Genomic DNA, 55,418 nt, shown 5'->3' on the forward strand with positions numbered 1-55,418 from the left:
GTGTTTGTTGTTGCGCGGGCGCGCGACGACGACCCCGACGCCGCCCGCCCGCGCAACAACAAACACACCCAGCAAGACAACAAGCGCCGCCGCGCCAGCCGCACGCAAGACACCAGCAACCGCAACGGGCTGATGATGTTCTTCCGCGCCGAATCCATCTTGAGCTGGGGCGAATTCGTTCGCGTCAATCGCGCGGGCGACGATCAAGACGACCACGACGCCACCAAAGTGGCCGACGACATGGACGAACTCGCCATCGCCAAAGGCGGCGAAACGCTGGCCGCGCGCGTCAAGTTCGACCTCGACCTGCCCAGCGCCGCCTGGGACGATCTGCCCGTGGGCGAAGGCGAACCCCTGCCCGAATGGGACTTCAAAGCCCACACACTGCGCCCCGACGTATGCCGCGCCCAGCGCCTGCGCCCCCGCTCCGAAGACAAAGCTGTCGAAGCCAGCGCAGAAAAAGTCAGTGGCACAACAGCCGACACCGCCCAGCAGGCGGCGCAAGCGCAATCCGGCGACGACCCCAAAAAACGCGAGGCGAGCGCCATCGACCGCTACAAGCTTCGCGCCACCGAACGCCAGGTGCGCCGCCGCTTTGAAGCCCTGCGCGCCGGCCCCCGCTGGCAGCACGGCCTGCTGCAAGGTGAAGAGCTGGACCTGGATGCCTGGGTGCGCTTTCGCGTCGATCATCACCGCCAGGGCATCAGCCGCAGCGAATCACCCCCCATCTTCTCGCAGCGCGTGCGCACCGAACGCAGCCTGGCCAGCGTCGTGCTGGCCGACATCTCGCTCTCCACCGACGCCTACGCCACACAAGACGACCGCGTCATCGACCTCATCCGCGACAGCCTGCTTGTCTTCGGCGGCGCGCTCGACAGCGTTGGCGACCCTTTTGAAATGCTCGGCTTCTCGTCCGTGCGCCGCAACGTGCGCATCCACGAACTCAAACGCTTTGGCGAAAGCTGGGACACCGCCGCGCAAGAGCGCGTGGCCGCCATCAAACCCGGCTACTACACCCGCATGGGCGCGGCCATCCGCCACGGAACCAAGCGCCTCAGCCAGCGGCCCGAACGCCAGCGCCTGCTGCTCATCCTCTCCGATGGCAAACCCAACGACCTGGACCAATACGAAGGCCGCTACGGTCTGGAAGACACCCGCCACGCCGTGCACGAAGCCCGCCAGGCCGGCCTCGTGCCCTTCTGCGTCACCATCGACCAGCAAGCGCACGACTACCTGCCGCATCTCTTCGGCTCACGCGGCTTTGCCCTCATCCACCGCCCCGAGCAACTCGCCCGTGCGCTCACGCAGGTGTATGTGAAGCTCACCGCTGCCGCCCGGTAGCGCCGCCATTAAATCCTGGGCATGCTTCTTCATCAAGACGTGGCACCTCTTTAGAGGCTGTCCTCAAAAATGGAGTTTGCGGCAAACGATTGTCATGTGCCTAAGCGACATGAGCGATGAACAGTTGGAGATTGTGCAAAAGTACTTTCCGGCAGGTAAACGCGCAGGCAGGCTGCTGGTGCGCAGCGCCCGAGACATGATCAACGCCATCTTCTCATCTTCTATATGCAAGCCACTGGCTGTCAGTAGCGCGCGCTGCCCAAGAACTATCCGCTCTGGAAACGGGTCTACAACACCTTTGCTCGCTGGTGCCAGTGCAGCGTGTGGGACGTGCTACTGGCGCTGCTGCGCCAGTAGGTGCGCGCCAAGACGAGCAGGCGGACCGGACCCAGCGTGGTCATCATCGACTCCCAATCCGTCAAGATCGTCTCAAAAAGGCACAAGCGCCATATTGCTGTAGACATAATGGGACTGCTGCTGGCCGTGGTGGCGCCTTTAGCAGGCATTCAGGACCGGGTGGGAGCCAAGGCTTTGCTGATCAGGCTGTTTATGTACTTTTGGCGTCTCAGGATAAGTCAATTGGGAAAGCAGTACAAGGACTACGAGATCAGCGTGGCATCAGCTGAAGTCTTCGTCAAGATCGCTTGCATCCGGCATATGCAGGCTTCTGGAATGGCTTTGAGGATAGTCTTTAAACGTCAAACGTCACATTGTGGTAGCTATCCAAGGCTTGCCCCACGTCGAGGCATTGAAAAGTTAAGGCAAGCAATTGTTAGAACGTATCAAGCTTTGCGAACCTATTTTGAACCAAAAGCAAAACCTGCTGTGCGATGTCGCTACGCTGAACCGACCTTTGCGCTTGGGGTTGGAGGACGTCTTGGGCGAGCACGTAACAGCGTAATTAGTTGCGGCTACTGCAGAGACAGCTCAAAACACGCCAACAATAGGGAATGGCGTTGTATTGGATGACGCTGGAAATGCTACTATGCTTTATGCCACTAGATCAAATACGCAAGGAATGGCATCGTCTGTTTATGTGATACGCGGCAAGGTAAATGCTGATGGCGTAGCTACGTGGAGTACCCCTCTGTTATTAGGAGAGAGTACGAGTAGTCATTCGCGATTCATTGTTGGAAGTATCGCTGGATCTCCAAATGGTAATGTTATTGTTACTTGGCCTGGAAAAAATAACTGTTTGTCGGATAGTTATGAGAAGCCTCCTGCTTTATGTACATTTCTTATGTTTTCACGGTATGAAAACACGACAGGCACTTGGTCTGCTCCAGAACCGTTAACAGACTTTCCTGATCTATTAGGATTTTCTCAAGTGCATGAGCCTGCTATAGATAATGCGGGAAATATTGCTATTCATCATCTTTATTGGGAACCCAAGGAGGGTAGTGATAAAGGTGAAATCGTAGAGCGCCGTGCGATTAGCTATCGGCCTGCGGGACATACACAGTGGCAACGACATATTTTCAAGAATATTAATGTTGCAGACCGATCAGTTTTTAGTATGGATAGTTCCGGAAATATGATTTGGGCTTCTTCTGCTAAGCAAAAAACTGGTAGAGTCAATGTCATGGTTTCTCGAGGAACATTTGATGGTGGGTTTGAAGATGTACGAATTATGGACTCGCGCCAAAGTGGAGGTAGTTTAAGCGCTGCACATATTAACAAAGGATATGCTGCTGTACAATGGGTGCAAACTATTGGTTCATCAGATATTAGATTCGTTGCGGTTGCTGATGTAGGAAATGACTGGCAAGTTAACGATATTGGACGCGCGTGGTTTGATGGAAGCGCCAATAATACAGCAGGTTTTATTGCGAATACAGCCAAAGTCTTTCCCTTGGTCGTAGGGGATGGCGGGCGCGTTTATGCATACAACTTGATGCCAGGGGGTGAGTTTGCGGATGCTAGCAGTGACAAATGTTATGTTTATGTAAAAGATGGGGTTGGTGGCCAATGGAGCCAACAAGAATTGCCTAAGGGTGTTCCCTGCTTGGGAAAATGGTCAGGTTTTTTTGTTAATACATTTAATCGGAATGGAGATTTGCTTACGATCAGTGGTGAGGGACGTTGGAGTGTGTACAGTGCGGCAACAAATAAGATAATTCGATCTTTTTCGGGTCCCTCTCTTAATGGCCGTAATGGATTCGATCCTGTTCAAGTTCTACCTAGAATGGTTGCTGCATACAACAATAATGGTGAAGCAGCATTAGTTGTTTCTTCTGCATATGAGCAGTTGCCTACTGAAACGTCAGGAGGAATTCTAAGGAATGGTTACTATAATTTATGGGGATTTATTCGTTAGGCTTTCTTATATTTAGGGCGTGTCTCAAATCCTGATCATGTAACATGATCAGGAGCGTGACACGCCTTGACAGATGCCCAATGGGCACACGTCCAAGACCTTTTGTCTGGCAGGGCTGGCCCATATGGGATGCCCTGCAGTCAATCTCGCCTGTTTGTCGATGCTGCACTCTATCGCTGCCGTGCTGAGATACCTTGGCGTGATCCGCCTGAGAGGCTGTCCCCAAAATCATCTCAAGGGCCTGACCATGCGCCGAATGCAAGCAATCTTGATAAATGCTTCGGCTGAAGCCACGCTGACCTCGTAGTCCTTGCTCATTCTTCTAGATTGACTCAGCCAGGCAAAAGTCCTCTGCACAACCCAGCGCTTGGGCAATACCCTGAAGACGCGCTGCTGGCAGCGCTTGATCACCTGCATGTTCCAACCCAACATGCTCAGTGCCCAATTGATCAGGCTGCACGAGTAGCTGCCATCGACAAAGATGGTCTTCAGACTCTCAAAGTACAAGAACAGCCTGATCTGCAAAGCCCTGACTCCTGCCCGGTCTTGAATGCCAGTCGAGTGCACCACCACGGCCAGCAGCAGCCCCATTGTGTCTGAGGCTATGTGGCGCTTGCGCCCTTTGACTCTTTTGCCTGCGTCATATCCGCGCTGCCCCCTTTTGAGACGGTCTTGACCGATTGAGAGTCGATGATGGCTGTGCTGGGCCTGGCCCGCCTTCCTGCCTTGGCGCGCACTTGCTGGCGCAGCAGCGCCAGCAGAACGTCCCACACGCCGCGCCGACGCCAGCGGGCAAAGGTGTTGCAGACCTGTTTGCAGGGCGGGTAGTCCTTGGGTAGTGCGTGCCACTGGCAACCCGTGGCTTGTATATGGAAGATGGCGTTAATCATGTTTCGGGCGCTGTGCTCCCGAGGACGTCCTCTCTTGTTCATTTCAGCAAAGTGTTTGGCCAGCACTTGCCACTGCTTATCGCTCATGCCACTTGAATGAACATGACGATTGTTTGCCGCATATTCCCTCTTTGAGGACGGCTTCTCAGGTCTTTTGAGGGCGTGTTGCCCGACAATTGATGCGAATTACCGCGAAAGCAAGGCAATTTGCATTAAATTGTTACATGATAGCCGCCCCTTTCTCCTCGGCCGCTCCTCGGGCGCTGCGCCAAAACCCAGGGTATCCACTTATGTCCGCGCCTCCATTTCGGGCCATCTGCATAGTTACCCCAGCTATCGCAAACCTACGTGAAATGTTTGAATAGCCATGTTTTCAACCCAAGCAAGGAGCAAAGACATGTCTGTCAACCAAGTTGTTTCCAACATTCAGAAGCGCGTTCGCGATGATGGTTTTCTGTGGACTTCACGCAATGGCAACCTACACAAATCGCTAGACGATCTGAAGCAACTGCCGCCAGCCCAGCGGGGTGAGGCCTTGTCAAAACTATCGGATGCCGACCTCAAGGAACTGGCTGGCGATGTCAATGCCACAGGCATTTTTGGCGCTAGCGGTCTGTCACATGACGAAAAACGCGCTCTGTTTGACACACTGGCTGAAGGCGGTAAGGGTCAGGATCTGGCCCGCCTGGCCAGCGCCTTTGACAGCCGGGATGACACGCAGCTGCTGGCCGAGTCGGTTGCCAATAAGGGTTCGCTGCAAAGCCGCAGTGCCTATATCGAAGCCATGTCGCCCCGCACGGCTGACAATGATTACGGACGCCCCTTTGCCCTTGGCGTAGCCATGACGGAACACGTGGACAAGGACGCCAAAGCCATCCTGACCGTGCTCAACAGCTTTGACACGGGCACGTCCGAAGGCCGCGCTTCATTCGATCAGGCCATCAACAGCCTGCCCCAGTCCGTGCTGAACAATGTGGTTAAAGCCGGAGTCAGTGAGACAACTTACACCAGTCAAGGCAGCTATAGCGTGTCCTATAGGACCGAAACCGTCAATAAGCTGCTGGACCGGGCAGCAAAAAGCGGAGAGGCTGCTGTCAAGGGAAAAATATTTTCATCTGCGGCAGATGTCGTATCCAGCATGCGCGCCGTTCAAAACGCCCTTCTCGTGGGCTCGGCGGCCAACCCCAATATCCAGGACATTACGGGGCGCATGACGACCTTGATGAACACGGATCCACGAGGCATCACCAATCAGCTCAATCAGGCAGACACACAAGGAGCAGGCTTGGGATTAAGCACTTATATTTCGGAAGTTTTGCGCAATGATCCAGAAGGCGGCTCAAAAATCATAGGTGAACAACTGGCCCAGCTGCAAGGTGCGGGCACAGGCTTGTCTCCTATCGATTTCTTCAAACAGCAGGTCTCAAATAGAGATGGCGAGCTTTACTACAAAAACGCCGAGACGCTGGGCTATTACGCTGGCTCTATGCGTGCGGGCGTTGACAAGCTCAACGCTGACGGCACAAAAACCGGCACTCTCGTCAAATCCATTCTGGGGGCCAGTATTAGCGCTGCCAGCTTGGGCCGTGCTTCTGGCACTGCTACAGGCTTGACCAATCTCATGGTAGATGAGATTGTGAGTCAAGCTAATGGCGATCGCACTAAAATCGCGCTGCAATTACAAGGTTTGGCTATGCCCGTATATGCTGATGGTGAACGCTATCGAGGCCCGGCTGAAACCGCTTTCAATGCCAAAGCAGCCTTGGTACGCCAGCAATAAACACAAATAGTGATTGTGGCAGCCGCTTTTTTTTGGCGAGGTTGGCTGCCACTCCACAACTGCATTTGCTGATGTGCTTTATTACACATTACCATGTTTGTTTTATTGCGTCTGTTTATTTTTAGTCTGTTTATAGCCATACTACCTGCATGCGCGCCGCCCGACAGAACCGATTTGCTATCTTTGCCCATTCCGGGTGTGGAGCACTACCCCTTCCGCAATGAAAGCTGGGCGCCGCTCATGGAAACGGCGGCCGAACTGGCGGACAGTTTCGCGGCCAAGGGGGCAAATGGCTTTGGCGGCGCCCCCACACTGGCAGCCAATGCCACACTGACAAATGAGGATATCGCCCGCTCCGTGGATGAATTACTGGGGCCGGACTGGCAGCGCAGCGCGGGGTTTGATTCCAGCAGGCCGCATATTCACATCATGGCCTGGGAAACCGCAGGCTACTGGCACAAGCGCTTTTATGTTATTGCAACCTGGGACAAGGTGTATGCCAACAAGGAAGGACGTAAATACCGCCCGATCATATCGGTCTATTCGCGCCCTTGAGCGAGCGCAATTGTTTTCGTGAAAAAAAACAATGGCAAGCGCACACACATTAATCAGAGTGGAATGAGAAATGGGTGAATGCCATGCGCGTTCAATTGATTTTTCTCTGCCTTCTTCATGTTTAATCTGATGCGCCGCCTGCTTGTATGGGGCATGCTTGCCGTTGCGTTATCTGCATGTTCGCCGCCTGACAGAACCGATCTGCTTTCACTGCCCATTCCGGGCGTGGAGTTTTTTCCTTTCCGTGACGAAAGCTCCGTGCCGCTTATGGAGACGGCCGCCGAACTGGCCGAAAGATTCGTTGAAAGGGGGGCAAAACGCGGTATCAATGCGCCAACGCTGGCTGCCGACGCCACAACCACCGATGAAGATATTGCGCGCTCGGTGGATGAATGGCTGGGGCCAGGCTGGAAACGCAGCGCGGGATTTGATTCCAGCAGGCCGCATATTCACGTCATGGTCTGGGAAACCACAGGATGGCATAAACGTTTTTATGCGCTTGCAAGCTGGGATGAAGTCAGCGTCAGCACGGAAGGCCGCCCGTATCGACCAATACAGTCAGTGTTTTCGCGCCATTAGCCATTGATCATGGTCAGCCTTGCGCACCGCCTGTTTGCCATTTGCCTGATTGCAATGGCTCTGCCCGCATGTTCGCCGTCCGACAAAACCGATCTGAAATCCTTGCAGATTCCGGGTGTGGAACCTTTTGATTTTCGCGATGAAAGCATCGCTGCCGCTGGATTTGGCAACAACCCGGCTGGCCCATGATTTCGTGGCCAGAGGCGCTGCGCGTGGCGCGGATGGGCAGATGCTGGCAGCCGATGCCGTGACTACCGACGAAAACATTGCCCGCTCCGTGGATGAATGGCTGGGGCCAAGCTGGAAACGCAGCGAGGGGTTTGATTCCGGCAGGCCGCCTATTCACGTCATGGTTTGGGAAACCGTAGGCAAGCCCAAGCGCTTTTATGCCATTGCAGCCTGGGACAAGGTGAGCGTCAGCACGAAGGAGCGTGTGTATCGGCCACTGGAAACGGTGTTTTCGCGCCATTGAACGCGCGCCGGTCTGGCGCTGGCAGATGCGCAAGGAAGCTGGCCCCATCTCATGAGGGCGCGGTGAAGCAGGGCAGGCCCGTGGTTGGCTGCTGCAAGGCTTGCCTAGCGCCCGGCTGCAAGAGGAAAGAGGGCATGGAGCAGGCGGCAGATATGCCCTGAATTTGCTCCTTTATTCAGAGCATAATGTTCTAGTGTATTGGGCGCGAGATGCCTTTTCGGCCCCTTTGAATTTGCTCCTGCTTTTGAGTAATTCGGGAGGGTTGCGGAGCGCGCTCAGAGGAAGCGGTCGAGCAGCTTGCGGCTTTGCCGGTCCATGTCTTGCAGCTTGCGGATGAGGTATTGCACGCCGTGGGCGTCGCTGATGATGAGCAGGTCGGCGCCCAGGCGGCGGATGTCTTCTTCGCCTTTGAGGGTGAGCCAGGTTTCGCCCCGGTCGGTTTGCACGTGCCAGTGGCTGGGGGTGGCAAAGCTGCTGACGGCCAGCACGCGCTGGATGGCTGGCATGAATTCGCGCTGCTCCAGCGCTTCGGTCACGAGGGCGCGCGCGGCCGGGGGCAGATCGGCCAGGCGGGCGATCCAGGCGCATTCGTGGCCGTCGGCGTCCAGCAGGCTGATGCCTTCTCCGGGGGCGTGGATGGGAAAGGCGCGCACGGCGGCCACGCCCGTGTGGGCGCGGCCTGCCGCGTCGGTGAGGATGAGGCGGCCAAAGGCGTCGCGCTCCAGGGTGAAGTCAGCGCTCATTGCGCGGCCTCTTGGGGTGGGTTGGGGAATGTGCAGGGGGGCGCGTCTGTGGCCAAAACGGCGGCCAGATGGGCGTGATCGGCGCCGGCCAGCATGCGTTCGCGCTCGGCTTTTTCCTGCCGCGCCTGGGCCTGGTAGAGGCGCCAGTAGTGGCCGCGCCGGGCCATGAGTTCATCGTGGGCGCCTTCTTCCACTTTCTGGCCTTTGTCCATGACGATGAGGCGGTCGGCCTTGTTGAGGGTGGAGAGGCGGTGGGCGATGGCGATGGTGGTGCGGCCTTTGACGAGGTTGTCCAGCGCTTTCTGGATTTCGCGCTCGGTTTCGGTATCGACCGAGGCGGTGGCTTCGTCGAGGATGAGGATGCGCGGGTTGATGAGCAGCGCGCGGGCGATGCTCAGGCGCTGGCGCTCGCCGCCCGACAGGCCCTGGCCGCGCTCGCCCACGAGCGAGTCGTAGCCTTGCGGCAGGCGCAGGATGAATTCGTGGGCATGGGCGGCGCGGGCGGCGGCCACGATTTCCTCGCGCGTGGCTTCAGGCTTGCCGTAGGCGATGTTTTCGGCCACGGTGCCGAAAAAGAGAAATGGCTCTTGCAGCACTAGGCCGATGTGGCGGCGGTAGTCGGCCACGCGCACCTGGCGCAAGTCCACGCCATCGACCAGAATGGCGCCTTCGGTCACGTCATAAAAGCGGCAGATGAGATTGACGAGCGTGCTTTTGCCGGAGCCGCTGTGGCCGACCAGGCCCACCATTTCGCCCGGTTCGATGGTGAGGCTGAGGTCGCGGATAACGGAGCGGTTGCCGTAGCGCATGGCGGCGTGGCGCACTTCAATGCGGCCTTGCACGTTGTCGAGCGGCACGGGGTTTTTCGCTTCGGGCACGCTGGAGACGTGGTCCAGGATTTCAAAAATGCGCCGCGTGCCCGTGGCCGCCTTTTGCGTGACCGAGACGATGCGGCTCATGGAGTCCAGCCGCGTGTAAAAGCGCCCGATGTAGGCCACAAAGGCCGTGAGCACGCCCACGGTGATGGCGTGGCGGCTGACTTGCCAGATGCCAAAGGCCCAGACGATGAGCAGCCCGATTTCAGTGAGCAGCGTGACAGTGGGCGTGAACAGCGACCACAGGCGGTTGAGCCGGTCGTTGGCGATGAAGTTGTGGCGGTTGGCGGTGCGGAAGCGCTCGCTTTCGCGCCCTTCCTGCGCAAACGCCTTGACGACGCGGATGCCCGGAATGGTGTCGGCCAGCACGTTGGTCACCTCGGCCCAGACGCGGGCCATTTTTTCAAAGCCGGTGCGCAGGCGGTCGCGCACGGTGTGGATGAGCCAGGCAATGACGGGCAGCGGCGCGAGGGTGACGAGCGCCAGCTTCGGGTCAATGGAAAAGAGGATGGTGGCGGTCATCAGCATCATCAGCACGTCGGTGGCGAAGTCCAGCAGGTGCAGCGACAAGAAGGTGTTGATGCGGTCGGTGTCGGAGCCGATGCGCGCCATGAGGTCGCCCGTGCGGCGGCTGCCGAAGTATTCGAGCGACAGGCGCAGCAGGTGGTCGTAGGTGGTGGTGCGCAAGTCGGCGCCCATGCGCTCGGAGACGACGGAGAGGATGTAGGTGCGGCTCCAGCCCAGCGCCCAGGCCAGCAGGGCCGATCCCAGCAGCCCGGTCAGCAGCATGGCGACGTAGCCCGCGTCGATGGCCTGCCCGTTCTGGAAGGGGATGAGCACCTTGTCCATCAGCGGCATGGTCAGGTAAGGCGGCACCAGCGTGGCCGCCGTGGCCGCCAGCGTCAGCACAAAGCCCGCCAGCAGACGGCTCTTGTAGGGGCGGGCAAAGCGCCACAGGCGAAACAGCGTCCAGGTGGAAGGCGGTTTTTCGTCTTCGGCCTCCGGTGCGTCTTCCTGCGGCTCGGCGGGCAGGGGCTGGCGCTTTTGCGGCGGCAAGTCCAGCTGCTGCATCAGGTGCTCGAACTGCGCCAGCAGCGCCAGCGCGGCCGGGTTGCGGCCCAGCGTGAAGCGCCAGACGGCCAGGCGCTCGCTGGCATCGCGCAATTGCAGCGTGCCTACGCCCGCGTGGTCGGTGTGCTGAAGCGCCAGACCGGGCAATAAGTCACGGCTTTGCCATTTTTTTTCATCACCCTGAAAAGCCAGAATCCGCTCATTTGTAAGCAAAACAGCGCCTTTGCCAAAGCGCAGGCGCTCATCCAGATCGGTTTCAAGGGCGGCCCAGACGCTCTCTCCGGGCCGCAGGGAAGCGCCCTGCGCCAGCGCCGTCAGGCTGATGCTGGCGCCGGGGCGTGCTTCGTGCTGGTGTGCAGACATATTCGTGACAAAAGAAACAAAAGCCGCCAAGGGCACGGCTGCGGCAAATAGAGACAATCCGTACCCTTGCACACAACCACACCTCAGGCAAAGGACGAACGAAATGCGTTTTCTCCCCCAGCGCGGCGAACGGCATGCAGACCAGGGCCGCCCGCAAGAAAGCGGCGCATTTTATGGCCCGGTTTTTGGCCCCGTTTTGCAGATCAAGGCCCAAACCGCCGGTCTTCCCGCCGCTGCGCGCAAATCAGAAAATGGCGCGCAACTGGCTGCGCCGCAACGGAAATTCGCCGACATGAAGATTCTGCGCATGAACTGGGTGCGCGGCCCCGGCGTGTGGACTTACCGCTCCATCATCGAGGCGGTGCTCGATATCGGCGAGCTGGAAGACTTCCCCTCCAACACCATTCCCGGCTACTACGAGCGCCTGACGGCCTGGCTGCCGGGGCTGGTGGAACACAAGTGCGGCGTGGGCGAGCGCGGCGGCTTCCTGCAGCGCCTGCGCGAAGGCACCTGGCCCGGCCACGTGATGGAGCACGTGGCGCTGGAGCTGCAAATGCAGGCGGGCATGAACACCGCCTTCGGCAAAACCCGCATGACGGGCGAGCACGCGGTCTACAAAGTGGTGATCCGCGCGTTTGACGAAGCCGTGGGCCGCCTGGCGCTGGAATCGGCGCGCGATCTGGTCATGGCCGCCATCAACGGCACGCCGTATGACGTGCCCGCCGCCATCGCCCGGCTGAAGGCGCTGGGCGAGCAGCGCTGCTTTTCCGCCGGCACCGCCTGCATCGTGGACGCGGCGCTGGCGCGCGGCATTCCCTGCATCCGCCTGAACGAGAGCAATCTGGTGCAGCTCGGGCACGGCGCGGCGCAGCGCCGCATCTGGGCCACCACCACGGACCGCACCAGCGCCATTGCAGCGGGCATCTCGCGCGACAAAGACCTGCTGCGCGGCCTGCTCAAAGGCGCGGGCATTCCCGTGCCCGAAGGCCGCGTGGCCAACAGCGCCGAAGACGCCTGGGAAGCCGCCGAAGACATCGGCCTGCCCGTCACCGTCAAATCCGCCATTGGCGGACGCGAGCGCGGACTGGCGCTGAACCTTGCCACGCGCGAGCAGGTCATGGCCGCCTGGCAGGCCGCCGACGCGCTGGGCGATGACGTGATCGTCGAAAAATTCATTCCCGGCCACGCCTGCCGCCTGCTGGTGGCCGGCGGCAGGGTGGTGGCCGCCACGCGCTACGCCGAAGCCCACAGCACGCAAAACGGCAGCGACGCCACGTCGCACATTCACCCCGGCACCGCCGCGCTGGCCGCGCTGGCCGTGCGCGTGACGGGGCTGGACATTGCTGGCGTGGACCTGGTGGCGCAAGACCTGGCCGCGCCCCTGCCCGGCCAGGGCGTGATCGTGGGCGTGCACGCCGGGCCGGATCTGCGGATGCACCTGCGCCCCAGCGTCTATGACCCGCCGCCCGTGGGCGAGGCCATCGTGGAGCACCTGTTTCCGCTGGGCGAAAGCGGCCGCATCCCCATCGTGGGCATGCTGGGCGGCGGCGCGTCGTCGTTCGCGCCGCGCCTGGTGTCTTCCTGGCTGCACCTGCACGGGCTGCGCACCGCGCTGGCCTGCCAGGAGGGGCTGTTTCTGGGCGCGCGCCAGCTCTCCAAAAGCGACTCGCGCGGTTACGACGCCGGCGAGCGCATGCTCATCAACCGCACCGTGCAGGCCGCCGTGTTTGAAACCACGCCCCGCCACATCCTGGCCGAAGGGCTGCCGTACGACCGCTGCCAGGTGGGCGTGGTGCTGGCCATGCCCTCGCACGAAGGCTTGCAGGAGCACTACGTGAGCGAGGCGCAGCAAATGCCCGGCGTGGCGCGCACGCAAGTCGATGTGGTGCTGCCCACGGGCGCGGCCGTGCTCAATGCCGATGACCCCGCCGTGCTGACGCTGGCCGAATACAGCGACGGCGAAGTGCTGCTCTTCAGCCTGGACGAGCAAAACCCCGCGCTCACCGCCCACCGCGCGCGCGGCGGCCGCGTGGTCTTCGCCCGTCCGCAAGGCGTGGTGCTGGCGCAAGGCAGCGGGCCGGAGCAAATGCTTTCCGTACCGCCTTCCACGCGCACGCGCATCGGCTGCGACGCGCCTGACGACGTGCGCCGCCATATCCTGGCCGCCGTGGCCGCCGCCTGGGCGCTGAACCTGCCCACCGAGCTGGTGCACGCGGGCCTGCTGCACATGCGCAAGAGCGTGGCCATGTCGGCCTATCACTGACAAACCGGAAAGCAGAAACCCGAAAGGTCAAAGCGAAGGGTCAAAGCGAAGAATCAAAGGCCCACGCCGGACAAGCTGGAAGAGCCATATTCGCTCCTTAATCCATAGCATGATGTCCTAGTGGAAACAGCGCAAGGCCGCTTTTCAGCCCCTTGAATTTGCTCCTCTTTCTGATGCTTTTCTGACCCGCCCCGGCCTGATCGTTCCTGCCCCGCGTCCATTCCGCCCCGCCCCCGTTTTTTTCGAGGAACCCCTCATGGAAGTCACCCGCATCCGCGCCCTGCGCGGGCCGAACCTGTGGAGCCGCCACACCGCCATTGAAGCCGTGGTGTCATGCGACGAATCCGAACGCAGCCTGGACAAGGCGTTTGAAAAACGCCTGCGCGAGCGCTTTCCCCGCGTGGGCGCGCTGCACGTGCCCCGCTCCAGCAAGCCCGTATCCATGGCGCACGTGCTGGAGCAAGCCACCCTGGCGCTGCAAACGCAAGCGGGCTGCCAGGTCACCTTCAGCCGCACCACGCCAACCGAAGAGCCGGGCGTGTTCCAGGTGGTGGTGCAGTACACCGAAGAAGCCGTGGGGCGCCTGGCCTTCGCCCGCGCGCAAGAGCTGTGCCGCGCCGCCTACGCGGGCGAAGCCTTTGACATCGCCGCCACGCTGGCCGAGCTGCGCGATCTGGACGAAGACGAACGCCTGGGGCCTTCCACCGGCGCCATCGTCGAAGCGGCCCTCAAGCGCGGCATTCCCTGCCGGCGGCTCACGCGCGGCAGCCTTGTGCAACTGGGCTGGGGCGCGCGGCAAAGGCGCATCCAGGCCGCTGAAGAAGACGGCACCAGCGCCATCGCCGAAACCATCGCGCAAGACAAGGACCTGACCAAAAAAGTGCTGCACTCCGCCGGCGTGCCCGTGCCCCTGGGCCGCCCCGCCGCCGATCTGGAAGACGGCTGGGCCGTGGCGCAGGAAGTGGGCCTGCCCGTCGTCGTCAAGCCGCAAGGCGGCAACCAGGGCAAAGGCGTCACCGTCGGCATCAGCAGCCGCGCCCACTTCGAGCTGGCCTGGCAGGAAGCGGCCCAGTACGGCGACGTCATGGTCGAAAAATACCTCTCCGGCAACGACTACCGCCTGCTCGTGGTGGGCAACAAGCTCGTGGCCGCCGCCCGCCGCGAGCCGCCGCTGGTCATCGGCGACGGCAAGCACACCGTGCGCGAACTGGTGGCCGAAGTGAACAAAGACCCGCGCCGGGGCAAAGGCCACGGCACCTCGCTCACGCAAATCCGCATCGACGCCATCGCCGCCGCCTGCCTCAAGGGGCAAGACCTCACGCCCGAAAGCGTGCCGCCCCGGGGCCAGCGCGTCATCCTGCGCCACAACGCCAACCTCTCCACCGGCGGCACCGCCACCGACGTCACCGACAACGTGCACCCCGACGTGGCCGCCCGCGCCATAGAAGCCGCGCTCACCGTGGGGCTGGACATCTGCGGCGTGGACGTCATCTGCGAAAGCGTGCTGCGCCCGCTGGAGGAGCAAGGCGGCGGCATCGTCGAAGTCAATGCCGCCCCCGGCCTGCGCATGCACGTCAGCCCCTCCTTCGGCAAAGGGCGCGACGTGGGCAAAGCCGTCATCGAGCACATGTTCCCCAGCGGCAGCGACGGCGCCAATGGCCGCATCCCGCTCGTGGCCGTCACCGGCACCAACGGCAAAACCACCACCGTGCGCCTGACGGCCCACCTGCTGGCCACCCACGGCCTGCGCGTGGGCATGACCAACACCGACGGCGTCTATGCCAACGGCCGCCAGATCGACTCCGGCGACTGCTCCGGCCCGCGCAGCGCCCGCAACGTGCTCGCCCACCCCGACGTGGACGCCGCCGTGCTCGAAACCGCGCGCGGCGGCCTGCTGCGCGAAGGACTGGCCTTTGACAAATGCGACGTCGCCATCGTCACCAACCTCGGCGCGGGCGACCACCTGGGCCTGAACTACATCACCACGCTCGAAGACCTGATGGTGCTCAAGCGCGTCATCGTGCTCAACGTCGCCCCCACCGGCAGCGCCGTGCTCAACGCCGCCGACCCCAACGTCGTCACCATGGCCGCCCGCTGCCCCGGCAGCGTCGTCTTCTTCGCGCAAGACGGCCAGCACCCCGTCATCAAAACCCACCTCGCGCAAGGCAAGCGCGTGGTCTATGTGCAAGACGGCGACATCGTCTGCGCCGAACGCGGCTTTGAAAAACGCCTGCCCCTCTCGCGCGTGCCCATCACCCACAAGGGCCTCATCGGCTTTCAGGTGGAAAACGCGCTGGCCTCCGTCGGCGCAGCCTGGAGCCTGGGCCTGCCCTGGAACGCCATCCGGCGCGGCCTGGCCTCCTTCACCAGCGACCAAAGCGCCGTGCCCGGCCGCTTCAACATCTTCGACTACGCCGGCGCCACCGTCATCGCCGACTACGGGCACAACCCCGACGCCATCAACGCCCTGGTCAGCGGCATCCGCAACATGCCCGCGCGCCGCCGCAGCGTCGTCATCAGCGGCGCGGGCGACCGGCGTGATGAAGACATCCGCGAACAAACCCGCATCCTCGGCGCAGCCTTCGACGACGTCATCCTCTACCAGGACGCCTGCCAGCGCGGCCGCGCCGACGGCGAAGTCCTCGCCCTGCTGCGCCAGGGCCTGCAAGGCGCCGAACGCGCCAGCCACGTGGAAGAAATCCACGGCGAATTCACCGCCATCGACCACGCCCTCGACCGCCTGCAAGCGGGCGATCTGTGCCTCATCCTCATCGACCAGGTGCAAGAAGCGCTCGCCCACATCCAGCAGCGCGCCGCCAAAGCCAAACGCTCGCGCAAGCCGCGCGCCGCCAAGGCCGCCGCGCCCAAAAAACCCGCTGCGAAAACCGCTGCAAAAACTGCCGGGAAAGCCGCCGTCAAAAAAACCGCCGCGAAAACCGGCAAAACCGCCAGAACCGGCAAAAAAGCCGCGCCGTAAGCGGCGCGCGGCCAGCCGCATGAATTTGCAAGGGCGCTTTCAGGCGCCCTTTTTCATTTTTGGCGCACCACGGACGACTCAACAAAAATAAATGTGCATTTAATATTTTTATCCATAGAATCCGCCGCCGCAGGTTGAAGCCATTTCGCCCACGAATGGAAAAACCTGTTCATTATCCATTTAATCATTTCAATGCAGCAAAGGTTGCGCCATGAACAAAAAAGTCTTTTTCCTCGCCCCGCTCGTCATCGCCGCGCTGATGGCAGGCTGCGGCGGCAGCGATTCGTCCGATGCGCCCACTCCAGCGCCTACATCCACGCCCGCGCCTACACCCAGGCCCACGCCCGCGCCTACGCCTACGCCTTCAACGCCCTCTGCCAGTTTTGCCTATGAAGGCCGGTGGCAAATGGCCTGCCATATTTCATCCTCCCGCGTGCAGGCGGGCCAGGTCGCCTACAAATCCTCCATTTCCGACGTCACCATTACCCGCCGCCCCGACGGCCTTTATGCGTGGACGGAAACCGAGCGCGAATATCTGGGGCAAGCCTGTCAGGGCCAGCCCGTGAAAACCGAAACGGAAACCGGCTACATGCAAATTGCCGACCGCGTTACCCTGTCCGACGGCACGCAGGCCGACCGCCTCTATATATGGGAAACCACTGATAACAATCGCGACAAAGATTTGGCCCGCATTGAAGGCGATCGCCTCTACATCACCGGCTTTGGCGACAACGTGGACGACCGCCTGCCCCGCGACGCCCAAGGCTGGCCCACTGCCCTGAACCGCACCGTCTGGCACCAGCGCCAGCCATAAGAGCCTATTTGCGACCTGGCCGCGAGGGGCCTCAGACCAGGATGGGCCGCAAGCCGCAAACGGGAGTCTTGCGGCCCATTGAGAATTTGCAGAGCCAAAGGCCTCGCTTTTCGCACCCACGGACGGGCTTTGAACAGACTCTCAAAGCGCCGCAAGCCATAGTCCGCTGAACTTCAGGCAGCCAGCCTGGGCAAAAACAGCGCTTTGACTGCCCTGCCTGCTCAGCGTCAGCCCGCTCAATTCAAGCCGCGCACAAGCCGTGCGCAAGCTGCACGCGAATGGCCGCGAAACCCCAGACCGGACCGGGGGCAGGCAATGAATGGGGGGAAACAGGGCGAGGGCGGGCAGGTTTGGGTGTGCTGCTTTCCGCTCTTTTATTCGTAGCATTAGGTCCTAGTGCAGACTGCGCATACCCCACTTTTCTGCACTCTGAATTTGCTTCTGTTTTTGATGCTTCCTGTCCAGCCTGAAAACGCGGCTCCATTCATCAGGCTGCGCAATCCGTCTGCCGCCTTGAAGCCTTGAGCCGCTCCGCCAGCAAATGGCGCGCCAGGCTTTTTTCAATGGGCAGCGGCTCGCCATGCAGCCAGCAGGCGGCCACCTCGGCGCCGAGAACCGAGAGGGCAATGCCGCGCGCGCCCAGGCCCGCATAGACCCAGGGCGCTTCAAAGGCGGGGGCGGGCGCTTCGGGCGCTTCAAACGCTTCGGCCGTCTGCCAGAAGGCGGGAGCCAGCGGACCGATGAAAGGCAGGCGGTCGGGCGCGGCGCAGCGCACGGCGGCAAAGCGCCTGGCCTGGGGCCACTGCGCCTGCAAGCGGGCGGCGGCAGCAGGCAGCAGCTCGGCAAGGCGCTGCCAGTTGGCGGCGTGGCCCTCGTCGGTCGGGGTGGCGCTGGCGCTGCCGCGCTCGAAGGTGCTGCCCGTGACCCAGATGCCTGCGGCATCGGGAATGAAGTTGCCGTGGCCATTGACGGGAAAAGGCGGCAGCGCGCCTTCGGCCGCGCCCGTCGCCAGGTCTGCGGCATGCCCCCAGGCCGCCTGCCCGCGCAGGGCCGTCAGGGGCACGGCGGCGGCTTGCGGAAAAGAGGCGGCCAGCAGGGCGCGGGTGTCAAAGCCTGCGGCGATGACGGCCAGATCAGCCTCAGCCAGCAGTTCGCCCTGCTCGTTCAGCGCCTGCCAGCCATGCGGCGCGCGGCGGATGCGGGCCACGCGCTGGCCGCCGCGCCATTCAATGCCCGGCGCGGCCAGCTGCGCGGCGATGAGCGCGGGCGGGCGAATCCAGCCCGCATGGGTGTGCCAGAGGGCTTCAGAAAGCTCTTGGGCGGGCGCTCCGGCAGGCGCGCCGGCCAGGCCCGCCTGCGCCAGCTGCGCGGCGCTGGCGGGAGCCGCGCCGGGGTTGGCCGGATCGTCTGGGCCAAGGAAAGCGGCCCAGCTTTCGGGCAGGCGGCGGTCTTGCGCGGCGTGGCGCTCCAGCACGCCGCTGACGGCCCAGCTCGCGCCTTCACCATCGGGCAGCAGGCGGGCGGCGCGGGCCAGGGTGGCGCGCACGCCCGCGCGCGTGAGGCGCGAGAGGAGACAGTCATCCGGCGACACATGCGCTGCGGCCACGCCCGCTGGCAGGCCGCTTGCGCCATCGGCAGGCTGCGCGCCCGCGCCCAGAACGGCCACTTGCCAGCCCCGCGCGGCCAGGCTGCCCGCCAGGCTGGCGGCGGCCAGCCCCGCGCCCACGATGAAGCAGCGCGCGGGCGCAGCAGCATGCGGCATGGGAGCGGCCATGCGGTCCGCCACGCGCGGGCGCGGCCGCCATTGCGGGGCGTAGTGGCAAAAGCCATCAGCGGCCTCTTGCATGCCGCAGGCGCGCAGGGCTTGTTGCAGCCCCGGTTGAGCGGCGTTTTCCAGCCAGAGGCCCGCTTGCGGCTGGCACAGCGGCGGCAGCTTGGGCAGCAGGGCGGGCCAGCCGTGGCCCAGCAGCGCCAGGCCATGCGCCGCACCGTGCAGCTCGGCCAGCGCATCCGCCACCGCGCCCAGCGCCAGCAGCAGGCGGTCGCCGCCGCCCAAGTCCAGCGCATGCAGGCCCGGCAGCAGGCCATGCCATTGCGGCGCCAGGCGGTGCAGCAGCGGGGCGATGGCCGCGCCGCCTGCCTCCCGCACCTGCGCCAGCGCCGGAGCGGCGGGCAGCACGGCAGTCAGCGTCAGGCGCGAAGGACATTCCGGCAGGCGGCGCGCGGCGGGCAGCAAGGCCAGCAGGCGGGCCAGGGCGCGCGCGCCGCCAGCGGCATCGCCTGCGGGCAGGGCCGCCAGCAAATGCCAGTGCGGCGCCTGCCCAAAGAAGCGGGCCGCGTGGGCCGGCAGGGCGGACAAGGAAACTTCGGAAGCGGATTCGGACATGGAGCGGCGGAGAAGGCAGAGAAGGCGGAAATGAACGCGGTCACTTCAAAAAAGAGAGCTGCCCGCGCTGGCTGCGCCAAGGCTTGCGGGCGATTCTGGTAGCAGCCCGCAGGCCGGCGCTTGATGAAGCGCAAGGCCTTCACGCATATACCCCACGCATATAATCGGCAGCTGTTTCAGCACACTTGGCCGCCCAGCGCAATTTTCCCGTTGTCGATCCCCGCCGCATCATCCGAAAGCCCGTCAAGGGCTTTTTTTGAATCTGGCCTGGGCGTCTGCTGTGCCCATTCAACGGAGAAAACCCAGTGCTAGCCTCCCTTCAGGCGAAATTCCCCCCAGCCCTTCTTGCGCTTGCCGACGGCACGGTGTTCACCGGCCAGGCCATTGGCGCAGCCGGCATGACCGTGGGCGAAGTGGTGTTCAACACCGCCATGACCGGTTATCAGGAAATCCTCACCGACCCCAGCTACTGCCAGCAGATCGTCACCCTGACGTATCCGCACATTGGCAATTACGGCGTGAACGCCGAAGACGTGGAAGGCGCCCGCGTGCAGGCCGCCGGTCTGGTGATCAAAGACTTGCCGCTGCTGGCCAGCAATTTCCGCAGCAGCGAAACGCTGCCGCAATACCTGGCGCGCCAGGGCACGGTTGCCATTGCAGGCCTTGACACGCGCAAGCTCACCCGCCTGCTGCGCACCCAGGGCGCGCAAAACGGCGCCGTGCTGGCGCTGGACCCCGGCGAAAGCCTGAGCGCCGAACATGCGCAAAAGGCGCTGGCCGCCGCCCGCAGCGCCCCCAGCATGGCCGGCCTGGATTTGGCCCAAAAAGTCAGCGCCGCCAAGCCCTACGGCTGGACGCAAACCGAATGGCAGCCCGGCAGCGGCTACGGCACGCAGCAAGAGCCGCAGTTCAGCGTGGTGGCCTATGACTTCGGCGTGAAATACAACATCTTGCGCATGCTGGCCGCACGCGGCTGCAAAGTGACGGTGGTGCCCGCGCAAACGCCCGCCGCCGACGTGCTGGCTATGAAGCCGGATGGCGTTTTCCTCTCCAACGGCCCGGGCGACCCGCAGCCGTGCGACTACGCCATTGCCGCCACGCGCGAAATCGTTGAAGCGGGCGTGCCCGCCTTTGGCATTTGCCTGGGGCACCAGCTCATGGCGCTGGCTTTTGGCGCGCGCACCTTCAAGATGAAATTCGGCCATCACGGCGCAAACCACCCCGTGAAAGACCTGCAAACGGGCCGCGTGATCATCACCAGCCAAAACCACGGCTTCGCAGTGGATGCCGCCACGCTGCCCGCCAATTTGCGCGCCACCCACATCAGCCTGTTTGACGGCACTTTGCAGGGGCTGGAGCGCACCGACCGGCCCGCTTTCTGCTTTCAGGGCCACCCCGAAGCCTCGCCCGGCCCGCACGACTGCGCCTATTTGTTTGACCGTTTCACGGCCAGCATGCGGCAGGCGCGCCAGGCGGCGGCCTGAACGCCCGGTTCTCATCCACCATCCCAAGGGAGTCACAACAACATGAAGCTCTACCCCTTCCCCCAGGCCCCGCTTGAAAAAGCCATTGCCAAGCGCATGCTCACGCTGCCTTCGCCCCACAAGGAATGGTTTTCCGAACGCTGGGCGCAAAAGCCCTACAAAAAGTCCTTCATCGAGCACAAGGCCATGCCCCTGATCACCTTGCTGGCCAAAGGCAAAAGCTGGACGGACGAGGAATTCAACGCCGAGCTGGCCGCCTGGACGGTGAAGTTCTACGAAGCCGAAGCCCAGGTGCTGCGCCCGCTGGTGGAAGGCGACGGCCTGCTGCAACTGATGCAGAAAAACATGCCCGCCGAACGCGCCAAGGCGCTGCTGGAAAAGCTCACGCGCGATTTGCACGAGTAACGCGGACAAGCGCAAAGGGCGCTGCGGCGCCCTTTGCTTTGCCTGCCACGGACATCTCGCCAGGAACAGCTCGCCACAAACGCCTTGCCACGGATGCGCGGCCCCGCTGCCGGAACCCCAACACGACCCAGCCCACTTCTATCAAATGCCCAAAAGAACCGACCTCAAAAGCATCCTCATCATCGGCGCAGGCCCCATCGTCATCGGGCAGGCGTGCGAGTTCGACTACTCCGGCGTGCAGGCGTGCAAGGCGCTGCGCGAGGAGGGCTACCGCGTCATCCTCATCAACAGCAACCCCGCCACCATCATGACCGACCCGGCCACGGCCGATGTGACCTACATCGAGCCGATTACCTGGCAGACGGTGGAAAAAATCATCGACAAGGAGCGCCCCGACGCCATCCTGCCCACGATGGGCGGGCAAACGGCGCTCAACTGCGCGCTGGATTTGTGGCGCAACGGCGTGCTGCACAAATACAAGTGCGAGCTGATCGGCGCCACGCCCGAGGCCATCGACAAGGCCGAAGACCGCCTGAAGTTCAAGGACGCCATGACGCGCATCGGCCTTGAATCGGCGCGCAGCGGCATTGCCCACAGCATGGCCGAAGCGTGGGAAGTGCAAAAAAGCGTGGGCTTTCCCACCATCATCCGCCCCAGCTTCACGCTGGGCGGCACGGGCGGCGGCGTGGCCTACAACCCCGAAGAGTTTGAAACCATCGCCAAACGCGGGCTGGAAGCCTCGCCCACCAGCGAGCTGCTCATTGAAGAGTCGCTGCTGGGCTGGAAAGAGTTCGAGATGGAAGTGGTGCGCGACAAGGCGGACAACTGCATCATCATCTGCTCCATCGAAAACCTCGATCCGATGGGCGTGCACACCGGCGACAGCATCACCGTCGCGCCCGCGCAAACGCTCACCGACAAGGAATACCAGCGCATGCGCGACGCCAGCATTGCCGTGCTGCGCGAAATCGGCGTGGACACGGGCGGCTCCAACGTGCAGTTCGCCCTCAATCCCAAAGACGGCCGCATGATCGTCATCGAGATGAACCCGCGCGTCTCGCGCTCTTCGGCGCTGGCCTCCAAAGCCACGGGCTTTCCCATCGCCAAAGTCGCCGCCAAGCTGGCCGTGGGCTACACGCTCGACGAGCTGAAAAACGAAATCACCGGCGGCGCCACGCCCGCCAGCTTCGAGCCGGCGATTGACTACGTCGTCACCAAAATCCCGCGCTTTGCCTTCGAGAAATTCCCGCAGGCCGACCGCCACCTGACCACGCAAATGAAAAGCGTGGGCGAAGTCATGGCCATTGGCCGCACCTTCCAAGAGTCTTTCCAGAAAGCCCTGCGCGGCCTGGAAGTGGGCGTGGACGGCATGAACGAAAAAACCAAAGACCGCGAAACGCTGGAAAAAGAGCTGGGCGAACCCGGCCCGGAGCGCATCTGGTTCGTGGGCGACGCCTTCGCCGCCGGCTGGACGCTGGATGAAGTGCACCAGCTCACCAAAATCGACAAATGGTTCCTCGTGCAAATCGAGCAAATCGTGCGCATCGAGCTGGACATCGACCGCCTCGTGGCCGAAAAAGGCCAGGCCGCCCTCGCCTCGCTGGACGCCGCCGCCATGCGCGCCCTCAAGCAAAAAGGCTTTTCCGACCGGCGCCTGGCCAAGCTCCTGCACTCGGATGAGCACGCCGTGCGCGCGCGCCGCCACGCGCTGGGCGTGCGCCCCGTCTACAAGCGCGTGGACACCTGCGCCGCCGAATTCGCCACCCGCACGGCCTACCTGTATTCCACCTACGAAGAAGAATGCGAGGCCGAACCCACCAGCCGTAAAAAAATCATGGTTCTCGGCGGCGGCCCCAACCGCATCGGCCAGGGCATCGAATTCGACTACTGCTGCGTGCACGCCGCGCTGGCCATGCGCGAAGACGGCTACGAGACCATCATGGTCAATTGCAACCCCGAAACCGTCTCCACCGACTACGACACCTCCGACCGCCTCTACTTCGAGCCGCTCACGCTCGAAGACGTGCTGGAAATCGTGGACAAGGAAAAACCCGCCGGCGTCATCGTGCAATACGGCGGACAAACCCCGCTCAAACTGGCGCTGGGCCTGGAAAAAGCGGGTGTGCCCATCATCGGCACCACGCCCGACATGATCGACGCCGCCGAAGACCGCGAGCGCTTCCAGCAACTGCTCCAGCAGCTCGGCCTGCGCCAGCCCTCCAACGCCACCGCCCGCACCGAAAGCAAAGCGCTGGAAAAAGCCGACGCCCTGGGCTACCCGCTCGTCGTGCGCCCCAGCTACGTGCTGGGCGGCCGCGCCATGGAAATCGTCTATGAACAGCGCGACCTGGAGCGCTACATGCGCGAAGCCGTCAAAGTCAGCAACGACTCGCCCGTGCTGCTCGACCGCTTCCTCTCCGACGCCATCGAATGCGACGTGGACGCCGTGCGAGACGCCGCCGGCCAGGTGCTCATCGGCGGCGTCATGGAACACATCGAACAGGCCGGCGTGCACTCCGGCGACTCCGCCTGCTCGCTGCCGCCCTACTACCTGAGCGCCGCCACCGTGGAAGAACTCAAGCGCCAGACCCGCGCCATGGCCCAGGCCCTGCATGTGGTCGGCCTGATGAACGTGCAATTTGCCATCCAGCAGCAAAAAACCGAAGACGGCAGCCTGCGCGACGTCATCTACGTGCTCGAAGTCAACCCCCGCGCCAGCCGCACCGTGCCCTTTGTCAGCAAAGCCACCGGCGTCTCCCTGGCCAAAGTGGCCGCCCGCTGCATGGCCGGACAAAGCCTGGCGCAGCAGGGCCTGACGCGCGAAATCACGCCGCCCTACTTCAGCGTCAAGGAAGCCGTCTTCCCCTTCGCCAAATTCCCCGGCGTCGATCCCATCCTCGGCCCCGAAATGAAATCCACCGGCGAAGTCATGGGCGTGGGCAAAACCTTCGGCGAAGCCTACGTCAAGGCCCAAATCGGCGCGGGCGAACGCCTGCCGCGCGCGCACGGCGAACAGGGCGCGCAAGCAAGCGCCCCCGGCAAAGTCTTCCTCACCGTCAAAAACCATGACAAACCGCAAGCCGTACAAATCGCCCGCGCCCTGCACGAAATGGGCTTTGCCCTCATCGCCACACGCGGCACCGCCGCCGCCATTGAAGCCGCTGGCCTGCCCTGCGAAACCGTGAACAAGGTGACCGAAGGCCGCCCGCACGTCGTCGATGCCATCAAAAACGGCGAAATCGTCATGGTCATCAACACCGTGGAAGAGCGCCGCAACGCCATTGCCGACAGCCGCGCCATCCGCACCAGCGCCTTGCAGGCGCGCCTGACCACCTTCACCACCATCGCCGGAGCCGAAGCCGTGGTCGAAGGCATGAAATTCATGGACAAGCTCGGCGTCATCTCCGTGCAGGAAATGCACGCGCAACTGGCCTGAGCCGCGCCATCTCCTCCCGCACACAAGGGCTGCTGGCCGCAAGGCCGCAGCCCTTTTTTTGCTCTGTAATAAATAGCATGAGGTCCTAGTGAAACCTGCGCAGAACGGCTTTTTAACCCCATCAAATTTGCTCCTGTTTTTGCTTCGTTCTGGCTGATGGTGCGAACGCTGCTGACCCCGCCTTTGGGCGGCTGGCGCCTGCTGCCTCTGTAACATTCGTTTCTTTGACTGCCGTCTCGCGCGCCTTGCCATGACCTCGCCCACGCCTTCTTCTTCTGCCGCCCTTTCCGCCCCTTTGCCCGCGCTGGAGCGCATCCGCGCCGATGTGCAGGCCATGCACGCTTACCTGGTTCAGTCTTCCGAAGGGCTGCTGAAGCTGGACGCCATGGAAAACCCCTACGGCTTGCCGCCCGACTTGCAGCAGGCGCTGGGCGAGCGGCTGGGGCGCGTGGCCATCAACCGTTATCCGGGCACGCGCTTCAATGACCTGAAAGCGGCCCTGGCCCGCCACGCGCGACTGCCCGAGGGCTGGGCGCTGATGCTGGGCAATGGTTCGGACGAGCTGATCACCCTGCTGGCGCTGTGCTGCTCGCGGCAGGACGGCGAGCAGCCCGCCGCCATGCTGGCGCCCATGCCCAGCTTCGTGATGTACCCGCTGGCGGCACACCTGCATCACATGGACTTTCACGCCGTGCCGCTGCGGCCCGACTTTCAGCTGGATGAAGCGGCCATGCTCGCCGCCATTGAATCGCTGCGCCCCGCGCTGCTGTGGCTGTCACACCCCAACAACCCCACAGGCACGTTGTGGGACGAGGCAGCGATGGCCCGCCTGATCGAGGCGCAGGGCCGCGCAGGCGGCATTGCAGTCATTGACGAGGCGTACCAGCCCTTTGCTGCGCGCACCTGGCTGGACGCCGCGCGCCAGCGCCCTGCCGAGCACGCGCATGTGCTGGTGATGCGCACCTTGAGCAAATTCGGCCTGGCCGGCGTTCGCGTGGGCTATCTGATGGGCGATGAGCGCCTGATCAGCCAGATTGACAAAGCCCGCCCGCCCTACAACCTGGGCAGCCTGAACATTGAGTGCGCGCTCTTCGCGCTGGAGCACGCCAGCGTGTTTGACGAGCAGGCCCGGCTGATTCGCCAGGAGCGCGAGCGCCTGCAAGCCAGTCTGCACCGCCTGCCCGGCACGCGCCCTTACCCCAGTGAAGGCAACATGGTGCTGCTGCGCGTGGCCCCTGAGGGCGCGCCCGCCAGCGAGGCCGCCGCCTTCGCCCGCTGCGTGTTCGAGGGCATGAAGGCACGCGGCGTGCTGGTGCGCGATGTATCAGCCATGCACCCCATGCTGGCGGGCTGCCTGCGCCTGACAGTGGGCAGCGCCAGCGACAACGCGCGGATGCTCGCCGCCCTCACGGCCGCGCTGGCTGACGCCCTGAATGCGGCCATTCAGCCTGCCTGAATGAATGCAAAACGGAATGAAAGCGCGGTGGGATCGATGCCATCAAGCAGGCAATATCTCGATTTTGTGCTGGACCAATTATCGGAAGCCGAAGGCATCAGCCACCGGGCCATGATGGGAGAGTACATTATTTACTGCCGGGGAAAGGTTATCGGCGGCATTTACGATAACCGGTTTCTCGTCAAGCCGGCGAAATCGGCGCAATCGCTCATGCCCAATGCGCCGCGTGAAATACCTTACCCGGGCGCAAAAGCCATGCTGCTGGTACAGGAGCTTGAAAACCGGCCCTTTTTGGCCCGGCTGGCGGCCGCCCTGCATGATGAATTGCCTGCGCCCAAGGCAAAATCCAAAAAGAAAACCGTCTGCCGCTGAAAACGCAAGCCCGTCAAAATGGAGCGCCGTCAAAATAAATTTCCGCCTGAATATTTTGACCGGCATTTTTCAATAATCTGAATCACGATGAAATCATGAATACTGCCCGCACCGCCGAAATCGCCCGCCACACCGCCGAAACCCGCATTGCCGTGCGCCTGAATCTGGACGGCGCAGGCCGCGCCAGGCTGGCCACCGGCATCGGCTTTTTTGACCACATGCTTGATCAAATCGCCCGCCACGGCCTGATTGATCTGGACGTGGACTGCGTGGGTGATTTGCACATTGACGGCCACCACACCGTGGAAGACGTGGGCATCGCCATCGGCCAGGCGCTCAAGGCCGCCGTGGGCGACAAGCGCGGCATTGCCCGCTACGGCCATGCCTACGTGCCGCTGGACGAAGCCTTGAGCCGCGTGGTCATCGACCTTTCAGGCCGCCCTGGTCTTTTCGCCCACCTGCCGCTCACCAGTGCCATGGTGGGCCAGTTCGACACGCAGCTGGTGCGCGAGTTTTTCCAGGCCCTGGCCAATCACGCCTTCATCACCCTGCACATCGACAACCTGCGCGGCGACAACGCCCACCACCAGATCGAAACCGTGTTCAAGGCTTTTGGCCGCGCCCTGCGCATGGCCGTGGCCCCCGACCCTCGCGCGGCAGGCAGCGTGCCTTCCACCAAAGGCAGCCTGTGAGGCCAGCCTTGCGCGCGGCTATCCGGCGCTCCTTGCGTCATTGATGCGGGGCACCCGACATGGAGCCAGACAGCGTGCGTTCCGTCCGGCTTCCGCCTTGCCATTCAAGTCCTTCGCCTTTTCTCCTTGAAATCGAATTCCACAAAAGCGGTGGCAAAGAAGCTGAATGCCAGAATGGCTTGCAAAAAATGACGGTTAACAAACTTCACAAACAAATAAACAATAAATGAAACATACATATTGCAAGGAATAAATATTACGTATAACCTTCGGCCTGCCCGAATGTCAGGGTTTTTCATCAAGGAGCAGGCCATGAACGGAATATCCAGCACTGCCTCCCGCAGCAGCCTTCAATCCCTGCCCGATGCGCCCCAGCCGCAGCCCACCGGCGCAGACAGCCCGCAGCCAGCCCCCAGCCCCTCCACGCCCGGCAACAGCCAAACGCTCACGCGGATGGCGCGCGATGCCCGCCCGCCCCTGGCAGGCCAGCAGCAAGCCGCAGCGGCAGACGCCAAAGGCGCGGCAACCGGCGCCTCACAGCTCAACATTGACGACAAAGGCCACGTCCAGCATGAAAGAGTGCTGCTGAAAACGGCGGCAGGGCGCGAAACCATCAGCCCGAAGATTGAGCGCAAGGAAATGCCAGAGGTGAATGGATTGGTAATTCACCAGACAGATTCACCCACAGTTTCTTCCACCTTGAATAGTTATGCGCTAAAAGGAGCCAATGGCGCTCATTTTCTGATTGACAAGGATGGAACCATTTATCAGACGGCTTCGCTGAAGCGGAAAACAAATCATGTGGGGCCACTTAGAAGCCGCTGCGCACAGGAAAAAAGCTGTTCGCCTGAAGAAACGGAGCTGAATGAAAAATTCAATCCTACAAAAGAAAACCAGCGGGAAAGCAAGAAACCGGCGGGGGAGCGCTTTCCCTCCAATAGCGACTCCATTGGAATCGAACTGGTGGGCATGTCTTACAAGGCCAAAAGTCATCAGGAAACCAGCAATCTGGATGGCAGTTTCAACTTCCTGATTACCACCACAGACGGGAAAACGCTAAAATATGAAAATCTGTCGGCTGATGTCGCCAGCCGGATGCGGGAGGAAATCAAGGAAAGCAAGCTCAGAAAAAAATATTATATTTTTGAACAAGTAACAACCCAGCAAAATGAGTCCCTTCAATGGCTGACGCAGCAGCTACGCAGAGAATATTCAATACCGGAATCAGAAGTCTTTGCTCACCCAACAGTTTCCCGCAAAACAGGTTCGGAAGCGCTGACAGCTCAATGGAGATAAACCGTCATGAATTTCAAATGGCTAGTCTGCCTGCCTTTCATTATGACGCCTGGCGTCATGTCTTTGGCCCAAGAGATGCCTGTTCATGATGCCTGCGTGGATATATTGGAAGAGGACTTTGCAGACGACACGATCACGCTATGCCCATCGCCATTGCCGCCGATCGAAATGATTCAGGTGGAAGGTTACAGTGAAAGCAAAAAGGAAGCAGGAGAGCCGGACTGCAATACATTTCATCCGGACGCTGCCACGGTGCGGCGCTATTTTTCAAAAGCGCGGCAAATTAGCCGTCAGGATTGGATGCATAAGATAATTATGGTTTCATGTGAAGCTTATGGAAGAATGGCGCTGCAAGATGGACGCAAAGCAGAATGGAGCGTTAGCCCCAGCCGCGCAGCTCTGATCAGGATTGATGAAGGGGCATACCAGGAATACTTCTTCTTTTGCTCGAAAGCGGATTGCGGTTTCCCGCCATTCTGGTAACAAGCGTCTATTTCAACAATTGCCTTCAAGCGCAGCGCATGAAGGCAATTTGTTTTGGAGACGATGACACGCATAAGCCCCAATGCCCCACCAGAAATCCGCGCAATGAATATTCAATGCCAGAATTGGAAGTTTTTGCTCATCCAGCAGTTTCCCGTAAAACAGGTTCGGAAGCGCTGACAGCCCGATGGAGATAAAACGTCATGAATTTCAAATGGCTAACCTTCCTGCCTTTCATTCTGACGTCTGGCAACATATCTTTGGCCCAGCAAATGATTATCCATGATTCCTGTGTAAAAGTCTTGGAAGAGGACTTTGCTGACGATAGGATCACGCTATGCCCTTCGTCACTGCCGCCGATCGAAACGATTCAGGTGGAAGGTTACAGTGAAAGCGAAAAGGAAGCAGGAGAGCCGGACTGCAATACATTTCATCCGGACGCTGCCACGGTGCGGCGCTATTTTTCAAAGGCGTGGCAAATCAGCGGCCAAGACTGGATGCATACGCTAACCATGGTTCCATGCAGCGCTTATGGCTCTATGACGCTGCAAGGCGGACGCAAAGCAGAATGGGGCATTAGGCCCAGCCGTGCAGGTCTCATCAGGCTTGATGGAGGGGCATACCAGGAATACTTTTTCTTTTGCTCGAAAGCAGATTGCGGTTTCTCGCCGTTCTGGTAATAAGCGCTCTTTCAGCAATCGCCTTCATGAGCAGTGCATGAAGGCAATTTTTTCTGGAAACGAAGGCATGCATAAACCTCAATGCTCTGCCGGGAATCTGCGCGGTGAATATTCAATACCAGAATCGACAGTCTTCGCTCATCCGCCGGTTTCCTGTAAAACTAGTTCGAAAGCGCTGACTGCTCAATGGAGATAAATCGTCATGAATTTCAAATGGCTAGCCTTCCTGCCTTTCATTCTGACGTCTGGCAACATATCTTTGGCCCAGCAAATGACTATTCATGATTCCTGTGTAAAAGTCTTGGAAGAGGACTTTGCTGACGATAGGATCACGCTATGCCCTTCGTCACTGCCGCCCATCAAGACAATTCAGGTGGAACGTTATAGTGAGAGCAAAAAGGGAATAGGGGAGCCGGATTGCAATACATTTCATCCGGACGCCGCTACAGTGCGGCGCTATTTTTCAAAAGCGCGGCAAATTAGCCGCTGGGACTGGACGCATAAGCTAACCATGATTTCATGCAGCGCTTCTGGCTCCATGACGCTGGAAGATGGGCGCAAAGCGCGCTGGGGAATTAGACCCAGCCGCGCGGCTCTCATCAGAATTGATGGAGGAGACTACCAGGAATACTTCTTCTTTTGCTCGAAAGCGGATTGCGGTTTTTCGCCATTCTGGTGACAAGCGGCCATTTCAACAATCGCCTTCATGTGGCGCGTGAAGGCGATTTTTATTGGGATAATGGGGCCCAAATTTGCATATACAGACCATGCAGATTGACTTCTCTTTTTGATGTGCCATGACCTCTACTTCCGTCGCCATTGTTGATTACGGCATGGGCAATCTGCGCTCCGTGGCGCAAGCCGTGCTGCATGCCGCACAGGGCCTGCCCGTGAGCGTGGCTGTTACCAGCCAGCCGCAGGCCGTGCGCGATGCCGCGCGCGTCATCCTCCCCGGCCAGGGGGCCATGGGCGACTGCATGGCCGCCTTGCGAGCCAGCGGCTTGCAGGAAGCCGTGCTGCAAGCTGCTGCCAGCAAACCGCTTCTGGGCATTTGCGTGGGCATGCAAATGCTGTTGGAGCACAGTGCCGAAGGCCACACCGCTGCTGGCACGCCAGGGCTGGCGCTGTTGCCGGGTGAAGTGCTGAAATTCGACTTCGCGGGCCGCCGCGCGCCTGACGGCAGCGCCTACAAAGTGCCGCAAATGGGCTGGAACCGCGTGCGCCCCTGCACGCATTCAGGCGTCCGGCACCCGCTCTGGGAAGGCGTGCGCAACCCGCCCGCGCCGGGCGAGGGCAGGGCCGCCGGGGCCGAAGAAGCGGATGGCGGCGAGCCGTGGTTCTACTTCGTTCACAGCTACTACGCCTGCTGTGCCCGCGCCGAAGACGTAGCGGGCCAGACCGAATATGGCGGCCTGCGCTTTGCCAGCGCCATCGCGCGCGGCAACCTGTTCGCCACGCAGTTCCACCCCGAAAAAAGCGCGGAACAGGGCTTGCGCCTGTTTCGCAATTTCCTGCGCTGGAATCCGTGAAGGCCGCGAGGGCGGCGCTCATTCAGCAGCGCGCCCGGAAAACGGGCGAGTAAATGACTGCGCCTGCCCGCACTGCGCAGGGCATCTCGCGCCTTTCAGCATCCACATCTAGCGGGCCTCTGGAGCCGGGACTGCCAAGAATAAACACTGGTTTTTCAGGTATTTTCTATCAGGTTTGCGGCGATGCTTCCTTGATTTTTTTTGAATGGACTGCGGATTTTCGGGTCATAGGCATGTCTTTGCAGGATTCTCCAAATAAGCAGACAAACTTTCCGGCCTGAAATCCGCAGCAATATTCTGAAAATATCCATGAAGTATTCCGGCTTGGTATTTCATTGGGCAGCAGCGCCCGTCGCGCCCATGACCGGGCAAGCCCTGAACGGCCAGATGCGCCCCCCCCAGTGCCAGTTGCGATAAAGTCGCCGCCGCCATTGGAGGCCAAGACGGCCGCGCCAATGGCAGGCAAAACCGGTTGCGGCGGCCGGCGCCGAAATTCGTGAAAGTGCAGACGCCCATTCAACGCCTTATTCGCTTTCATTCACCCCGTTCATTCAACCCGCTCAGGAGATTCAACATGGAAAACAATGCGCTCATTCAATACGGCTCCACGCAAGACAGCCGCACTTTCCACGCCGTGCGCCAAACCGAGCAAATCTGCGCATGGACGGTGCTGGGCATTGGCGGCTTTCTGCTGCTCGTGCTCATTGCCAATGTGCTCAGCTCGTTTTTCAAACATGGCATGGGCGAGGCCATTTTGGCGCTGCTGCTTGTGGGCGTGGTGCTGTGCCTGGTCTTTGTGGGCGTCACCAAGCTGCTGGAGCTGCTGGTTTTCAAGCCCTGGAAGGCCGTGCGCTACAGCGCCTGCGCCAAGCGCATGGCCGCCGAGGCGCAGCAAAACGGCCTGCGCCCTGTGGCCGCCCATCAGTGGACGTGGCCGCAGCCCGGCGTGCTGGCGCTGGACAGGCAGAACAACGCGCTGTTCGCCTGTGTCTGGGGCAACGGCTACGAGCGCTTGCTGCTTTCGCCGCGCGAAGTCATTGGCGTGAAGGTGGAGCGAGAGTCTGAAATCCATACCGATACGAAGCATGGCGGCAGCTTCGCCATCTTTTCCTCTGGCGGCTGGGGCTACCAGTTCGGCAGCCGCTCCAAGTCCAAGTCCGTCACCATCGAGCGCGCTTTTCTGGAGATTCACTACCAGCGCGAAGGCGCGGCCGCGCCCGGGTGGGTGGCCGTTCCTTATGGCGAGGAGCGCCGCGAAGCCGATTCAATGGCCGTGGCCATCCAGCAATGGCAGCGGCAGTAAGCCTGGCTGCCGGCCATTGGCGTGTTTCTTGCAGGAAAACACTCATTGCGCCCGCTGGCGCGCACGCCAGAATGCACCGGTTTTCTCTTCTTTCCCAGCAGCATCCATGCTTCTCATCCCCGCAATTGATCTGAAAGACGGCCACTGTGTGCGCCTCAAGCAAGGCGACATGGCCCAGGCCACCACCTTCAGCGAAGCGCCCGCCGACATGGCCGCGCACTGGCTGGAGCAAGGCGCGCGCCGCCTGCACTTGGTTGATTTGAATGGCGCCTTTGCCGGCAAGCCGCAGAACATGGCGGCCATTCGCGCCATCTTGCGGCAAGTGGCGGGCCAGGCGCCCGTGCAGCTGGGCGGCGGCATCCGCGATCTGGACACCATTGAAAAGTACCTGGACGCGGGCATCAGCCACGTCATCATCGGCACCGCCGCCGTCAAAAACCCCGGTTTTCTGAAAGACGCCTGCGCCGCGTTTGACAGCCACATCATCGTGGGCCTGGACGCGCGCGAGGGCAAAGTGGCCACCGACGGCTGGAGCCGCGCCACGCACCACGAAGTGACCGATCTGGCGCGCAAGTTCCAGGACTGGGGCGCGCAAAGCATCATCTACACCGACATAGGCCGCGACGGCATGCTCACCGGCATCAACATCGAGGCCACCGTGCGCCTGGCGCAGGCGCTTTCCATTCCCGTCATCGCCTCCGGCGGCCTGTCTTCAATGAGCGACATCGAACAGCTCTGCGCTGTGCAGGGCGAAGGCATTGAAGGCGTGATTTGCGGCCGCGCCATCTACAGCGGCGCGCTGGACTTTGCCGCCGCGCAGGCCCGCGCCGACGCGCTGTGCGCCAGCGCGGACAAGCCAGCGAGCGGCGCGGCCCGCGCGTGAGAGCCTGCTCGCAGCCCAGCCTTCATGCGCCGGGTTTAGGTTCAGCGCCTCATTTAGCTCCGCTTTTCATAGCGTGAGGTCCTAGTGAAACCAGCGCAGGGCAGCTTTTCGATACCCCTGAATTTGCTCCTGTTTCTGCTGTTTCATGGTGCTTGCCAGAAGCTGGCTGCCGCCTGCCGCCAAGGGTAAAACGCCCGTGCGGGCCAAGTTGTCCGCTTCTTGATCCTCCAGATAACCTGTTCACACCCCGTTCGCAGACGCCAGAAGCGCAAACTCGGGCGATCTGCGGCCTTGCAAGCCCTCGCCGGGCTGCAAATTGAATGCAAGTGAGCTGTGCGTGAAGCACAAGCCCGTTTACACCTTGCTGCTCCATCCTGATGCGCCGCCTCTGGCGGTCAGACTTTGCGGCCAGATGCTGAACAGGTTCCGGTTAAGGCGGGCTGTCAGTCCGCGCGGCCATGGCGGGCAAGAAGGCCGTGTCCGCTTCAGGCCCGAGGCCGCAAGCCCAGCCAGCGCCAGACCTCCAGCATGGCCAAAGCCAGCGATCTGGCCGCCCTTCATCTTTGTTGTCCCTTTCACCGCCATGTCTGAAGCACACCGCAATGCCCTCGTTTTGTTTTCCGGCGGGCAGGACTCCGCCACCTGCCTGGCCTACGCCCTCACGCGCTACGAGCGCGTGGAAACCATCGGCTTTGACTACGGCCAGCGCCATCGCGTGGAGCTGACGCAGCGGCTGGCCGTGCTTGCTGCGCTGCGCCAGCGCTTTGCGGCCTGGAGCGGGCGGCTGGGAGAGGACCACGTGCTCGATTTGCCCGTGCTCGGCCAGATCAGCGACACCGCCATGACGCGCGACATCGCCATCGAAACACAAGCCGGCGGCATGCTCAACACCTTTGTGCCTGGCCGCAATTTGCTGTTTCTCACCCTGGCGGCGGCGCTGGCCTGGCGGCGCGGCCTGAGCGTCATCGTCACCGGCGTGTGCGAAACCGATTTTTCCGGCTACCCCGATTGCCGCGACGACACCATGAAAGCCCTGCAAGTGGCGCTCACCCTCGGCATGGACCGCCGCTACGTCATCGACACCCCGCTCATGTGGCTGGACAAGGCCGCAACCTGGCAGCTCGCACACGATTTGGGCCAGCAGGCCGACCCCGCAGGCGGCGGCGCAGACCTGGTGCGTCTGATTACCGAGCACACCCACACCTGCTACCTGGGCGACCGCACCCATCGCCACCCCTGGGGCTGGGGCTGCGGCCACTGCCCCGCCTGCGAGCTGCGCGCCCGGGGCTGGGCGAAATACAGCCAGCCGCGCTCAAGCAGCTGATCGCACCTGGCTCGTAGTCGGACTATGAACAGCTTCCAGGGCCATCTTTAGCTCCTGAAAGCAAAGCTGGACGTGTCTTGACTGATGGCCTGCCCCAAGGTTCAGGCACCAGGAAAGCAGAAAAAGGCTTTTTCCGCTTCTTTATCAATAGCATGGTGTCTTGGCGGAATGTGCGCCAATGCCGTTTCAATGCGCCTTGAATCCGCTCCTCTTTTTAATGCGCTGGTTTGCGGCGAACTGTCTCGATGCCGCCTAGAATCTGGCTGATTCAACCAGTTGGGCCAGGCCGTGCGCTTGGCCTGTTTTTTCGCAAGGAGACCCCACATGACTGCCGCCATGCCGGCCGCGAGCGCGGCCACTGTGGGCTTGTTTGAGGCCAAGACCCGTTTGTCCGAATACGTCGCCCGCGCCGAGCGGGGCGAAGAAGTCATCATCACCCGGCACAACAAGCCCGTGGCCCGCATCGTGCCCATGACGGCTGAAGCGCCCGCGCGGCCCGTGCCGCGTTTTGTGCAGCGCACGTTCCATATGGGACTGCCACAGCAGCCAGACGCCGGGCAGCCAGGCAAGCTGGCAGGCGAGCTGGACGTGCAGGCATTTTTGGCGCTGGACGCCCGGCTCCATGCCGAGTGGCAAGCGCAGCGAAAACAGCCGCCGCGCCGTTCTGGCCGCTCCAGGCATGCAGCGCAGCAGCCCGCCGCCAGCGCAGATGCCGCAAGCAAAGCCGCCGCAGATTGAGACCGCGCCGTGAAGCTGCCTGATACCAATGTGCTGGTTTACAGCGTCAATGCCAGCAGCCCCCAGCATGCGGCGGCCACGGTCTGGCTGGAGCAGGCGTTTGCCAGCCAGAACGTGGCCTTTGCCTGGAATGCGCTGATTGGCTTTGTGCGCATTGCCACGCATCCGCGCGTGATGCCCGCGCCTTTGTCGGTGGCCGAGGCCACAGGCGTGGTGGACGAGTGGCTGGCGCATCCGCATGCCGTGCTGGCGCAGCCGGGCGCCCGCCATGCCGATTTGTTTTTCAAGCTCTTGCTGCAATGCGGCGCGGGCGGCAACCTGACCAATGACGCCCACCTGGCCGCGCTGGCCATTGAGCACGAAGCCGCCGTGGGCACGTTTGACGCCGATTTCCTCCAGTTCAGGGGCGTGCAAGTGGATTTGCTGCGCCCTGATTCTTTTCCTTCACAACAACCATGACGACCCATTCAGTCCCCCACATGTCCGTGGCGCAAATCCGCCAGACTTTTCTCGACTTTTTCGCCGCGCGCGGGCACACCATCGTGCCTTCTTCGCCACTGGTGCCTGCCAACGACCCCACGCTCATGTTCACCAACAGCGGTATGGTGCAGTTCAAGGATGTGTTTCTGGGCGCCGACAAGCGCCCCTACCACCGCGCCACCAGCGTGCAAGCCTGCCTGCGCGCGGGCGGCAAGCACAACGATCTGGAAAACGTGGGCTACACCGCGCGCCACCACACTTTTTTCGAGATGCTGGGCAACTGGAGCTTTGGCGACTATTTCAAGAAAGAAAGCCTGCAATGGGGCTGGGAGCTGCTCACGCAGGTCTACAAGCTGCCGCCCGAGCGCCTGCTGGCCACCGTCTATCACGAAGACGACGAGGCATATGACATCTGGACGAAAGTCATCGGCCTGCCGCCCGAGCGCGTGATTCGCATCGGCGACAACAAGGGCGGCAAATACAAGAGCGACAACTTCTGGATGATGGCCGACACCGGCCCTTGCGGCCCCAGCAGCGAAATCTTCTACGACCACGGCCCCGGCGTGCCCGGCGGCCCTCCCGGCAGCCCCGATGAAGACGGCGACCGCTTCATTGAAATCTGGAACCACGTGTTCATGCAGTTTGAAATGCATGAAGACGGCAGCGTCACCCGCCTGCCCGCGCCCTGCGTGGATACCGGCATGGGGCTGGAGCGCCTGGCCGCCATCTTGCAAGGCGTGCACAGCAATTACGAGATTGATTTGTTTCAGGCGCTCATCCGCGCCGCCGCGCGCGAAGTGGGCGTGCCCTTCAGCATGGACGTGCCCAGCCTGAAGGTGATTGCCGACCACATCCGCGCCTGCTCTTTTCTCATTGCCGACGGCGTCATTCCCGGCAACGAAGGGCGCGGCTATGTGCTGCGCCGCATCATCCGCCGCGCCATCCGCCACGGCTACAAGCTGGGGCAAAAGCAGCCGTTTTTCTACAAGCTCGTGCCTGATCTGGCGCGCGAAATAGGCAGCGCCTATCCGCGTTTGGTCGAGCAGGAGGCGCACATCACCGAAACGCTTAAGGCCGAGGAAGAACGCTTCTTCGAGACGCTGGAAAAGGGTATCAACTTTCTTGAGTTTGGTATCGCCTGGTCGAGACTTCCTAGTTACGAAAGAGGAAATGCTCAAAAGGGTCAGAAATTATCTACTCCAAAAGAACATACTGAGTTTAGGGCGCTTGCCCATGTAAATATTCACGGGAAACGATGTGTCGTTATTCCTAGGCGGGACATGCTTACTTTGGAAAGTGCTTCTTATATTTACCCGGATTTTTGGGGAAAATCACTCAGCCAGTCTGGAACCTGGTTGCCTCAATGGGTGGAGGCTATAAAAGATTGGGCAAATAAAAACGCTTCCGGTTCTGTATTGAATGGTCACGTGGCGTTTGAACTGCACGACACTTACGGCTTCCCGCTCGACCTCACGCAAGACGTGTGCCGAGAGCGCGGCGTGACGGTGGATGTAGCCGGTTTCGATGCTGCCATGCAGCAGCAGAAAGACGCTGCCCGCGCCGCCGGCAAGTTCAAGATGGACAAGCTGCTCGAATACGATGGCGAAGCGGGCGTCTTTACCGGCTACGAGGAAATGACCCACGATGCTTGCCGCGTCGTTGCGCTATACGCCGATGGCGCCAGCGCGGACGAACTGAAAGCGGGGCAGGCCGGCGTGGTTGTGCTCGACACCACGCCTTTCTACGCCGAAAGCGGCGGCCAGGTGGGCGATGCCGGCCTGCTCACCGCCCCCGGCGTGGTGTTTGAAGTGGCCGACACACAAAAAATCAAGGCCGGCGTGCACGGCCACCACGGCGCGCTCACGCAAGGCGCGCTCAAGGTGGGCGACGCCGTGCAGGCGCAAGTGGACGCGCTGCGCCGTCAGGCCACCATGCGCAACCACAGCGTCACCCACCTCATGCACAAGGCCCTGCGCGAAGTGCTCGGCAGCCATGTGCAGCAAAAAGGCTCGCTCGTCGATGCCGCCAAAACCCGCTTTGACTTCACGCACGGCGCGCCCGTCACGCCCGAAGAAATCGCCGAAATCGAACGCCGCGTGAACGCCGAAATCCTGGCCAACACCGCCACGCAAGCGCGCGTGATGGACATCGACAGCGCCCGCGAAACCGGCGCCATGATGCTTTTTGGCGAGAAATACGGCGACACCGTGCGCGTGCTCGACATCGGCGCCAGCCGCGAGCTGTGCGGCGGCACCCACGTGGCCCGCACCGGCGACATTGGCCTGTTCAAAATCGTCATGGAAAGCGGCGTGGCCGCCGGCATCCGCCGCGTGGAAGCCATCACGGGCCTGAACGCCCTGAACTGGGCGCGAGCCACCGAAAACGCCGTGCAATCGGCCGCCGCCGCCCTGCATGCCCCCGCTGCCGATCTGCAAGGCCGCCTGCGCCAAACGCTCGATCACATCAAAACGCTGGAAAAAGAAGTGGCCCAGCTCAAGGGGCGCCTGGCCAGCGCACAGGGCGGCGAACTGGCCAGCCAGGCCGTCAGCGTTCATGGCGTGCAGGTGCTCGCCGCCCGCCTTGATGGCGCAGACGCCCAAACCCTGCGCGAGACGATGGACAAGCTCAAAGACAAGCTCAAAACCGCCGCCATCGTGCTGGCCGCCACATCCGAAGGCAAAGTGCAGCTGGCCGCAGGCGTCACGCCCGACACCGTGGGCCGCATCAAGGCGGGCGAACTTGTGAACTTCGTTGCCCAACAAGTAGGCGGCAAAGGCGGCGGCAAGCCCGACATGGCCATGGCCGGCGGCACCAACGTCGCCGCGCTGCCCCAGGCCCTGCAAAGCGTGCAAGAGTGGGTGGCCGCCAAACTGGCTTGAGAGCCTGCTCGCATCGTGGGAGCGAAAAGCGCGGCCTCGGGCGCGGCTTGCGGCGTTGCGACCCATCCCAATCCGCTCTTTCGCCCCTCACGTTCAAATCATGAACTGGTTCTGAAAGCCAGCGCCCGGGGCTGCCAGGCCCGGGCGGCAAGAGAACAGCCAGAAAGGGAAGCCAAAAGGAAAATCCCAAAAGGAGCCAAAACAATGAGCAAAGGCCGGCGTCGATTGGGTCTTTGCGGGATCACGATTGGCACGCCTTGCGCTTGCAATGGCTCTATCAGCCATTGAACATCAAACGCTTTGTCTGCCAGCGCCAGCAGCGCCCCAAACTTTTGGTTCCGGATCAGTTCTTGGTCTCCTTTGCTGGCATGGCATCAGAGCGAACTTGAGCAGATTGCCGGCGCATCGCACAAGGCCCGTATCCTGCCGGGTGAGTGGCCTATGGCCTGGCTTTGAGTCCCGCGCCCGGGCTGTGACGGTGCACTTTCACGGTCGTGGCATCGGCCATGGCGTATTGCATATCCGGCTGGTCGCTGACGGCATCAAAGAGTTTTTGCCTTGCCCCCGTCGCGAAAGCGCTTGAAGACGGTGTTGCATTTGCCAAATTCTTCAGGCCAATCGCGCCAGGGGCTGCCTGTGCACACGATCCACGGCACGGCCTCTGCAAATCAAGCGCTTATTCGCGCCTCTTGGCACTGCATCGCCAGGCGTGCCCAGGCAGTGCGGGGTCATTAGCGCTCACTGCTTGTCGTTTGATACTCATCTTTCCATGGCGGGATTGCAGCCATAAGAGGTGATTTTCAACAATCCCTAGTGGAAAGTGCGCAAAACGGCATTTCATACTCCCTGAATTTGCTCCCGCTCTGCCGAAGCCATTACCCGCCCTTACTCGGGCTTACAACGGAGCCATCACCCTGCTGCCCCCGTGTTGCCTCACGATCAATTCTGGTTTGAAAACTTCCGCATGGGCATCTTCCCGAATCTGTTTGCAGACGGTCAGTTTCCCAAAGATGCCGCCAGCCTGAACCAGTTTTTGCGCCAAATCACGCCCAACACCGGTGCGTATGATTTGGATGTGGTATCCGATGCCGTTGCCGCCGTGTTCGACCGTATTGGCGAAGACGTGTTGATTGCCCACTCACAAGGCGGCGGCCCCGGTTGGCAGACCGTGCTGAAAAATCCTGAAAAAGTGAAAGTCGTGGTTTCCTACGAACCCGGCACCGAGTTTGTTTTCCCCGAAAAAGAAATGCCGAGCGTTGCCACACCCGCTAACGACGCCGCCAACATTTCACTCTCGCAGCCTATCAGTACTGAACGTTTCGCCCTGCTGACCCAAATGCCCATCATCATCTATGACGGTGATTACATTTCGGTAGAGAACCCGCATTGGGCATCGCAGCGGTGGATTGAACGCATCCGTATGGCGCAAGCCTTTGCCGACTGCGTAAATCGCCACGGCGGCGACGCGAGCGTTGTGCAGTTGCCTGACATCGGCATACGCGGCAACAGTCATTTCGCCTTTATCGAAGCAAATAACGTGGAAATCACTGATGTGTTGGAAAACTGGTTGGAAGAAAAAGGTCTGAAATAAGCAGCCCGCACACGATAAAGCTAGCCTTCCCTTATTTACAATCAGTCTCCAAGAAGTTCCATGAACCTCGCCATCACCGCAAGAAAAAAGCTTTTTCCTTGCGGAAATCCCGTTGGATTGCTTGAGGTTCCACTGCAGACAGCATTTGCTGGTGCGGCGGGTTTGGGAAGGATTCGAAATAACCCGAGATGACTATTGGCAGCGATAGCCGTCTCTTTTTTTATACGCTGCCACTTTCGGATAGGCGCAGAGCGGCATTTTTAATAATGTTTGCGCAAGGTTTGCCGCCTCGTCCTTCTCCTCCGCTTGATAGGCGGATGGCGGCGGGCCGCCAGTGGCAAAAGGTGCTGAAAAACGAGGCACGGCGGCCATTTCCTTGTCCGTCAGGCACTTGCGCGCGGCATACACGTTTGCCCCCGGCTTTTCCACAGCTTTGCGCCCGCAGGGTGTGAAAAAGCCGGTTTGCTCTGAACAGGTTCTCGCGCCAGGGGCCGCGAGCGCGGCGCTGCCAAAAAAGAAGGCAGCGGCGGCGAATCCTTGGCTTTCAGTCACTTGCGCGCGCCGTACCGGCTTGTCCACGGCTTGCCCACAGCTTTGCGCCCGGCGCGTGTGCAAAACCGCCGCGCCTGGCTGGCGCGCCCTGCCCATTTTTCAGGCAAATCATGCGCCGCCTTGCCGCGCAGGCACTTGCGCGCGCCATACCGGTTTGCCCACGGCTTTTCCACAGGCTTGGGCCTGGGCGATGGGGACAAATGGAGCAAGTGGAACGAGCCGGGCTGAATCGTGCGAAATCGTGCGGGGATAAGCGGCGCGGCGGACGCCGGATTGCCAACAGGCTCTCAATACCCGGCTTTGCCGCCGGGTCTGCGGCGGGCGAACAGGCCTGCGGTGCGCGCGCCCTGGCTGGCAAAGCGCTCGCGGCGCGCCCGTTTGGGATCGACGCGCAGGGGCCGCCAGATTTCCACGCGGTCGCCGTCTTGCAAGGCCGCGCCGGGCGCGCAGGGGCGGCCCCAGATGCCGTAGGCCAGCGCGGCGCGCGCGTTTTCAGGCAGCCCTTGCAGCAGGCCGCTGGCCTGCACGGCCTGCGCCAGGGTGGCGTCTGCGGGCAGTTGCAGGCGGGCCAGCTGTACCTGGCGCGCGGCGCTGGCCCAGGCGACAGTGACGCCAATGAGGCCGCTGGCGCCGCCGCATGAGGGGGGGCTGGCGGCGGGTGAGGCGGATGAGGGCGGCGCGGCGTTCGTCATGGCTGGCCGTACACCTGCTCGGCGCGCTGGATGAAGGCGTCCACCATCGTGGCGGCGATCTTGTCGAACACGGGGCCGACCAGCGCCGACAGCGCCTTGCTGTCAAAGCCGTAGTCCAGCGCCAGCGTCACGCGGCAGGCGCGCTCGCCCGCCTGCCCCACGGGGGTGAAAGTCCACAGGCCATTGAGCGTGGAAAAGGGGCCTTTGACCAGCTGGATGCGCAGCTCGCGGTCTGCAATGTGCGTGTTGTAGGTGACAAAGCTTTGCTTCAGGCCCTTGAAGGCGATGCCGACTTCGGCGGTCATGCCCTTGCCGTCCGCGTCTTGTCCGATGACGCGGCCCAGGCTGCACCAGGGCAGAAATTCAGGGTAGCGGGCCACGTCCCGCACCAGCTCGAACATCTCGTGGGCGCTATACCAGATAAGAACGGATTTGCGGACGGTTTTCATGGAAAATCTCGCGTTTTTCGCGCGCCTGGCCTTCGGCTGGCCTGGGCGTCAAGCCGCAAATTCTAGAAACCCACAGGGTTTCAGCCTTTTTCCTGCCTTCCCTCCCGCTTTTCATTCAGCCTTTCTTCACGCATGGCCGCCAAGAAAAAAACCGCTTCCAAAACGCCCAACCCCGTCATTGCCAGCAATAAAAAGGCCGCCTTCAATTACTTTTTTGAAGAGCGTCACGAAGCGGGCATGGTGCTGCAAGGCTGGGAAGTGAAGGCGCTGCGCGCGGGCAAGGCGCAACTGACCGACGGCTACGTGGTCATTCGCGGCGGGGAGCTGTTTGTCATTGGCTGCCAGATCAACCCGCTGGGCACCGCCAGCACGCATGTGCGCCCCGAGGCGGCGCGCACCAAAAAGCTGCTCATGCACCGCGACGAAATCCGCCGCCTGATCGGCAAGGTGGAGCAAAGGGGCTACACGCTCATTCCGCTGAACCTGCACTGGAAAAATGGCCGCGTGAAGTGCGAAATCGCCCTGGCCAAGGGCAAGGCCGAACACGACAAGCGCGACACCATCAAGGAACGCGAAGGCAAGCGCGAAGCGCAGCGCGCCATGAAGTCGCTCAGCCGCTGACGGCCCGCCCGCCGCCCGCGCCTGCAAGCGGGCCGCAAGGGGCTGCGAGCCGGAATGCAGGCATTTGGAATGCGCAAGGCATGAGCAGAAGACAAGGCGCAAGGGCGTTATTTCGCTTCTGTTTTCATAGCGCATGGTCCTAGTGGAACCTGCGCCGAGCGGCATTTTCAGCCCTTGAATCCGCTCCTGATTTTGATACCGCTCTGCCTTCTCATGGCGGATCTGCAAGGCGCGCGAAGGCATGGCGGCGGAGCCAGCCAGGGCCGCCCGGCTTTCGCTCCGCGCCGTTTTCTCTGCGCAAGAGGGCAGGGCGGCGGCAAGGCGCGAGCGGGCCAGCCTGTTCGTTGAACCCGCCGTTTCTGAGGATTTCCGCGCTCGCGCAGGCAGGGGGAATGCGAATGACCCGCTCGGCGTAGAAGGGAAGGAAAGGAGAGACTGAATTCGCTCCTTGATCCATAGCAGAACGTCTTAGTGAAATGGGCGCAGAATGGCATTTCGACTCCCTCAAATTCGCTCTTGTTTTTGATGCAACTGGGCGCAGGGTCTGCCGCCTAGCGGCCGTCTCGGCTCATCCGGCCCATCGCCCATCAAGACCAGGCGGCGAACAGCTTTCTAGCGCCCGCGCAGAAAGAGCGCGTCCAGCTCTTTCATGGAGAGTTGCCGCCAGGTGGGGCGGCCGTGGTTGCATTGGTCGGCGCGGTCGGTGGCTTCCATTTGGCGCAGCAGGGCGTTCATTTCCGGCAGGGTGAGGCGGCGGTTGGCGCGGATGGCGCCGTGGCAGGCCATGGTGGCCAGGATTTCGTGGTGGGCGCGTTGCAGCACGGCGCTGCCTTCGGGCAGGGGGCCTTGTTGGATGAGTTCGGCCAGCACGGCGCGCGCCAGTGCCACGGGGTTGCCTGCGGCCAGCGGGGCGGGCACGGCGCGCACGGCCAGGGTTTTGGGCGAGAAGGGCGTGATTTCCAGGCCCAGCAAGGCGAGCGTGGCGGCGTGCTCTTCCGCAGCAGCGGCTTCTTGCAAGGTGGCGGCGAAGGTGGCGGGAATCAGCAGCGGCTGGCTTTGCACGCGCGAGGCGGCCAGTTGCGCTTTCATGCGCTCGTAAACGATGCGTTCGTGCGCGGCGTGCATGTCCACGATGACCATGCCGGCGGCGTTTTCGGCCAGCACGTAGACGCCGTGGATTTGCGCGACGGCGCGGCCTAATGGGCCGTCTGCTTCGGGGCTGTCCGCTTCGGGGCCGTCCGCCTCGCCCGTCTGCTGTGCCGGGAAGGCGGGCGGCTCGTTGATTTCGTGCCGGGGGCCAGCGCTCATGGCAACCCAGGCTTCGGCCATGCGCTGCGGCGGCACGCGCGGTTCGGGCGGCCAGGCCGCTGGCCGCGCGGCATGCGGGGCCGTGTGCAGCGTCAAGGGTCGCTGTTCGCCCGCGTGGGCGCTGGCCGGGGCGGCATCAGGGGTGTCGCGCTCAACGCTGGCCGTGCCGCCCGCCGCTGCGCCGCCCGCTTGCGCGGCGCGGCTGGCGGCCAGCGCGTTTTCCACGGCGTGGCGCACGGCCTGGTGCACTTGGCGGCTGTCGCGAAAGCGCACTTCGATTTTGGTGGGGTGCACGTTCACGTCCACGCGGGCGGCATCGACTTGCACGTGCAGCAGCCATACGGGCTGGCGGTGGCCGTGCAGCACGTCTTCATAGGCGCTGCGGGCGGCGTGGCTGATGACTTTGTCGCGCACGTAGCGGCCATTGACCCAGGCGTATTGCTGGTCGGCGCGGCTGCGGGCGGCATCGGGCAGGCCCGCGCGGCCCGTCACGCGCACGCCGCCTTCTTCATGCGCCACGGGCAGGCTGCGGGCCAGAAAGTCTTCGCCCAGCACGTCGGCCATGCGCCGCGCCAGCGCCTGCTGCGGCGGCAAGCTGGCGGGCTGCGCGCGCCATTGCTCCAGCAGCTTGCCTTCGTGCCACAGGGCAAAGCCCACGTCGGGCCGCGCCAGCGCGTGGCGGCGCAAAGCTTCCACGCAGTGCGCCAGTTCGGTGGCGTCGGCCTTGAGGAATTTGCGCCGCGCGGGCACGCTGAAGAAAAGTTCTTTGACTTGCACGGTGGTGCCGCGCGCGCGTGCGGCCTGCTGCAATTCGCCCGTGCGCGCCTGAAGCTGCCAGGCGCTGCCGGCCCCTTCGGTGCGCGAGAGCAGCGTTGTTTCGGCCACGGAGGCAATGGCCGCCAGCGCTTCGCCGCGAAAGCCCATCGTGCCGACCGATTCCAGATCGTCCAGGCTGGCGATCTTGCTGGTGGCGTGGCGCTTGAGCGCCGTGGGCAGCTGCGCGGCTTCGATGCCGCTGCCGTCGTCTTCCACGGCAATGAGCCGCACGCCGCCGGCCAGCAGGCGCACGGCAATTTGCGTGGCCCCGGCGTCCAGCGCGTTGTCCAGCAGCTCGCGCACGACCGAGGCGGGGCGCTCGATGACTTCGCCGGCCGCAATCTGGCTGATGAGTTCGTCGGGCAGTTCGCGGATGGGGCGGGCAGGCTGGGGGGCGGGCATGGGGGATTTGCGGAAAGCAGCTTTGAACGCGCCTAGCATAAGTAGGCGGAGCCTGTATCCGGGGAACCAGGCTGGATAGAATGCAGGAAATGGCAAAAATGGAAAAAACGGCATTTGCTCCCATCGCCACCCTGCGTGAACGCTTGATGCTGATTGCCAAGGCGCTCATGCCATTGGCGCCAATGGCGCTGGCTGTGCTATGGCTAAAACGCGTGGCAAAAGATTCCCAATTTGTGCTTTGCCACCCTTATGGCGCTGAAATCGTTTTGTATGGTTTTCTGGCGCTGACGCCATTGAGCATGACAGCCATCATGGTCATGATTCACGGCAGGTTTGCGAGCAGCATTTTGCGGCATCGTCAATTTCCGCCGCCCGGGCACAAAACATTCAGCCGCACCCGCTATCGCCATGGCTGGCGGGCAGTGGCGCTGGGATGGTTGATAGTGGTTTTAATAAGCTGTGTATTTGCAGCTTCTCTTTATGGCGCCTGGCTGGCGCACGAATGGATGGGCCGCCTGAATCACGATGCCATGCGAATGGAGCAGGAAAAGGCATGTCCAAAGCGCGGCTGAAACCATGCGCCCATTGAACAGGAATGCCAGTTTTCCTATTCAATTCTTTCCGCCAGCAAAATCCTGCGTGAATTCAGAAACCAAATATCGGCCACTATTGGCTTTCAGCAGAAAGTCATGGCGGCGTATTCAAAGCGGGCGGCATGTGTTCAATCAGGCCGCCCGCTCCGGCATCTCTCCCCACGCCTGCCCCCGGCAGCCGTGCTGCTGCCAAAGTTCGGCGAAGGCGTCGCTGGCGAGCCAGTGCCATTCGCGTTCGCGGGCGGGGCGGATTTCGTCCTGCCAGCCGGCATCGGGCACGGCGGGGTGGCACATGATGAGCGCGCCTTGCGCAGGGGCGGCGGCCAGCCAGGTTTGCCAGCGGCGGGCAAGGGCGGCGGCGTCGCCGTCGAAGGCATAGACGCCGCCCAGGCAGGCGTTTTGCCGCCAGTGCATGCAGTGGCGGTCCACCCAGCGGCCGCCCAGGGCGTGGATGAGGCGCGATTTGGCGTCGGCCAGCAGCGGGCGCGTGCTGCGCAGGGCCACGGGCGGGCCGTAGCGGCGGCGCGCTTCGGCCAGCAGGCGCTCGCGCACTTGCGGAAACTGGTGCACGTGCTGGTGGCCGTCGATGAAGGCGGGGGGCTGGCCGATCTGGTCTTCAAAGGCATCCATCTGCCGCGCGATGGTTGCTTGCAGCGCGGCGGCGGGCCAGGCGCGCAGCCAGCTGCGGGCCATCACCTGCCCGAGCGTGCCTTGCCGCGCCAGGCCCGTGAGGTCAAAGTGCAGGCCGATGTCGATGCCCGCCTGCCGCAAGGCGGCCAGCTCATCGGGCGCGATGCGGCCCAGGCTCATGAAGCTGGCCGCGTGCACGCGCCCCAGCGCAGCCAGGCGGCACACGGCCTGATTGACGGCGGGCGACAGGCCCAGGTCATCCACGTTGAGGGTGATGTGTTTCATGGCTGAAAGCCCAGAACTTGCCGAGCGCAAAGGTGGCGAGCGTGACCAGCGCGGTGGCGGCCAGCCACGCCGCTTGATAGGCCGCCGGCCCCAGCAGGCGCAGGCCCGCCAGAAACAGCGCGTGATTGAGCGCAAAGCCGCACAGCGAGCTGGCCAGCCAGCGCCACAGGCTGGCGAGCCAGCGCCCGCGCGCGCCCGCATTTGCATCCGCGCGGGCCTGCCGGAAGGTGAACCGGTAATGCCCCGCAAAGCTGACGGCAAAGGCCACGGCAAACGCGCCCACGTTGCCCCACTGCGGCGCCAGCCCGGCGCGCACCAGCAGCACCAGCGCCGCAAAGTGCGTGGCCGCCGCCGCTGCGCCCACCAGCGCGAAGCAGCCCGCCTGCCGGGCGGCGGCGTTCAAGGCGGCGTTCAAGGCGGCGCTCATGGCAGCGGCTCCGGCGGCGGCGCGTCTGGCGCACGGCCTGGCGCGTTGTCCGGCCCGCCGCTTTGCCATTCGTAGTCGATCACGTAGATGGGGCGCTGCTTCACTTCTTCATAAATGCGGCCCACGTATTCGCCCATCACGCCCAGGCAGATGAGCTGCACGCCAGCGGAAAACATGATGCCCGCCACCACCGTGGCCCAGCCGGGCACGTCGCGCCCGAACAGCAGCGTGTCGGCCACGATGAACAGGCCGTAGAGCATGGAAGCGAGCGACACCAGCAGCCCCGTGCGCGAAATCCAGCGCAGCGGCTTTTGCGAAAAAGAAGTGATGCCCACCAGCGCCAGCTCCATCAGGCTGGCGTAGTTGAACTTGCTGCGCCCCTGCGCGCGCGGCGGGGCGGCAAAGGGCAGATACACGGTGTTGAAACCCACCCAGGCATACAGCCCCTTCATGAAGCGCTGGCGCTCGGGCAGCGCCAGCAGGGCATTGACCACCTTGCGGCGCATCAGGCGGAAGTCGCCCGCGCTGGGCCTGATTTCATAGCGCGCGTTGTCCTGCATGAAGCGGTAAAAGCCGCGCTTGAGCAGGCGCATCAGCCCGCCTTCGTGCGGGCGCTCGGCCTGAATGGCGGCCACCATGTCCGCGCCGCTCTCGCCCAGCTGGAGCATTTGCGCCAGCACGGGCACGGGGTGCTGGCCGTCGGCGTCCATCATGGCCACCCAATCGCCTTGCGCGGCGGCCAGCCCCGCGCTCAAGGCCGCTTCCTTGCCGAAATTGCGCGAAAAGGCAATGAAGCGCAGCGCCACATGGGCGGGCAGGCGCGCCTGCTGGGCGCGGCAGGCGGCATCCACCGCGTCACGGCTGCCGTCATTGACCACAACGATCTCTTGCCGCCCCGGCCGCTGCCCCAGCCACTCGCACAAAACGGGCAAAAACGCAGCCAGCGCCTGGGCATCGTTATAGACGGGCAGGATGACGGAAAGGGCAATCATGGCGGGGCAGGGCGGCGAAAGCTCCGGAGGCGGCAAGGGCGCAATGCAATGACTCGGCGCAGCGACTCAATGGCAGGCGCCGGCCTGCCAGGCGAAGCGGCAGAGAAAGGCCGGAGCGGGAGCTTGGCAGCATCAGAAACAGGAGCAAATTAAAGGGTCTGAAAATGGCGTTTGCGCAGATTCCACTAGGACATCATGCTATGGAAGAAGGAGCGAATAAAGGCCGCGCTCACAGCCTGCCCCTGGAACAAGCGCTCAGTCCTGCTTCAGGCAGGCAGGCGGAATATAGGCGCGCCAGCGCACCCGCAGCGGCTCGCGGCCCGGCAGCTTGCCCCACGGCAGCTGCCACTGGCCCTCGCGCACGGCCAGGCCGCGCGCCTCCTCCAGCAGCGGCGCCGAAGGCGTTTTGCCGCCGCCGGGCCACAGCATCAGGCTGCCGCAGCGCTGCACGCGCCGCGCGTTCATCCACGGAGAGTAGGCCGGGTCGTCTTCCACCATCACCGAAGGCGGGCCGGGCAGGGCCGAAGCCGCCAGGCCCGACAGCCAGCCGTCGCCGCTCACGCTGTCCAGCGGGCAGCGGCTCAGGGCCTGCCACTGGGCCTGCACGGCCTGCGCCAGCGCGGCCTGCGGCCAGTCCATGCGCGAAGGCTTGCCGCGCCACTGCGCGCCCCAGGCCAGCAGGGCCGCCATCGCCGCCGTCAGCGCCGCCAGCCACACGGCCACCCCCGCCAGCAGGCGGCGGCCCTGCCGCGCCAGAGCCTGCGGATCGCGCGGCAGCAGGCTGACCAGCATCAGGCCCGACAAGCCCCACATCGGCATGCCCCACTGGTCATGCAGCCCCACGCCCAGCGCCAGCCCCGCCAGCGTCAGCAGCAAGGCCGGAGCCAGCCCCATGAACCACACGAACAGCAAATCCTCGCGTGCGCGCCGTGGCCGTGAATCAGCCCCGCCCGCCGCAGGCCAGCGCAAACGCGCCCGCGTCAGCAGCGCCAGCGGCGCGTGGCTGGCGGCCTGCGCGCCCAGGAAGTTCAGCGCGCTGCCGCGCCCGCCGCCGTGCCCCGCCTCCAAGGCGCGCTCATGCGCATAAACAAAAGGCAGCCATTCATGCTGCGCCAGCCACAGCGCATGAGGCGAAAAAGCCAGCGCCGCCGCTGCCAGCGCCAGCCACGGCCCCGGCGTGCGCAACAGGCGGCGCGCGGGCGTGGCCAGCATGAACAGCCCGGCGGCGGCCAGCAGCACCGCCACCGAATACTTCACCATCAGCCCCAGCCCCGCCAGCGCGCCCAGCAGCAGCCAGAAAGCCGGGTTTCTCTCCGTCAGCGCCACATGAAAGGCCCACAGAAAACCCGCCCACACGGGCAGCTGCGCCAGGTTGTGGTTGAACTCCAGCGAGGGCAGCGTGTAATAGAACACCGCCAGCAGCAGCGCGCTGCCCAGCGCCGCCTGCGGCGGCTCGAGCACCCGCCGCCCCAGCCGCCATGTCAGCCACAGCGCCAGCGCCACGCACAACTGCCCCAGCAAATACGGCCCCAGCGCGCCAAAACAGCGGAAAAACACGTACAGCAGCCAGGAAGAAAGCGGCGGGTGCTTGTAATAGCCCCACTGCCATTCATGCCCCCAGTAAATGCCCTCCACCACATCCAGCGGGAAACTGGCCGCCAGCGCGGCGGGCAAAGCCGCCCACAATGAAAAATACGCCAGCAACCCCGCCAGCCCGGCGAGCGCCTGGCGGCGCGTCAAAATACTTTCCGTCATTGTTCTGCCTGCCCTGATTTTCTTGATGAAAATCAAGATACATTCACTCCATTCAATTTGGCGTCAGGGGCCTTATTCGCCAGAACGCCGGATGGCGCGCGATGCTAGCGTATAACTGCGTATGGCTCGGCGCGGCCCGGCGCAATAGCTTGATTTTTGTCAAGCGCAAAGACGGGCGGGCTTTCCAGGCGGACGCCATTGAACCGCTCCCGAACCGCTATTGAAGTGCCGCCGCGCCGCGCTTTTGACCGGCTTTCCGTGAGAAACGGCTGCGGGCCGCGCGGCCTTGCCTGCCTGAAACGCAATGGCGCATGAAAAAATGATTCCGTGAAATCGCGCCGGAAGAAAACCTGATTAATCTTGTGGATTCAAAAAGTCCTGCCAGGAGGCAAGGCATCATTCGGCGCAGGGCGCGGCGGGCCTGGCCGAAGCTGAAAAAAGCAAAAAGGAGCATCCCGCATCCGCTTGATCCGGGGCGTGTTTTCGGCACGCCTGCCGCAGGGTATTGCATCAAATGAATGTGAGCGCGAATATTTGAATATCCAGAAAATGCCTGGCAGGCAAATCATGAATCGCGCTGGCGCGTTTCGCGCGCTGAAAGCCTGAAAATCACTTTCATATTGCCGCAAAAGCCCGCTCCAGCCCGCGCGCGAATTTGCGCCGGGGGCGGTGGCAGGCCGCGCTGCGCCGCCCCATAATCGCCGCCCCATGGATCTGATTGCGCAACTTCTTGACTTCGTTTTGCATGTGGACAGGCACCTGGGCGCCTTCGTGGCCGATTACGGCGCGTGGGTGTATGCGCTGCTGTTTTTCATCGTGTTCGTGGAAACGGGCGTGGTGGTGATGCCGTTTTTGCCGGGCGATTCGCTGCTGTTCATCACCGGCGCGCTGGCCGGCGCGGGGCTGGTGGATCTGCCGCTGGCCTGCCTGGCGCTGCTGGCGGCGGCCATTGCGGGCGACCAGTGCAACTACGCCATTGGCCGCTACGTTGGCCCCAAGGTTTTTCACTGGGAAAACTCGCGCCTGTTCAACCGCCGGGCGTTTGACGCGGCGCACGCTTTCTACGAACGCCACGGCGGCGTGACGGTGATCGTGGCGCGCTTCATGCCCTTCATCCGCACCTTCGCGCCCTTTGTGGCGGGCGTGGCGGCCATGAGCCGCAGGCGCTTCACGCTGTTCAACGTGGCGGGGGCGTTCGTCTGGGTGATAGGCCTGTGCCTGGCGGGCTACTGGTTTGGCAACCTGCCGTGGGTGCAGGCGCATTTGAGCAAGATCATCTGGGCCATGATCATCCTGCCGGGCCTGGCCGCGCTGCTGGGCGGCTGGCGCGCGCGGCGCAGGCCCTCAGCAGCCTGAGCGCCTGCCCAGAAAGCCTGCCCGGCACTTGAACAAGCCCTGAAGCCGGGGCTGCCGGACGGCCCCGCCCGCTGGAAAAACATCAAAAACAAGAGCGGATTCAATGGGGTGAAAATGCCGCTTTGCGCAATCTCTACTAGGACATCTTGCTATGAATGCAGGAGCGAAACAGAGCCGCGCATTCAGCCTTGCCCGCGCCCTGAAGCCGCTTTGAGTTTGCGGCGCGAGCCAAAAATGGCCGCGCAAAACCGCGCGCGGAAATAAACAGGGTTAAGCCGGCCAGGGCCTGAAAGCCTGTTTGCCATCTGGCCGTGGGCGCGAAAAGCGCGAAAATCCGTTTTGCCGTGATTTTCACGGTATTCAAATGAGAAAACCGCGCGGGTTTGCGGCATTTGGCCGCCTGCCCGCCCGGCATAAACACTGTTTTGGGAAAGGAGAGAGACCATGCTCTACAAATTCAAATCGCAGGCGGCGGCTGAAGTCATCATGCTGCAATCGAGCGCCGAGGAACTGCTCAAAATCATCGGCAAGGCGCCGGGCGCCACGGGCATCATCACGGTGGAGCAGATTCCGGCGGCCATTGCCGCGCTGCGGCAGGCGGTGGCCGAAAGCGAAGCGGCGGAAAAAAGCCGAGCCGAGGCAAGCGCCGCGCCAGATGGCGAGGGCGATGACGAAGAAGCCGATGAGCCGGTGCTGCCCCATCAGCTGGTGGCCCCCTTCGTGCGCCTGCTGGAAGCCAGCGCGGCCGAAGGCAAGGCCGTGGTATGGGGCGTGTGAAAGCTGCTGCGCCGCCCGCCGGGCGGCGCCTGGCAGCCCGGCCTGCCGCGTCTTTTTGCTCCAGCCTTTTCGGCTCGGCCTTTCGCCTCTTGCGGGCAGGCCGTGAAGGGTCCGGGGCGCTGGGCCATCCGGAAAACCGCCGCGCCTGGTTGCAGGCTGCGGCGTTTTTTTTGCGTGGCGGCGGCAGTAATTGTCAATCGGGCTATTTTTTTGAGTCTTTCGTGAAATTTTGTTTCCCAATCCGCTAACTTCATGGGCATGACGACTGCAACTTCTGTTTCTCCTCAAATCACCGAAAAAATCCGGGCCGTGCTGCGCCAGCTCAATGGCGTGATCGCCGGCAAGCCCGCGCAGGTGCAGGGCAGCGTGGTGTGCCTGCTGGCGGGCGGCCATTTGCTGATTGAAGACGTGCCCGGCGTGGGCAAAACCACGCTGGCGCAGGCGCTGGCGCGCACCTTCGGGCTGGCGTTCTCGCGCGTGCAGTTCACGGCCGATCTGATGCCCAGCGATCTTTCCGGCGTGTCGGTGTATGACCGCGCGAGCGAGCGCTTTACCTTTCACCCCGGCCCCGTGTTTTCGCAAGTGCTGCTGGCCGACGAAATCAACCGCGCCAGCCCCAAGACGCAAAGCGCGCTGCTGGAAGCGATGGAAGAAAAGCAGGTGAGCGTGGAAGGCGAAACGCGCCCGCTGCCTTCGCCTTTTTTCGTGATTGCCACGCAAAACCCGCTGGAGCAGCTGGGCACCTACGCGCTGCCCGAATCGCAGCTGGACCGCTTTCTGATGCGCATCAGCCTGGGCTACCCCGACCGCGCCGCCGAGCGCGCCCTGCTGGCGGGCCAAAGCCGCCGCGAGATGCTGGAGACGCTGCCGCCCGTGCTCTCGGCCGCCGATCTGGCCGCGCTGCAAGCGGCTGTCGATCAGGTGCATGTGGCCGATCCGCTGCTGGACTACGTGCAGGAGCTGATCGCCGCCACGCGCTCGGGCCAGTGGTTTGCGCAGGGGCTGTCGCCGCGCGCGGGCATCGCCCTCATGCGCGCCGCGCGCGCGCAGGCGCTGATCGAGGGGCGCAACTACGTGGCCCCGGACGATGTGCAGGCCATCTTCCCGCAGTGCGCCGCCCACCGCATGACGCCCGCCAGCGCCGCAGGCCGGGGCGCGCTGGAGCAGACGCAGGCCATGCTGGAAGCGGTGCCGCTGCCGTGAACGCCGGGCGAAAAAGGGGATTGACGCCGCGCCAAGGCCCGGCAAGCGGGCTCCAACCGTTTTTTTCGCAGCCGCCGGCCTGGAAATACGCCGGTGCGCATGCGAAAAGCGGATTTGAAAAACACGAAATGGCGCGAATCGGCTGATTCAAAAGCGAATTCAAAAGCGAATCCAAAACCGCAAAAGCGAATCGACCGCCTGTTTCCAGAGCCGGAAAAACCACAAAAACCGCAGAAAAACCATGACCGCTCCAACCCTCCGCGCCCCCCGCTGGTGGCAGTGGCGCGCGCGCCTGCGCCAGTGGTGGCAGGGCCGCCTGACGGCGGCCGACGCCGTGCTGCTCACGCAGCGCAACGTGTACATCCTGCCCACGCGGGCGGGGCTGATGCTGGCCCTCACGCTGGGCGTGCTGCTGATTGCCTCCATCAACTACCAGCTCAATCTGGGCTACCTCTTTACCTTTTTGCTGGCCGGGTGCGCGGCGGCGGGCGTATGGGTGGGGCACGGCACTTTGCGCGGGCTGGGGCTGAAGCTCTTGCCGCCGCAGCCGGTGTTTGCGGGGCAGCCGGCGTTTCTGGACGTGCGCCTGTCCAGCGCGCGCGCCGCGCCGCGCCATGCCATTGGCCTGGCGGTGATGGGCGCAGGCCGCGAAGACGCGCGCTGGGCCTGGGCCGACGTGCCCGCGCGCGGCGAGGCGGCGCTGCAAACGAGCTTTTGCCCCGCGCGGCGCGGCCTGCACGCCGCGCCTTTGCTGGTGGTGCAGACGCTTTTTCCGCTGGGCGCTTTCCGCATCTGGACGGTGTGGAAGCCTGCCGCCCAGGTGCTGGCCTGGCCCGCGCCGGAGGTGAACGCGCCGCCGCTGCCCGTGGGCGAGGCGCGCGCGGGCGCGGGGCAGGCCGCCAGCCGCGAGCGCGCGCCGGGCGAGTTTGACGGCGTGCGCCCCTGGCAGCACGGCGACACGCTGCGGCAGGTGGTGTGGAAGAAGTTCGCCAAATCCGGCGAGCTGGTCAGCCGCGACGCGCAGCACTTGCAGCGCCAGCAGCTGTGGCTGGACTTTGCCCGCACGGGCGCGCCTGATGCGGAATCGCGCCTGTCGCGCCTGGCGGCCTGGGTGCTGGCGGCTGACGCGCGCCAGCTGGAATACGGCCTGCGCCTGCCGGGGCTGGAAATCGAGCCTGACAGCGGCGCAGCGCACAAGCTGCGCTGCCTGCGGGCGCTGGCGCTGTGCTGAGAGACTGCCGCCCGTTCCGGTTTTCAGGCTTTCGCCCCGCAGGGTCAGACTCTGAACAGGCTCCCAAAAAACCGCAGGCGAACACCCCGTTATTTCGCTCCTTGATTCATAGCATGATGTCCTAGTGGAAACTGCGCAGAAGCCGTTTTTATGCCGCTTTATTTGCTCCTCTTTCTGATGCTGCCGGGCCACGGCCTGCCGCCGCTGACCACATGAACGCTTTCAGACAACGCCTTGCCAGCCTGCCGCGCGACGCGCGCGACACCTTGTTTCTGCTGCTCGTGATCGCCTGGGTGGTGCTGCCGCACACGGGCAGCCTGCCCGTCTGGTGCAGCGCGCTGGCCGCTGGCGTGCTGCTGTGGCGCGGCCGCCTGGCTGTGGCGCAGCGGCCCCTGCCGGGGCGCTGGGCGCTGCTGGCGGCGCTGGGGCTGGCGCTGGCGGGCACGCTGTTTTCCTACCGCACGCTGCTGGGGCGCGAGGCGGGCGTGGCGCTGCTGGCGGCGCTGCTGGCGCTCAAGACGCTGGAGCTGCGCGCGCGGCGCGATGCCTTCGTGGTGTTCTTCCTGGGCTTTTTCCTGCTGCTGGCGGGCTTTTTCAACTCGCAGTCCATGCTGGCGGCCGCCGCCGCGCTGCTGGGGCTGCTGGGGCTGCTGACGGCGCTGGTCAATGCCCACCGGCCCGTGGGGCGGCCCAGCCTGCTGGAATCGGCCCGCATGGCCGGCTGGCTGGCGCTGACGGGCGCGCCGCTGATGCTGGCGCTGTTTCTGCTTTTTCCGCGCTTTGCGCCGCTGTGGGGCCTGCCCAGTGACGCACTGCAAGGCAAGACGGGCCTGTCTTCCAGCATGGAAGTGGGCAGCGTGGCCAAGCTGGCG

General features: G+C 62.9%; 56 protein-coding genes (1 of these 56 running past the window's edge). 39 read left to right on the forward strand and 17 right to left on the reverse strand.

Going from position 1 to position 55,418, the window contains the following annotated elements:
• From C1720_RS09040 to C1720_RS14605, 4 genes are all read left to right on the forward strand, one after another.
• A partial coding sequence (locus C1720_RS09040; protein ID WP_233199896.1) for a nitric oxide reductase activation protein NorD occupies positions 1-1,341 on the forward strand: 1,341 nt, incomplete at its 5' end.
• A gap of 393 nt (positions 1,342-1,734) precedes the next feature.
• On the forward strand, positions 1,735-2,310 hold the full coding sequence (locus C1720_RS13085; RefSeq protein ID WP_146006952.1) for a hypothetical protein: 576 nt from the start codon (positions 1,735-1,737) through the stop codon (positions 2,308-2,310).
• Between the two features lie 16 nt (positions 2,311-2,326).
• Entirely contained in the window at positions 2,327-3,658 is a 1,332-nt protein-coding gene (locus C1720_RS13090) for a hypothetical protein (protein ID WP_146006953.1), read from the forward strand.
• A 66-nt stretch (positions 3,659-3,724) separates the two neighbouring features.
• Entirely contained in the window at positions 3,725-3,946 is a 222-nt protein-coding gene (locus C1720_RS14605) for a transposase (RefSeq protein WP_102283966.1), read from the forward strand.
• On the opposite strand, the gene C1720_RS09055 is transcribed toward C1720_RS14605, so the two are convergent.
• Together C1720_RS09055 and C1720_RS09060 are read right to left on the reverse strand one after the other, a co-directional pair.
• A complete protein-coding gene (locus C1720_RS09055) occupies positions 3,887-4,339 on the reverse strand; it encodes a transposase (protein WP_233200037.1) in 453 nt (150 codons plus the stop codon). The genes C1720_RS14605 and C1720_RS09055 overlap by 60 nt on opposite strands.
• Positions 4,261-4,635 (reverse strand): transposase, encoded by a 375-nt coding sequence (locus C1720_RS09060; RefSeq protein ID WP_102283967.1) that lies wholly within the window; start codon positions 4,633-4,635, stop codon positions 4,261-4,263. The genes C1720_RS09055 and C1720_RS09060 overlap by 79 nt, the downstream gene beginning before the upstream one ends.
• 310 nt (positions 4,636-4,945) lie before the next feature.
• Between C1720_RS09060 and C1720_RS09065 the strand changes: the two genes are divergently transcribed.
• The 5 genes from C1720_RS09065 to C1720_RS09085 all read left to right on the forward strand — a co-directional run bounded on the left by C1720_RS09065 (position 4,946) and on the right by C1720_RS09085 (position 7,934).
• A complete protein-coding gene (locus tag C1720_RS09065) occupies positions 4,946-6,328 on the forward strand; it encodes a hypothetical protein (protein ID WP_102283968.1) in 1,383 nt (460 codons plus the stop codon).
• A gap of 93 nt (positions 6,329-6,421) precedes the next feature.
• Positions 6,422-6,883 carry a hypothetical protein gene (locus C1720_RS09070; RefSeq protein ID WP_146006954.1) on the forward strand — a complete coding sequence of 154 codons (462 nt, stop codon included), beginning with the start codon at positions 6,422-6,424 and terminating at the stop codon, positions 6,881-6,883.
• 117 nt (positions 6,884-7,000) lie between these two features.
• Positions 7,001-7,462, forward strand: a complete 462-nt coding sequence (locus C1720_RS09075) for a hypothetical protein (RefSeq protein WP_146006955.1) — start codon at positions 7,001-7,003, stop codon at positions 7,460-7,462.
• A 9-nt stretch (positions 7,463-7,471) separates the two neighbouring features.
• Positions 7,472-7,651 carry a hypothetical protein gene (locus tag C1720_RS09080; RefSeq protein WP_146006956.1) on the forward strand — a complete coding sequence of 60 codons (180 nt, stop codon included), beginning with the start codon at positions 7,472-7,474 and terminating at the stop codon, positions 7,649-7,651.
• A complete protein-coding gene (locus C1720_RS09085; protein WP_146006957.1) occupies positions 7,602-7,934 on the forward strand; it encodes a hypothetical protein in 333 nt (110 codons plus the stop codon). The genes C1720_RS09080 and C1720_RS09085 overlap by 50 nt, the downstream gene beginning before the upstream one ends.
• A gap of 275 nt (positions 7,935-8,209) precedes the next feature.
• Here C1720_RS09085 and C1720_RS09090 read toward each other — a convergent pair whose 3' ends face one another.
• Complete coding sequence (locus C1720_RS09090) at positions 8,210-8,677, reverse strand: cyanophycin metabolism-associated DUF1854 family protein (protein WP_102283973.1); 468 nt, start codon at positions 8,675-8,677, stop codon at positions 8,210-8,212.
• The gene (locus C1720_RS09095; RefSeq protein WP_102283974.1) at positions 8,674-10,986 is read right to left on the reverse strand and encodes a cyanophycin metabolism-associated ABC transporter; all 2,313 of its coding nucleotides are present in this window, start codon (positions 10,984-10,986) and stop codon (positions 8,674-8,676) included. Before C1720_RS09095 ends, C1720_RS09090 begins: the two co-directional genes overlap by 4 nt.
• A gap of 103 nt (positions 10,987-11,089) precedes the next feature.
• Between C1720_RS09095 and C1720_RS09100 the strand changes: the two genes are divergently transcribed.
• The 3 genes from C1720_RS09100 to C1720_RS14010 all read left to right on the forward strand — a co-directional run bounded on the left by C1720_RS09100 (position 11,090) and on the right by C1720_RS14010 (position 17,040).
• Positions 11,090-13,249, forward strand: a complete 2,160-nt coding sequence (locus tag C1720_RS09100) for a cyanophycin synthetase family protein (protein WP_102283975.1) — start codon at positions 11,090-11,092, stop codon at positions 13,247-13,249.
• Positions 13,250-13,505: 256 nt separating this feature from the next.
• Entirely contained in the window at positions 13,506-16,226 is a 2,721-nt protein-coding gene (cphA, locus tag C1720_RS09105; protein WP_102283976.1) for a cyanophycin synthetase, read from the forward strand.
• Positions 16,227-16,437: 211 nt separating this feature from the next.
• The gene (locus tag C1720_RS14010) at positions 16,438-17,040 is read left to right on the forward strand and encodes a hypothetical protein (protein WP_199170984.1); all 603 of its coding nucleotides are present in this window, start codon (positions 16,438-16,440) and stop codon (positions 17,038-17,040) included.
• Between the two features lie 487 nt (positions 17,041-17,527).
• Here C1720_RS14010 and mnmC1 read toward each other — a convergent pair whose 3' ends face one another.
• The gene (mnmC1, locus tag C1720_RS09120; protein ID WP_102283979.1) at positions 17,528-19,426 is read right to left on the reverse strand and encodes an FAD-dependent 5-carboxymethylaminomethyl-2-thiouridine(34) oxidoreductase MnmC1; all 1,899 of its coding nucleotides are present in this window, start codon (positions 19,424-19,426) and stop codon (positions 17,528-17,530) included.
• A gap of 305 nt (positions 19,427-19,731) precedes the next feature.
• On the opposite strand from mnmC1, the gene carA reads away from it, so the two are divergent.
• The 11 genes from carA to C1720_RS09165 all read left to right on the forward strand — a co-directional run bounded on the left by carA (position 19,732) and on the right by C1720_RS09165 (position 31,259).
• On the forward strand, positions 19,732-20,910 hold the full coding sequence (carA, locus tag C1720_RS09125; RefSeq protein WP_102283980.1) for a glutamine-hydrolyzing carbamoyl-phosphate synthase small subunit: 1,179 nt from the start codon (positions 19,732-19,734) through the stop codon (positions 20,908-20,910).
• Positions 20,911-20,952: 42 nt separating this feature from the next.
• Positions 20,953-21,315: a hypothetical protein gene (locus C1720_RS09130; RefSeq protein ID WP_102283981.1), complete on the forward strand. Its 363-nt coding sequence runs from the start codon at positions 20,953-20,955 to the stop codon at positions 21,313-21,315.
• 145 nt (positions 21,316-21,460) lie between these two features.
• Complete coding sequence (gene carB, locus C1720_RS09135) at positions 21,461-24,751, forward strand: carbamoyl-phosphate synthase large subunit (RefSeq protein ID WP_102283982.1); 3,291 nt, start codon at positions 21,461-21,463, stop codon at positions 24,749-24,751.
• A gap of 250 nt (positions 24,752-25,001) precedes the next feature.
• A complete protein-coding gene (locus C1720_RS09140) occupies positions 25,002-26,207 on the forward strand; it encodes a pyridoxal phosphate-dependent aminotransferase (protein WP_102283983.1) in 1,206 nt (401 codons plus the stop codon).
• Complete coding sequence (locus C1720_RS09145) at positions 26,208-26,579, forward strand: TfoX/Sxy family protein (RefSeq protein ID WP_233199898.1); 372 nt, start codon at positions 26,208-26,210, stop codon at positions 26,577-26,579.
• A 95-nt stretch (positions 26,580-26,674) separates the two neighbouring features.
• Positions 26,675-27,271, forward strand: coding sequence for an imidazoleglycerol-phosphate dehydratase HisB (gene hisB / locus C1720_RS09150; RefSeq protein WP_102283984.1), 597 nt, complete (start codon positions 26,675-26,677; stop codon positions 27,269-27,271).
• Between the two features lie 312 nt (positions 27,272-27,583).
• Positions 27,584-28,567: a peptidoglycan recognition protein family protein gene (locus tag C1720_RS09155; protein WP_158241688.1), complete on the forward strand. Its 984-nt coding sequence runs from the start codon at positions 27,584-27,586 to the stop codon at positions 28,565-28,567.
• Between the two features lie 6 nt (positions 28,568-28,573).
• Positions 28,574-29,050, forward strand: a complete 477-nt coding sequence (locus C1720_RS09160) for a hypothetical protein (RefSeq protein ID WP_146006829.1) — start codon at positions 28,574-28,576, stop codon at positions 29,048-29,050.
• Between the two features lie 203 nt (positions 29,051-29,253).
• On the forward strand, positions 29,254-29,730 hold the full coding sequence (locus C1720_RS13100; protein WP_146006958.1) for a hypothetical protein: 477 nt from the start codon (positions 29,254-29,256) through the stop codon (positions 29,728-29,730).
• 202 nt (positions 29,731-29,932) lie between these two features.
• On the forward strand, positions 29,933-30,409 hold the full coding sequence (locus C1720_RS13105) for a hypothetical protein (protein ID WP_146006959.1): 477 nt from the start codon (positions 29,933-29,935) through the stop codon (positions 30,407-30,409).
• A gap of 118 nt (positions 30,410-30,527) precedes the next feature.
• On the forward strand, positions 30,528-31,259 hold the full coding sequence (locus C1720_RS09165) for an imidazole glycerol phosphate synthase subunit HisH (RefSeq protein ID WP_102283986.1): 732 nt from the start codon (positions 30,528-30,530) through the stop codon (positions 31,257-31,259).
• Positions 31,260-31,428: 169 nt separating this feature from the next.
• On the opposite strand, the gene C1720_RS13110 is transcribed toward C1720_RS09165, so the two are convergent.
• Positions 31,429-31,797, reverse strand: coding sequence for a hypothetical protein (locus tag C1720_RS13110; protein WP_146006960.1), 369 nt, complete (start codon positions 31,795-31,797; stop codon positions 31,429-31,431).
• A 36-nt stretch (positions 31,798-31,833) separates the two neighbouring features.
• On the opposite strand from C1720_RS13110, the gene C1720_RS09170 reads away from it, so the two are divergent.
• The 3 genes from C1720_RS09170 to queC all read left to right on the forward strand — a co-directional run bounded on the left by C1720_RS09170 (position 31,834) and on the right by queC (position 34,769).
• Positions 31,834-32,562: a hypothetical protein gene (locus C1720_RS09170; RefSeq protein ID WP_102283987.1), complete on the forward strand. Its 729-nt coding sequence runs from the start codon at positions 31,834-31,836 to the stop codon at positions 32,560-32,562.
• Positions 32,563-32,668: 106 nt separating this feature from the next.
• Complete coding sequence (hisA, locus tag C1720_RS09175) at positions 32,669-33,445, forward strand: 1-(5-phosphoribosyl)-5-[(5-phosphoribosylamino)methylideneamino]imidazole-4-carboxamide isomerase (protein ID WP_102283988.1); 777 nt, start codon at positions 32,669-32,671, stop codon at positions 33,443-33,445.
• Between the two features lie 583 nt (positions 33,446-34,028).
• A complete protein-coding gene (queC, locus tag C1720_RS09180) occupies positions 34,029-34,769 on the forward strand; it encodes a 7-cyano-7-deazaguanine synthase QueC (RefSeq protein ID WP_050714620.1) in 741 nt (246 codons plus the stop codon).
• Between the two features lie 101 nt (positions 34,770-34,870).
• Here the strand turns inward: queC and C1720_RS13115 are convergent, their stop codons facing one another.
• Positions 34,871-35,095 (reverse strand): hypothetical protein, encoded by a 225-nt coding sequence (locus C1720_RS13115; protein ID WP_146006961.1) that lies wholly within the window; start codon positions 35,093-35,095, stop codon positions 34,871-34,873.
• On the opposite strand from C1720_RS13115, the gene C1720_RS09185 reads away from it, so the two are divergent.
• The 3 genes from C1720_RS09185 to alaS are packed head-to-tail and all read left to right on the forward strand — an operon-like array spanning position 35,094 to position 38,866.
• Complete coding sequence (locus C1720_RS09185; protein WP_199170985.1) at positions 35,094-35,507, forward strand: type II toxin-antitoxin system Phd/YefM family antitoxin; 414 nt, start codon at positions 35,094-35,096, stop codon at positions 35,505-35,507. The genes C1720_RS13115 and C1720_RS09185 overlap by 2 nt on opposite strands.
• 9 nt (positions 35,508-35,516) lie before the next feature.
• Entirely contained in the window at positions 35,517-35,966 is a 450-nt protein-coding gene (locus C1720_RS09190; RefSeq protein WP_102283989.1) for a TA system VapC family ribonuclease toxin, read from the forward strand.
• Positions 35,963-38,866, forward strand: a complete 2,904-nt coding sequence (gene alaS, locus C1720_RS09195) for an alanine--tRNA ligase (RefSeq protein ID WP_233199900.1) — start codon at positions 35,963-35,965, stop codon at positions 38,864-38,866. Before C1720_RS09190 ends, alaS begins: the two co-directional genes overlap by 4 nt.
• A 542-nt stretch (positions 38,867-39,408) precedes the next feature.
• On the opposite strand, the gene C1720_RS14610 is transcribed toward alaS, so the two are convergent.
• On the reverse strand, positions 39,409-39,522 hold the full coding sequence (locus tag C1720_RS14610) for a transposase (protein ID WP_102283991.1): 114 nt from the start codon (positions 39,520-39,522) through the stop codon (positions 39,409-39,411).
• A gap of 269 nt (positions 39,523-39,791) precedes the next feature.
• Here C1720_RS14610 and C1720_RS09205 point away from each other — a divergent pair, with 269 nt between their 5' ends.
• Both C1720_RS09205 and C1720_RS14440 read left to right on the forward strand, forming a co-directional pair.
• Positions 39,792-40,457: an alpha/beta hydrolase family protein gene (locus C1720_RS09205; RefSeq protein WP_199170986.1), complete on the forward strand. Its 666-nt coding sequence runs from the start codon at positions 39,792-39,794 to the stop codon at positions 40,455-40,457.
• A 60-nt stretch (positions 40,458-40,517) separates the two neighbouring features.
• Positions 40,518-40,649: a hypothetical protein gene (locus tag C1720_RS14440; protein WP_255397819.1), complete on the forward strand. Its 132-nt coding sequence runs from the start codon at positions 40,518-40,520 to the stop codon at positions 40,647-40,649.
• On the opposite strand, the gene C1720_RS13120 is transcribed toward C1720_RS14440, so the two are convergent.
• Positions 40,650-40,865 carry a hypothetical protein gene (locus C1720_RS13120; RefSeq protein ID WP_146006962.1) on the reverse strand — a complete coding sequence of 72 codons (216 nt, stop codon included), beginning with the start codon at positions 40,863-40,865 and terminating at the stop codon, positions 40,650-40,652.
• 174 nt (positions 40,866-41,039) lie between these two features.
• Between C1720_RS13120 and C1720_RS09215 the strand changes: the two genes are divergently transcribed.
• On the forward strand, positions 41,040-41,237 hold the full coding sequence (locus C1720_RS09215) for a hypothetical protein (protein ID WP_146006963.1): 198 nt from the start codon (positions 41,040-41,042) through the stop codon (positions 41,235-41,237).
• 59 nt (positions 41,238-41,296) lie between these two features.
• On the opposite strand, the gene C1720_RS09220 is transcribed toward C1720_RS09215, so the two are convergent.
• Both C1720_RS09220 and C1720_RS09225 read right to left on the reverse strand, forming a co-directional pair.
• Positions 41,297-41,701 carry an RnfH family protein gene (locus C1720_RS09220; protein WP_102283994.1) on the reverse strand — a complete coding sequence of 135 codons (405 nt, stop codon included), beginning with the start codon at positions 41,699-41,701 and terminating at the stop codon, positions 41,297-41,299.
• On the reverse strand, positions 41,698-42,150 hold the full coding sequence (locus C1720_RS09225; RefSeq protein ID WP_050714614.1) for a type II toxin-antitoxin system RatA family toxin: 453 nt from the start codon (positions 42,148-42,150) through the stop codon (positions 41,698-41,700). The genes C1720_RS09220 and C1720_RS09225 overlap by 4 nt, the downstream gene beginning before the upstream one ends.
• Before the next feature lie 132 nt (positions 42,151-42,282).
• Between C1720_RS09225 and smpB the strand changes: the two genes are divergently transcribed.
• A complete protein-coding gene (gene smpB, locus C1720_RS09230) occupies positions 42,283-42,771 on the forward strand; it encodes an SsrA-binding protein SmpB (protein WP_050714613.1) in 489 nt (162 codons plus the stop codon).
• Between the two features lie 612 nt (positions 42,772-43,383).
• Here smpB and mutL read toward each other — a convergent pair.
• Positions 43,384-45,297, reverse strand: coding sequence for a DNA mismatch repair endonuclease MutL (gene mutL, locus C1720_RS09240; protein WP_102283996.1), 1,914 nt, complete (start codon positions 45,295-45,297; stop codon positions 43,384-43,386).
• Positions 45,298-45,377: 80 nt separating this feature from the next.
• Here mutL and C1720_RS09245 point away from each other — a divergent pair, with 80 nt between their 5' ends.
• Positions 45,378-45,869, forward strand: a complete 492-nt coding sequence (locus tag C1720_RS09245) for a hypothetical protein (protein WP_102283997.1) — start codon at positions 45,378-45,380, stop codon at positions 45,867-45,869.
• A gap of 153 nt (positions 45,870-46,022) precedes the next feature.
• On the opposite strand, the gene C1720_RS09250 is transcribed toward C1720_RS09245, so the two are convergent.
• The 4 genes from C1720_RS09250 to C1720_RS09265 all read right to left on the reverse strand — a co-directional run bounded on the left by C1720_RS09250 (position 46,023) and on the right by C1720_RS09265 (position 49,979).
• Complete coding sequence (locus tag C1720_RS09250) at positions 46,023-46,805, reverse strand: ChbG/HpnK family deacetylase (RefSeq protein WP_102283998.1); 783 nt, start codon at positions 46,803-46,805, stop codon at positions 46,023-46,025.
• Positions 46,777-47,232, reverse strand: coding sequence for a GtrA family protein (locus tag C1720_RS09255; protein ID WP_102283999.1), 456 nt, complete (start codon positions 47,230-47,232; stop codon positions 46,777-46,779). Before C1720_RS09255 ends, C1720_RS09250 begins: the two co-directional genes overlap by 29 nt.
• Complete coding sequence (locus C1720_RS09260) at positions 47,229-48,224, reverse strand: glycosyltransferase family 2 protein (protein WP_102284000.1); 996 nt, start codon at positions 48,222-48,224, stop codon at positions 47,229-47,231. The genes C1720_RS09255 and C1720_RS09260 overlap by 4 nt, the downstream gene beginning before the upstream one ends.
• A gap of 255 nt (positions 48,225-48,479) precedes the next feature.
• On the reverse strand, positions 48,480-49,979 hold the full coding sequence (locus C1720_RS09265) for a glycosyltransferase family 39 protein (protein WP_102284001.1): 1,500 nt from the start codon (positions 49,977-49,979) through the stop codon (positions 48,480-48,482).
• Positions 49,980-50,687: 708 nt separating this feature from the next.
• Between C1720_RS09265 and C1720_RS09270 the strand changes: the two genes are divergently transcribed.
• Positions 50,688-51,335, forward strand: coding sequence for a DedA family protein (locus C1720_RS09270; protein WP_102284608.1), 648 nt, complete (start codon positions 50,688-50,690; stop codon positions 51,333-51,335).
• A gap of 136 nt (positions 51,336-51,471) precedes the next feature.
• Here C1720_RS09270 and C1720_RS09275 read toward each other — a convergent pair whose 3' ends face one another.
• Positions 51,472-51,699: a hypothetical protein gene (locus tag C1720_RS09275; protein WP_146006965.1), complete on the reverse strand. Its 228-nt coding sequence runs from the start codon at positions 51,697-51,699 to the stop codon at positions 51,472-51,474.
• A gap of 80 nt (positions 51,700-51,779) precedes the next feature.
• Between C1720_RS09275 and C1720_RS09280 the strand changes: the two genes are divergently transcribed.
• The 4 genes from C1720_RS09280 to C1720_RS09295 form a co-directional block, all read left to right on the forward strand.
• Positions 51,780-52,112 (forward strand): DUF1840 domain-containing protein, encoded by a 333-nt coding sequence (locus tag C1720_RS09280; protein ID WP_102284002.1) that lies wholly within the window; start codon positions 51,780-51,782, stop codon positions 52,110-52,112.
• A gap of 258 nt (positions 52,113-52,370) precedes the next feature.
• Complete coding sequence (locus C1720_RS09285; protein ID WP_102284609.1) at positions 52,371-53,315, forward strand: AAA family ATPase; 945 nt, start codon at positions 52,371-52,373, stop codon at positions 53,313-53,315.
• 241 nt (positions 53,316-53,556) lie between these two features.
• Entirely contained in the window at positions 53,557-54,546 is a 990-nt protein-coding gene (locus C1720_RS09290) for a DUF58 domain-containing protein (protein ID WP_102284003.1), read from the forward strand.
• Between the two features lie 212 nt (positions 54,547-54,758).
• Positions 54,759-55,418, forward strand: partial view of a transglutaminase TgpA family protein gene (locus C1720_RS09295; protein ID WP_102284004.1) — the 5' end (the start) only. 1,446 nt of this gene lie beyond the right edge of the window; only the first 660 of its 2,106 coding nucleotides appear in the window; the start codon lies at positions 54,759-54,761; its stop codon lies off the right edge, out of view.

It is taken from the genome of Ottowia massiliensis (assembly GCF_900240305.1).
Lineage (GTDB): Bacteria > Pseudomonadota > Gammaproteobacteria > Burkholderiales > Burkholderiaceae_C > Ottowia > Ottowia massiliensis.

Excerpts from the sequence above, each read along its gene's own strand:
- C1720_RS13090 (WP_146006953.1), top strand. The coding sequence starts at position 2,327 with ATGCTTTATGCCACTAGATCAAATACGCAAGGAATGGCATCGTCTGTT.
- C1720_RS09060 (WP_102283967.1), bottom strand. The coding sequence starts at position 4,635 with ATGAGCGATAAGCAGTGGCAAGTGCTGGCCAAACACTTTGCTGAAATG.
- C1720_RS09065 (WP_102283968.1), top strand. The coding sequence starts at position 4,946 with ATGTCTGTCAACCAAGTTGTTTCCAACATTCAGAAGCGCGTTCGCGAT.
- C1720_RS09070 (WP_146006954.1), top strand. The coding sequence starts at position 6,422 with ATGTTTGTTTTATTGCGTCTGTTTATTTTTAGTCTGTTTATAGCCATA.
- C1720_RS09075 (WP_146006955.1), top strand. The coding sequence starts at position 7,001 with ATGTTTAATCTGATGCGCCGCCTGCTTGTATGGGGCATGCTTGCCGTT.
- C1720_RS09080 (WP_146006956.1), top strand. The coding sequence starts at position 7,472 with ATGGTCAGCCTTGCGCACCGCCTGTTTGCCATTTGCCTGATTGCAATG.
- C1720_RS09085 (WP_146006957.1), top strand. The coding sequence starts at position 7,602 with ATGAAAGCATCGCTGCCGCTGGATTTGGCAACAACCCGGCTGGCCCAT.
- C1720_RS09090 (WP_102283973.1), bottom strand. The coding sequence starts at position 8,677 with ATGAGCGCTGACTTCACCCTGGAGCGCGACGCCTTTGGCCGCCTCATC.
- C1720_RS09095 (WP_102283974.1), bottom strand. The coding sequence starts at position 10,986 with ATGTCTGCACACCAGCACGAAGCACGCCCCGGCGCCAGCATCAGCCTG.
- C1720_RS09100 (WP_102283975.1), top strand. The coding sequence starts at position 11,090 with ATGCGTTTTCTCCCCCAGCGCGGCGAACGGCATGCAGACCAGGGCCGC.
- cphA (WP_102283976.1), top strand. The coding sequence starts at position 13,506 with ATGGAAGTCACCCGCATCCGCGCCCTGCGCGGGCCGAACCTGTGGAGC.
- C1720_RS14010 (WP_199170984.1), top strand. The coding sequence starts at position 16,438 with ATGAACAAAAAAGTCTTTTTCCTCGCCCCGCTCGTCATCGCCGCGCTG.
- mnmC1 (WP_102283979.1), bottom strand. The coding sequence starts at position 19,426 with ATGTCCGAATCCGCTTCCGAAGTTTCCTTGTCCGCCCTGCCGGCCCAC.
- C1720_RS09130 (WP_102283981.1), top strand. The coding sequence starts at position 20,953 with ATGAAGCTCTACCCCTTCCCCCAGGCCCCGCTTGAAAAAGCCATTGCC.
- carB (WP_102283982.1), top strand. The coding sequence starts at position 21,461 with ATGCCCAAAAGAACCGACCTCAAAAGCATCCTCATCATCGGCGCAGGC.
- C1720_RS09140 (WP_102283983.1), top strand. The coding sequence starts at position 25,002 with ATGACCTCGCCCACGCCTTCTTCTTCTGCCGCCCTTTCCGCCCCTTTG.
- C1720_RS09145 (WP_233199898.1), top strand. The coding sequence starts at position 26,208 with ATGAATGCAAAACGGAATGAAAGCGCGGTGGGATCGATGCCATCAAGC.
- hisB (WP_102283984.1), top strand. The coding sequence starts at position 26,675 with ATGAATACTGCCCGCACCGCCGAAATCGCCCGCCACACCGCCGAAACC.
- C1720_RS09155 (WP_158241688.1), top strand. The coding sequence starts at position 27,584 with ATGAACGGAATATCCAGCACTGCCTCCCGCAGCAGCCTTCAATCCCTG.
- C1720_RS09160 (WP_146006829.1), top strand. The coding sequence starts at position 28,574 with ATGAATTTCAAATGGCTAGTCTGCCTGCCTTTCATTATGACGCCTGGC.
- C1720_RS13100 (WP_146006958.1), top strand. The coding sequence starts at position 29,254 with ATGAATTTCAAATGGCTAACCTTCCTGCCTTTCATTCTGACGTCTGGC.
- C1720_RS13105 (WP_146006959.1), top strand. The coding sequence starts at position 29,933 with ATGAATTTCAAATGGCTAGCCTTCCTGCCTTTCATTCTGACGTCTGGC.
- C1720_RS09165 (WP_102283986.1), top strand. The coding sequence starts at position 30,528 with ATGACCTCTACTTCCGTCGCCATTGTTGATTACGGCATGGGCAATCTG.
- C1720_RS13110 (WP_146006960.1), bottom strand. The coding sequence starts at position 31,797 with ATGAAAGCGAATAAGGCGTTGAATGGGCGTCTGCACTTTCACGAATTT.
- C1720_RS09170 (WP_102283987.1), top strand. The coding sequence starts at position 31,834 with ATGGAAAACAATGCGCTCATTCAATACGGCTCCACGCAAGACAGCCGC.
- hisA (WP_102283988.1), top strand. The coding sequence starts at position 32,669 with ATGCTTCTCATCCCCGCAATTGATCTGAAAGACGGCCACTGTGTGCGC.
- queC (WP_050714620.1), top strand. The coding sequence starts at position 34,029 with ATGTCTGAAGCACACCGCAATGCCCTCGTTTTGTTTTCCGGCGGGCAG.
- C1720_RS09185 (WP_199170985.1), top strand. The coding sequence starts at position 35,094 with ATGACTGCCGCCATGCCGGCCGCGAGCGCGGCCACTGTGGGCTTGTTT.
- C1720_RS13115 (WP_146006961.1), bottom strand. The coding sequence starts at position 35,095 with ATGTGGGGTCTCCTTGCGAAAAAACAGGCCAAGCGCACGGCCTGGCCC.
- alaS (WP_233199900.1), top strand. The coding sequence starts at position 35,963 with ATGACGACCCATTCAGTCCCCCACATGTCCGTGGCGCAAATCCGCCAG.
- C1720_RS14440 (WP_255397819.1), top strand. The coding sequence starts at position 40,518 with ATGAACCTCGCCATCACCGCAAGAAAAAAGCTTTTTCCTTGCGGAAAT.
- C1720_RS09220 (WP_102283994.1), bottom strand. The coding sequence starts at position 41,701 with ATGACGAACGCCGCGCCGCCCTCATCCGCCTCACCCGCCGCCAGCCCC.
- C1720_RS09225 (WP_050714614.1), bottom strand. The coding sequence starts at position 42,150 with ATGAAAACCGTCCGCAAATCCGTTCTTATCTGGTATAGCGCCCACGAG.
- smpB (WP_050714613.1), top strand. The coding sequence starts at position 42,283 with ATGGCCGCCAAGAAAAAAACCGCTTCCAAAACGCCCAACCCCGTCATT.
- mutL (WP_102283996.1), bottom strand. The coding sequence starts at position 45,297 with ATGCCCGCCCCCCAGCCTGCCCGCCCCATCCGCGAACTGCCCGACGAA.
- C1720_RS09245 (WP_102283997.1), top strand. The coding sequence starts at position 45,378 with ATGCAGGAAATGGCAAAAATGGAAAAAACGGCATTTGCTCCCATCGCC.
- C1720_RS09250 (WP_102283998.1), bottom strand. The coding sequence starts at position 46,805 with ATGAAACACATCACCCTCAACGTGGATGACCTGGGCCTGTCGCCCGCC.
- C1720_RS09255 (WP_102283999.1), bottom strand. The coding sequence starts at position 47,232 with ATGAGCGCCGCCTTGAACGCCGCCTTGAACGCCGCCGCCCGGCAGGCG.
- C1720_RS09260 (WP_102284000.1), bottom strand. The coding sequence starts at position 48,224 with ATGATTGCCCTTTCCGTCATCCTGCCCGTCTATAACGATGCCCAGGCG.
- C1720_RS09265 (WP_102284001.1), bottom strand. The coding sequence starts at position 49,979 with ATGACGGAAAGTATTTTGACGCGCCGCCAGGCGCTCGCCGGGCTGGCG.
- C1720_RS09270 (WP_102284608.1), top strand. The coding sequence starts at position 50,688 with ATGGATCTGATTGCGCAACTTCTTGACTTCGTTTTGCATGTGGACAGG.
- C1720_RS09280 (WP_102284002.1), top strand. The coding sequence starts at position 51,780 with ATGCTCTACAAATTCAAATCGCAGGCGGCGGCTGAAGTCATCATGCTG.
- C1720_RS09285 (WP_102284609.1), top strand. The coding sequence starts at position 52,371 with ATGACGACTGCAACTTCTGTTTCTCCTCAAATCACCGAAAAAATCCGG.
- C1720_RS09290 (WP_102284003.1), top strand. The coding sequence starts at position 53,557 with ATGACCGCTCCAACCCTCCGCGCCCCCCGCTGGTGGCAGTGGCGCGCG.